Annotated in this window: 53 protein-coding genes and 1 tRNA gene (1 of these 54 only partly in view); 15 read left to right on the forward strand and 39 right to left on the reverse strand. The window is 36.6% G+C overall.

Annotated features, from left to right (window positions below):
* The 3 genes from Q0940_RS11110 to Q0940_RS11120 all read right to left on the reverse strand — a co-directional run.
* Positions 1-27: the start of a hypothetical protein gene (locus Q0940_RS11110; RefSeq protein ID WP_299268439.1), read on the reverse strand. 405 nt of this gene lie to the left of the window's left edge; 27 of the gene's 432 nt are visible here — the first part of the coding sequence; the start codon lies at positions 25-27; the stop codon falls past the left edge of the window.
* A 21-nt stretch (positions 28-48) separates the two neighbouring features.
* Positions 49-276, reverse strand: a complete 228-nt coding sequence (locus Q0940_RS11115) for a hypothetical protein (RefSeq protein WP_299268442.1) — start codon at positions 274-276, stop codon at positions 49-51.
* Positions 277-337: 61 nt separating this feature from the next.
* A complete protein-coding gene (locus tag Q0940_RS11120) occupies positions 338-1,351 on the reverse strand; it encodes a nucleoid-associated protein (RefSeq protein ID WP_299268445.1) in 1,014 nt (337 codons plus the stop codon).
* Between the two features lie 69 nt (positions 1,352-1,420).
* Here Q0940_RS11120 and Q0940_RS11125 point away from each other — a divergent pair, with 69 nt between their 5' ends.
* Both Q0940_RS11125 and Q0940_RS11130 read left to right on the forward strand, forming a co-directional pair.
* Positions 1,421-1,636 carry a DUF1414 domain-containing protein gene (locus Q0940_RS11125; RefSeq protein ID WP_299268448.1) on the forward strand — a complete coding sequence of 72 codons (216 nt, stop codon included), beginning with the start codon at positions 1,421-1,423 and terminating at the stop codon, positions 1,634-1,636.
* A 61-nt stretch (positions 1,637-1,697) separates the two neighbouring features.
* Positions 1,698-3,233: a DUF3413 domain-containing protein gene (locus Q0940_RS11130; RefSeq protein ID WP_299268450.1), complete on the forward strand. Its 1,536-nt coding sequence runs from the start codon at positions 1,698-1,700 to the stop codon at positions 3,231-3,233.
* Between the two features lie 113 nt (positions 3,234-3,346).
* Here Q0940_RS11130 and Q0940_RS11135 read toward each other — a convergent pair whose 3' ends face one another.
* The 12 genes from Q0940_RS11135 to yceD form a co-directional block, all read right to left on the reverse strand.
* Positions 3,347-4,252, reverse strand: coding sequence for a hypothetical protein (locus tag Q0940_RS11135; protein ID WP_299268453.1), 906 nt, complete (start codon positions 4,250-4,252; stop codon positions 3,347-3,349).
* Entirely contained in the window at positions 4,252-4,875 is a 624-nt protein-coding gene (gene tmk / locus Q0940_RS11140; protein ID WP_299268456.1) for a dTMP kinase, read from the reverse strand. Before tmk ends, Q0940_RS11135 begins: the two co-directional genes overlap by 1 nt.
* Positions 4,875-5,927: an endolytic transglycosylase MltG gene (gene mltG / locus Q0940_RS11145; RefSeq protein ID WP_299268459.1), complete on the reverse strand. Its 1,053-nt coding sequence runs from the start codon at positions 5,925-5,927 to the stop codon at positions 4,875-4,877. The genes tmk and mltG overlap by 1 nt, the downstream gene beginning before the upstream one ends.
* A gap of 12 nt (positions 5,928-5,939) precedes the next feature.
* The gene (gene pabC, locus Q0940_RS11150) at positions 5,940-6,752 is read right to left on the reverse strand and encodes an aminodeoxychorismate lyase (RefSeq protein WP_299268462.1); all 813 of its coding nucleotides are present in this window, start codon (positions 6,750-6,752) and stop codon (positions 5,940-5,942) included.
* Between the two features lie 74 nt (positions 6,753-6,826).
* Positions 6,827-8,065: a beta-ketoacyl-ACP synthase II gene (gene fabF, locus Q0940_RS11155; protein WP_299268465.1), complete on the reverse strand. Its 1,239-nt coding sequence runs from the start codon at positions 8,063-8,065 to the stop codon at positions 6,827-6,829.
* A gap of 160 nt (positions 8,066-8,225) precedes the next feature.
* Positions 8,226-8,459, reverse strand: a complete 234-nt coding sequence (gene acpP / locus Q0940_RS11160; protein WP_105052546.1) for an acyl carrier protein — start codon at positions 8,457-8,459, stop codon at positions 8,226-8,228.
* A gap of 162 nt (positions 8,460-8,621) precedes the next feature.
* Positions 8,622-9,365 carry a 3-oxoacyl-ACP reductase FabG gene (gene fabG / locus Q0940_RS11165; RefSeq protein WP_299268469.1) on the reverse strand — a complete coding sequence of 248 codons (744 nt, stop codon included), beginning with the start codon at positions 9,363-9,365 and terminating at the stop codon, positions 8,622-8,624.
* A gap of 31 nt (positions 9,366-9,396) precedes the next feature.
* Positions 9,397-10,323 carry an ACP S-malonyltransferase gene (fabD, locus tag Q0940_RS11170; protein WP_299268474.1) on the reverse strand — a complete coding sequence of 309 codons (927 nt, stop codon included), beginning with the start codon at positions 10,321-10,323 and terminating at the stop codon, positions 9,397-9,399.
* Between the two features lie 52 nt (positions 10,324-10,375).
* Positions 10,376-11,338 (reverse strand): beta-ketoacyl-ACP synthase III, encoded by a 963-nt coding sequence (locus tag Q0940_RS11175; protein WP_299268477.1) that lies wholly within the window; start codon positions 11,336-11,338, stop codon positions 10,376-10,378.
* A gap of 27 nt (positions 11,339-11,365) precedes the next feature.
* Positions 11,366-12,397 carry a phosphate acyltransferase PlsX gene (plsX, locus tag Q0940_RS11180; RefSeq protein WP_299268586.1) on the reverse strand — a complete coding sequence of 344 codons (1,032 nt, stop codon included), beginning with the start codon at positions 12,395-12,397 and terminating at the stop codon, positions 11,366-11,368.
* A gap of 21 nt (positions 12,398-12,418) precedes the next feature.
* Positions 12,419-12,583 carry a 50S ribosomal protein L32 gene (rpmF, locus tag Q0940_RS11185; protein ID WP_105052541.1) on the reverse strand — a complete coding sequence of 55 codons (165 nt, stop codon included), beginning with the start codon at positions 12,581-12,583 and terminating at the stop codon, positions 12,419-12,421.
* Between the two features lie 33 nt (positions 12,584-12,616).
* Entirely contained in the window at positions 12,617-13,156 is a 540-nt protein-coding gene (gene yceD / locus Q0940_RS11190) for a 23S rRNA accumulation protein YceD (RefSeq protein ID WP_299268485.1), read from the reverse strand.
* Positions 13,157-13,281: 125 nt separating this feature from the next.
* Here yceD and Q0940_RS11195 point away from each other — a divergent pair, with 125 nt between their 5' ends.
* A complete protein-coding gene (locus Q0940_RS11195; RefSeq protein WP_299268487.1) occupies positions 13,282-13,887 on the forward strand; it encodes a Maf family protein in 606 nt (201 codons plus the stop codon).
* Between the two features lie 69 nt (positions 13,888-13,956).
* On the opposite strand, the gene Q0940_RS11200 is transcribed toward Q0940_RS11195, so the two are convergent.
* Together Q0940_RS11200 and rluC are read right to left on the reverse strand one after the other, a co-directional pair.
* Positions 13,957-15,747 (reverse strand): bifunctional diguanylate cyclase/phosphodiesterase, encoded by a 1,791-nt coding sequence (locus Q0940_RS11200; protein WP_299268489.1) that lies wholly within the window; start codon positions 15,745-15,747, stop codon positions 13,957-13,959.
* Positions 15,748-15,953: 206 nt separating this feature from the next.
* Positions 15,954-16,940: a 23S rRNA pseudouridine(955/2504/2580) synthase RluC gene (rluC, locus tag Q0940_RS11205; RefSeq protein WP_299268491.1), complete on the reverse strand. Its 987-nt coding sequence runs from the start codon at positions 16,938-16,940 to the stop codon at positions 15,954-15,956.
* A 531-nt stretch (positions 16,941-17,471) separates the two neighbouring features.
* Here rluC and rne point away from each other — a divergent pair.
* From rne to Q0940_RS11225, 4 genes are all read left to right on the forward strand, one after another.
* On the forward strand, positions 17,472-20,243 hold the full coding sequence (gene rne / locus Q0940_RS11210) for a ribonuclease E (RefSeq protein ID WP_299268495.1): 2,772 nt from the start codon (positions 17,472-17,474) through the stop codon (positions 20,241-20,243).
* A gap of 285 nt (positions 20,244-20,528) precedes the next feature.
* Entirely contained in the window at positions 20,529-21,659 is a 1,131-nt protein-coding gene (locus Q0940_RS11215; RefSeq protein ID WP_299268497.1) for an SEL1-like repeat protein, read from the forward strand.
* 78 nt (positions 21,660-21,737) lie between these two features.
* The gene (locus Q0940_RS11220; RefSeq protein ID WP_299268499.1) at positions 21,738-22,106 is read left to right on the forward strand and encodes a hypothetical protein; all 369 of its coding nucleotides are present in this window, start codon (positions 21,738-21,740) and stop codon (positions 22,104-22,106) included.
* Complete coding sequence (locus Q0940_RS11225; protein WP_299268502.1) at positions 22,103-22,486, forward strand: hypothetical protein; 384 nt, start codon at positions 22,103-22,105, stop codon at positions 22,484-22,486. Before Q0940_RS11220 ends, Q0940_RS11225 begins: the two co-directional genes overlap by 4 nt.
* A 162-nt stretch (positions 22,487-22,648) precedes the next feature.
* On the opposite strand, the gene Q0940_RS11230 is transcribed toward Q0940_RS11225, so the two are convergent.
* The 9 genes from Q0940_RS11230 to Q0940_RS11270 form a co-directional block, all read right to left on the reverse strand.
* A complete protein-coding gene (locus tag Q0940_RS11230; protein WP_299268505.1) occupies positions 22,649-23,062 on the reverse strand; it encodes a DUF6491 family protein in 414 nt (137 codons plus the stop codon).
* A gap of 616 nt (positions 23,063-23,678) precedes the next feature.
* Positions 23,679-23,957, reverse strand: coding sequence for a hypothetical protein (locus tag Q0940_RS11235; RefSeq protein WP_299268508.1), 279 nt, complete (start codon positions 23,955-23,957; stop codon positions 23,679-23,681).
* A 143-nt stretch (positions 23,958-24,100) separates the two neighbouring features.
* On the reverse strand, positions 24,101-24,826 hold the full coding sequence (locus Q0940_RS11240) for a L,D-transpeptidase family protein (RefSeq protein WP_299268510.1): 726 nt from the start codon (positions 24,824-24,826) through the stop codon (positions 24,101-24,103).
* A gap of 270 nt (positions 24,827-25,096) precedes the next feature.
* The gene (locus Q0940_RS11245; RefSeq protein WP_299268512.1) at positions 25,097-25,519 is read right to left on the reverse strand and encodes a hypothetical protein; all 423 of its coding nucleotides are present in this window, start codon (positions 25,517-25,519) and stop codon (positions 25,097-25,099) included.
* Positions 25,520-25,669: 150 nt separating this feature from the next.
* The gene (locus tag Q0940_RS11250) at positions 25,670-27,523 is read right to left on the reverse strand and encodes a hypothetical protein (protein WP_299268514.1); all 1,854 of its coding nucleotides are present in this window, start codon (positions 27,521-27,523) and stop codon (positions 25,670-25,672) included.
* A 233-nt stretch (positions 27,524-27,756) separates the two neighbouring features.
* Positions 27,757-27,957: a transposase gene (locus tag Q0940_RS11255; protein ID WP_363323580.1), complete on the reverse strand. Its 201-nt coding sequence runs from the start codon at positions 27,955-27,957 to the stop codon at positions 27,757-27,759.
* Positions 27,958-28,008: 51 nt separating this feature from the next.
* Positions 28,009-29,295 carry a transposase gene (locus Q0940_RS11260; RefSeq protein WP_299268516.1) on the reverse strand — a complete coding sequence of 429 codons (1,287 nt, stop codon included), beginning with the start codon at positions 29,293-29,295 and terminating at the stop codon, positions 28,009-28,011.
* A gap of 244 nt (positions 29,296-29,539) precedes the next feature.
* Positions 29,540-29,797, reverse strand: coding sequence for a hypothetical protein (locus tag Q0940_RS11265; RefSeq protein ID WP_299268519.1), 258 nt, complete (start codon positions 29,795-29,797; stop codon positions 29,540-29,542).
* A gap of 766 nt (positions 29,798-30,563) precedes the next feature.
* The gene (locus tag Q0940_RS11270) at positions 30,564-31,622 is read right to left on the reverse strand and encodes a type IV pilus twitching motility protein PilT (RefSeq protein WP_299268522.1); all 1,059 of its coding nucleotides are present in this window, start codon (positions 31,620-31,622) and stop codon (positions 30,564-30,566) included.
* Positions 31,623-31,664: 42 nt separating this feature from the next.
* On the opposite strand from Q0940_RS11270, the gene Q0940_RS11275 reads away from it, so the two are divergent.
* The 4 genes from Q0940_RS11275 to Q0940_RS11290 all read left to right on the forward strand — a co-directional run bounded on the left by Q0940_RS11275 (position 31,665) and on the right by Q0940_RS11290 (position 34,405).
* On the forward strand, positions 31,665-32,384 hold the full coding sequence (locus Q0940_RS11275) for a YggS family pyridoxal phosphate-dependent enzyme (RefSeq protein WP_299268525.1): 720 nt from the start codon (positions 31,665-31,667) through the stop codon (positions 32,382-32,384).
* 13 nt (positions 32,385-32,397) lie between these two features.
* Complete coding sequence (gene proC / locus Q0940_RS11280; protein WP_299268588.1) at positions 32,398-33,240, forward strand: pyrroline-5-carboxylate reductase; 843 nt, start codon at positions 32,398-32,400, stop codon at positions 33,238-33,240.
* 103 nt (positions 33,241-33,343) lie between these two features.
* Positions 33,344-33,886, forward strand: coding sequence for a YggT family protein (locus tag Q0940_RS11285; protein ID WP_299268527.1), 543 nt, complete (start codon positions 33,344-33,346; stop codon positions 33,884-33,886).
* 90 nt (positions 33,887-33,976) lie between these two features.
* Complete coding sequence (locus Q0940_RS11290) at positions 33,977-34,405, forward strand: DUF4426 domain-containing protein (protein ID WP_299268529.1); 429 nt, start codon at positions 33,977-33,979, stop codon at positions 34,403-34,405.
* 218 nt (positions 34,406-34,623) lie between these two features.
* Here the strand turns inward: Q0940_RS11290 and Q0940_RS11295 are convergent, their stop codons facing one another.
* A complete protein-coding gene (locus tag Q0940_RS11295; protein WP_299268532.1) occupies positions 34,624-36,372 on the reverse strand; it encodes a bifunctional diguanylate cyclase/phosphodiesterase in 1,749 nt (582 codons plus the stop codon).
* A 490-nt stretch (positions 36,373-36,862) separates the two neighbouring features.
* Here Q0940_RS11295 and Q0940_RS11300 point away from each other — a divergent pair, with 490 nt between their 5' ends.
* Positions 36,863-38,035, forward strand: coding sequence for a Ca2+-dependent phosphoinositide-specific phospholipase C (locus Q0940_RS11300; RefSeq protein WP_299268534.1), 1,173 nt, complete (start codon positions 36,863-36,865; stop codon positions 38,033-38,035).
* Positions 38,036-38,061: 26 nt separating this feature from the next.
* Positions 38,062-40,815 (forward strand): TonB-dependent receptor, encoded by a 2,754-nt coding sequence (locus Q0940_RS11305; RefSeq protein ID WP_299268537.1) that lies wholly within the window; start codon positions 38,062-38,064, stop codon positions 40,813-40,815.
* Positions 40,816-41,063: 248 nt separating this feature from the next.
* Here the strand turns inward: Q0940_RS11305 and Q0940_RS11310 are convergent, their stop codons facing one another.
* The 6 genes from Q0940_RS11310 to Q0940_RS11335 all read right to left on the reverse strand — a co-directional run bounded on the left by Q0940_RS11310 (position 41,064) and on the right by Q0940_RS11335 (position 49,409).
* Entirely contained in the window at positions 41,064-44,069 is a 3,006-nt protein-coding gene (locus Q0940_RS11310; RefSeq protein WP_299268540.1) for a TonB-dependent receptor, read from the reverse strand.
* Positions 44,070-44,117: 48 nt separating this feature from the next.
* Complete coding sequence (locus Q0940_RS11315) at positions 44,118-45,089, reverse strand: FecR domain-containing protein (protein WP_299268543.1); 972 nt, start codon at positions 45,087-45,089, stop codon at positions 44,118-44,120.
* A 79-nt stretch (positions 45,090-45,168) separates the two neighbouring features.
* Complete coding sequence (locus tag Q0940_RS11320; RefSeq protein WP_299268546.1) at positions 45,169-45,669, reverse strand: RNA polymerase sigma factor; 501 nt, start codon at positions 45,667-45,669, stop codon at positions 45,169-45,171.
* 138 nt (positions 45,670-45,807) lie between these two features.
* A complete protein-coding gene (locus tag Q0940_RS11325) occupies positions 45,808-47,982 on the reverse strand; it encodes a metallophosphoesterase (RefSeq protein WP_299268548.1) in 2,175 nt (724 codons plus the stop codon).
* 43 nt (positions 47,983-48,025) lie between these two features.
* A complete protein-coding gene (locus tag Q0940_RS11330; RefSeq protein ID WP_299268551.1) occupies positions 48,026-48,385 on the reverse strand; it encodes a glutaredoxin domain-containing protein in 360 nt (119 codons plus the stop codon).
* A gap of 115 nt (positions 48,386-48,500) precedes the next feature.
* Positions 48,501-49,409, reverse strand: coding sequence for a LysR family transcriptional regulator (locus tag Q0940_RS11335; RefSeq protein WP_299268554.1), 909 nt, complete (start codon positions 49,407-49,409; stop codon positions 48,501-48,503).
* A 106-nt stretch (positions 49,410-49,515) separates the two neighbouring features.
* On the opposite strand from Q0940_RS11335, the gene Q0940_RS11340 reads away from it, so the two are divergent.
* A complete protein-coding gene (locus tag Q0940_RS11340) occupies positions 49,516-50,217 on the forward strand; it encodes a CPBP family intramembrane glutamic endopeptidase (protein WP_299268556.1) in 702 nt (233 codons plus the stop codon).
* 3 nt (positions 50,218-50,220) lie between these two features.
* On the opposite strand, the gene Q0940_RS11345 is transcribed toward Q0940_RS11340, so the two are convergent.
* The 3 genes from Q0940_RS11345 to Q0940_RS11355 all read right to left on the reverse strand — a co-directional run bounded on the left by Q0940_RS11345 (position 50,221) and on the right by Q0940_RS11355 (position 54,473).
* Entirely contained in the window at positions 50,221-50,958 is a 738-nt protein-coding gene (locus Q0940_RS11345) for an alpha/beta hydrolase (protein WP_299268558.1), read from the reverse strand.
* A gap of 64 nt (positions 50,959-51,022) precedes the next feature.
* A complete protein-coding gene (locus Q0940_RS11350; RefSeq protein ID WP_299268560.1) occupies positions 51,023-53,665 on the reverse strand; it encodes an FtsX-like permease family protein in 2,643 nt (880 codons plus the stop codon).
* A complete protein-coding gene (locus Q0940_RS11355) occupies positions 53,655-54,473 on the reverse strand; it encodes an ABC transporter ATP-binding protein (protein ID WP_299268564.1) in 819 nt (272 codons plus the stop codon). The genes Q0940_RS11350 and Q0940_RS11355 overlap by 11 nt, the downstream gene beginning before the upstream one ends.
* A 19-nt stretch (positions 54,474-54,492) precedes the next feature.
* Between Q0940_RS11355 and Q0940_RS11360 the strand changes: the two genes are divergently transcribed.
* Complete coding sequence (locus Q0940_RS11360; protein ID WP_299268567.1) at positions 54,493-55,209, forward strand: arylesterase; 717 nt, start codon at positions 54,493-54,495, stop codon at positions 55,207-55,209.
* A 73-nt stretch (positions 55,210-55,282) separates the two neighbouring features.
* On the opposite strand, the gene Q0940_RS11365 is transcribed toward Q0940_RS11360, so the two are convergent.
* The 3 genes from Q0940_RS11365 to Q0940_RS11375 all read right to left on the reverse strand — a co-directional run bounded on the left by Q0940_RS11365 (position 55,283) and on the right by Q0940_RS11375 (position 57,430).
* Complete coding sequence (locus tag Q0940_RS11365; protein ID WP_299268569.1) at positions 55,283-56,131, reverse strand: sulfurtransferase; 849 nt, start codon at positions 56,129-56,131, stop codon at positions 55,283-55,285.
* Positions 56,132-56,821: a transporter substrate-binding domain-containing protein gene (locus Q0940_RS11370; RefSeq protein ID WP_299268571.1), complete on the reverse strand. Its 690-nt coding sequence runs from the start codon at positions 56,819-56,821 to the stop codon at positions 56,132-56,134.
* 533 nt (positions 56,822-57,354) lie between these two features.
* Positions 57,355-57,430: transfer RNA gene (locus Q0940_RS11375), tRNA-Glu, on the reverse strand.
* Between the last annotated feature and the right edge of the window lie 241 nt (positions 57,431-57,671).

The following is a 57,671-nucleotide window of genomic DNA, read 5'->3' on the forward strand; positions in this document are numbered from 1 at the left end:
TGTCCATTTTAATAGCTGATTAAACATAAGCTTCTGTTACCTCCATCATCAACTCCACAAAGACAAACCCAATAAAGAAGCTAATACCAATAAACCTTTACCTTTGGCATTACTGATGATCAGTTCTTCTTCTTCTTTGACGATGATCTCTAATTGTTCTTCGTCAAAATCTTCAGGGACTTTGCCAGCCAAAACAATACGAGTTTTGGCTTTGCTAATGGCTTTATCTCTGATCTTTTGATTAAGCTTAGCTCTAAGGTTTATGATCTTTTTCATAATTTAGTTTTCACTACTCATATTTAATTTTACGTTATTGAATTCAAGTAATAAGCGCGGCTTATTCCAAACCAAATTCATTTAACAAATGTGCCTTTAACGAAGCCGGTACACCTTTAATGGTTAATGTATCTGTACCCGGCGAATAATTCACTCTATCACCTAGTAATGTGCGGTCAAATGAAACCGACACGCCGCCACCAGAACCAGATAACTTAACTAACTTACGCACAGTACTTTTATCAAGCGTTACCTTGTCATCGAAACTGTACTCTTGCTGAGATATAAAGTCTTTAAATTCATTGTCTGATACCACAGATAAGGCTTCATTAAGTCCAGAAATATCGGCATCTTCGCCACTAGAGATTTTTTCACTGCAGTATTCAAATACTTTTTCGCGTGTTTCTGACTTTTCATTTTGCGCCATAGACTCTGTAGACATGAAGTCATCAATCGCCGTTAACAACTCTTTGCTTTGAACTTTAGCGTTAATCGTTTCCGTACAGCCTAATAAGTCCATAAAGAAGTCGTTAACTTGTCGTCCAGCTCGTCCTTTAATAAAGGAGATCGCTTTTAAGTCATCTTTAGCATGCAATAAATTACTAACATCTATTCTTGCTGCTAATTGAATTTTAGTTAAATCTAAATGGCGAGCACGTTGAATACCAAATTCTGTATCAATAGAGAAATGCTCAGTTAAGTTAACTACACCAACCATAAAATAACGGGTAGAAACGTATTCATAATCGATTAGTAATAAATAGCCGGTTTCTTGGAATTCGTATTTTTCTAATTCTGCCTGAAATATCTGTAAGGTTTCTTTAGACACATGATCAAAGGCAACTTCTTGATTTAAATAACTATGTAGACCTTGAGAGAATGCAGTGTTTTTCTCTTCACTAAATGCCGCATAGCTCTTACTTGGCTTTGCGTTGTAGACATTATGTAGTTGCTCAACAAACTGATTAGATTTCTCTAAACTTGTATCTGTCATTACCGCCCATTTGGTAGAAAAGTCGGTATCTTCTTTTTTTTCATAAAAAGCGATTGAAAACTGGTTAACCGTTAGTGACATGGTTTTTCCTAATCATTATATTGTGTTAGCATCTGCGTTAATTTAAATACAACGCAGTTCAAAAATATTATGCCAATCATATCAAAATACACTAACGATGAGATTAATAATTTAGTCGAAGAGATAATTTCTGTTATTCAAGCTAAAAAAGCACCTGTAGATCTTGCATTAATTGCCTTAGGAAATACAGTTAGTAACGTTATTGACGATAATGTATCACCAAAGCAAAAAGCGGCTATTGCTAAAAGCTTTTCCGATGCCCTCCTAGCTTCGATGAAAGGCTAGCGTCAATGAGTAACTAATTTTAAGTAATTAGTTCCATAGTGTTAAATGAGAGATTGAATAATTGATTACAATTCCTAACATGAAAGAATTAGAACGCCCTTTTAACTTATTGTCTTGGGGACACTGGTTTACTTTTACCAATATTTTGTTGGCTTTGTTATTTTCTTTTTTCTATCTCTCACCTTCCCAACTACCTGAGACTTTTTTAGGTTGGGTTTATTTAGGCGTTAACTGGATTGGCCATTTTTCATTTTTAGCCATCAGCTGCTTTATCCTTACCATATTCCCTATTATTGCGTTATTCCCACACAGACATCATATTCGTGGGTTCTCGTCTGTAATGGCAACCTGCTTTCAACTTTTACTATTTTTAGATGTATTATCATTTAGAGGTTTAGGTTATCACTTGTCAGCAACATCATTGGTGCAACTACGTGAAGTTGAAGACTTTTATGTCGCACACATAGGTAATGCTTATTGGGTGTTATTACTGGTTGTTTTAGTTGCTATATTGGCTTATCAATTTGCCATGAGTAACTTAACTTGGAAGCGCATTCATCAATTACAAAACTTCAAATATAAAAATGGGATCTCAACTACTTTAGTTACTATCTTTTTTATCAGCCACATGATGCATATGTGGTCTGACGCTACGCTCAATGCCGATATAGCCAAACAAAACAATATTTTCCCAGTGTCGTACCCATTAACAGCAAGAACTCTGTTAGCTAAATACGAGTTGATGGACTTAAACAAGTACAAAACATATAAATCTCAACAAGCTGACGTGTCAAAATCGGGCTTTACTATAATGCCTTTTACTAAGGTAAGTTGTGACATTACCGACAAAAACAATCTGTCGGTTCACCTTGTAGATATATCTAATTTTTCTGCAATTAGACAGTGGTTAAATGGGTTCGATATAGATTATCAAAGCTCATACCAAGTTAGTATTCCGGCTGATTTTGATACAGCAATGTTTAACTTCACCACAGGTTTACCTGGCTTATATAATCATATGGAACATCAAACCAGTTTAGATATTAATCAACAACTTGGTGCAAATAAGATTGCGATAGAAGTGCATGCAGGGACTTATGACGTTGAGCAACAATCTGCAATATCTGAAACGAGTCGAGTTTATGTATTTTATGACAAAACAAACGACTTACCTTTTTATAGAACCAAAGCAATATTAGTTGGTTTCAAACCATTTAATAATATTCCAATTGCACCGCAAAATATTATTGCTTCATATGTTAAAGAACAGTTAGATTGCCCTATGTATGTTGAAGAAAACTTAATAGACAGTGCGATTAATGACATAACGTATGATTATATTTTCACTAATTTCCATCAGGGTTTATTTAGTATTCTGTACAAAGATAAGAGTATGTTGTTTGAACATGGTCAGCTTGTTTCCAATGTGTCATTTTCTAATGCTGAGCCAGTTAGAGAGCCGTTAGACTTACAAACCATACAAGCGGCTATCACCAAGTTGACAAGTAAAAGAATAAAACTGAAAAAAGAAAAAGAAGTTCTGCCAAGTGATTCAGAAAAGAAAGAAATTAAGCTGAAAGTTCAACTGGAACATTAGACGTAAAAATAAATACCGAGTAAGGAAAAACTATAAATACGGCTTTATATCTTTTACTAAGTTAGTTATTTATTTATTTAGCTTATGTAGCTGTTACTTAGTTTATTTAGCAGCTACCTAACTAATGACTCTATTGACGTTAAAAACTCTGACATTGCCAACGATTTATTCTGCCCTTTTATCAATGTTGCCGTGTGATTAAAGTCGGTCAACAATCTTGATGCCGCCATAGCATTTGCAGCATTACCTGTTGTTGCAGATTTGAGCATTAACTGCCTTATTCGTTTCTCTATTAAATAAAGTAAGAATGAAGACATTAGTGGTTTAGTTACCACTTTATTAAGTAACACAAAGCTTGGAACTTGATTTTTAAGCCACTGAATAAATAATTGATAAACCTCAGTAAACTCTTCTAATTTTTGCTCTTCCACCCAACTTTCCAATTCACTTTCTGAATTGTTTGAAAAGCCAATAATATAATCCGCTAAATCTGGATAAATAGCTTTTAGTTGTTCTTTGGATTTATTTTTAATTTGAATAAACTGACAGCGACTTAAAATAGTCGGTAATAGCACAGCTTTAGATTTACACAGTAAAAATATAAAACTTTTATTGGTGGGCTCTTCTAACGTTTTTAACAGCGCGTTACTGGCATTTTCTGTCATGTTTTCAGCGTGTTCTAATACAATAACTTGATTGCCTGATAAATGTGACATGTTTGATAAAAACTCAGAGGTTTTACGAACATCATCAATACCTATTGTGCCCCTTTCTTCATTCACTAGCATAAAGTCTGGGTGTGTATCTGCATCAAATAAATTACAGCTATGGCACTGACCACAGTAATTACCAACCTCAGACTTAGCATGAGTACTTTGCATTTGGCATAATAAACTTTTTGCAAGACCTAATATATTGGTCAAACGTTTATTAATATCTATACCTTCAACAATGTAAGCATGTGCTAACAGTTCTTGCTGTTTTGGTAATGACAATATGTCTGAGCTGGTATTTATCATTATTTATTTGCACTTAACCAGTTAGTTAGTTCTTTGGTTATTTGTGATTGTACGTCTTCTAATGCTTTTGATGCGTCAATAACAATCACTTTAGGATTATTATGAGCTAACGATAAATAGACCGCACGAGTTCGTTCAAAAAATTCTATTTGTTCACGTTCAATTCTATCTAGCACTCCACGAGCTGCGGCTCTGGCTAAACCAATTTTAGGATCTAAGTCCATTAATATGGTTAAGTCTGGTTCAAAGCCTTTTAATACCGCATTACGTATCGGCATAATTAAATCTTGGCTTATTTGACGACCACCACCTTGATACGCAAGTGAAGACATATCGTGTCTATCACCCAACACCCATTTACCATCATTTAACGCAGGTTTAATTACATTTTCAATCAATTGAATACGACTTGCGTACATTAATAACAATTCAGCTTCTGGTGTTAGTAGTTCTTCAGTTTCAGATTTAACAATATCACGCATTTTTTCAGCAAGCGGAGTTCCACCGGGTTCCCGAGTGGTAGTAAAGTTTATACCTTGATCTGATAGTAAACGTTTGATCAGTTCTAATGCCGTTGTTTTACCTGCACCTTCCAATCCTTCTACAACGATAAACTTACTCATTACTGCCCTTTTTCTGATGTGTCGTTTTTCAACAGCTTCATTTGCTTTAAGTAATCTTGCACTGATTTATTGTGTTCTGCCAATGTTGTATTAAATACGTGGCCACCTGTACCTGATGCGACAAAATAATAATAATCAGTAACCGCCGGATTCAACACAGCTTCAATTGATGCCTGACTTGGGTTAGCAATTGGTGTTGGCGGTAAGCCGTTAATACGATAGGTATTATAAGCTGTTTTTTGTTTTAAATGTTTACGAGTAATATCGCCTTTATACTCGTCCCATACACCATAAATAACGGTAGGGTCGGTTTGTAAGCGCATTCTTTTTACTAATCTATTGTGGAACACAGACGCAATAAGTTTACGTTCAGAAGCCAAAGACGACTCTTTCTCTACAATAGATGCCAGAATAAGTGCTTCATAAGGCGTTTTAACTAATAAGTCAGATTGTTTTTGTTGCCAAAGCTGAGTTAATACTTCTTTTTGCTTAACCACAGCACGGGATAATAATGCAGACGCACTAGTATATGCAGAATAATAATAAGTGTCTGGGTATAACCATCCTTCGGGGGTATCTGTCACTAAAGATAGTTTTTTAGATATCTCTGCTAATGAGTCGGACTCTAAGTCGTTATCCAAAAATACAGTTGAATCTAACTTAGTCAGCACCTGATAAATATTTTCGCCTTCAAGTATAGTAAAAGGAAATTGCTGCTCTTTTCCTTCGTTTAAATTTGCAACAAATTCATTTAAAGGTGTATTAGGGCTGAGCGCATAAACGCCTTTTTTGATTTGGCCAATACGACTGTCTATTTTAGAAAGGACTTTCACGCCAATACAGTCATTAATAAAGCCATCTTCTGTTAACCGATGGCATATTGAATTAAGCGAGTCGCCCTCTTTTATATGGATCAGTTTAGCGTCAGATAAAACAATCGGTTGAGTGTAACTAACTCTTAATGCGCCAAGCGCTATAATAAACAAGCATACAAAGAATAATAACGCGACGTTGAACAGAAATTTTTTATTGAATTTTAAATTTTTAGGCACTTGTTACTTCTTTTATAAAATTATTTTTCGCATAAGTTGCGAACTCAATTCAGTATTGAATAGTCTATCATCAATGCTTGAAACTGCCTGTATACCAATTAAGCTATTACAAATGAATACGGCTTCAGCTTGTTGAATGACATCATTAATATTTTTCTCTATTGTAATAATATTATTGTACTCTAGTAGCTGATTTAATATAACGCCACTGACACCGGCATTACTTAATAATGGTGTATACCAACTTCCTTCTTGATACCAGATAACATTAGCCTTGGTTGTCTCTATTAAATTACCGTTAATGTCAGCAACTAGCCCGTCCGTAAATATCGTTTTCTCTAACTCCACTGACGCCAATACTTGCTCTAAGCGATTACAGTGCTTTATACCTGCAAGTAGAGGTTGTAAGCCTAATTGAGTTGTTAATTGGGTTAATGCAATTGGTTTTGGTTGTTGGGTTTCTTTTATAAAAGGCGCTGACAATTCATCACTAGAAACAAAAATATTAGTATTAATATTGGCACATTGACCATACCCGCGCACTGAATGACCTCGACTAAAATGTACCTTTATAAAGCCAAGTTCCATTTGTACTGCAAGCTTTCGTAATTCCAGCTCTAATAATTTCCAGTTAATATCATTAAAATCTAACCGTTCATTTGCTTGTTGCAAACGAGCTAAATGAGCAGAAAAAAACTGAATTAAACCATCTACAACTTTCATCGTAGTAAAGTGACCATCACCGTATAAAAAACTTCTTTGGTGCTGAAATTCACTCTCTATGGAGGTTTTATTAATATTGTGATCAAAGCAAAAAAATGACATAAAAAAAGCCTAACTATTTGGATAGGCTTTTGTATCAAATTAATGAAGATCTTTCATCTTAATAATGTATTAAGTTACATCTTTTTAAATAGCAAAGTACCGTTTGTTCCGCCAAATCCAAATGAATTACACAGAGCATATTCCAATTTAGCATCACGAGCCGTGTGAGGTACGTAATCTAAGTCACAACCTTCATCTGGGTTATCAAGGTTAATTGTTGGCGTTACTTTTTGTTCAACTAAACTCATTGCCGTAATAATAGACTCTACAGAGCCTGCCGCACCTAGAAGATGACCTATCATCGACTTAGATGAAGACACCATTACTTTACCAGCATGATGACCAAATACGCGTTTTACCGCTGCAGTTTCAGCTTTATCACCCGTTGGTGTTGATGTACCGTGGGCATTAATATAACCAATTTGCTCAGGATTTATTTGTGCGTCATTAATCGCGTTCATCATAGAGCGTGCTGCACCGTCACCATCAGCTGGCGGCGATGTCATGTGATAAGCATCTCCACTCATACCAAAGCCAACGATTTCAGCGTAAATAGTCGCACCACGAGCTTTAGCGTGTTCGTATTCTTCAACAACCATAACACCTGCACCATCACCTAAAACAAAGCCGTCACGGTCTTTATCCCAAGGACGACTTGCTTCTGTAGGGCTTTCATTACGAGAAGATAAAGCACGAGCTGCACCAAACCCACCAATACCTAACTGAGTTGAGCCTTTTTCAGCACCACCGGCTACCATAACGTCAGCGTCGCCGTAAGAGATCATTCTAGCCGCTTGACCAATATTATGAACGCCTGTTGTACAAGCCGTTGTAATAGAGATATTAGGACCTTTTAAACCATACATAATAGAAAGTTGACCAGAGATCATATTGATAATGGTAGAAGGAACAAAAAATGGTGATAACTTTCGAGGACCTGAATTCATCAGCTTAGTGTGATTTTCTTCAATTAAGCCAAGACCACCGATACCAGAGCCGATAGCAACACCTATTCTATATGCATTTTCTTCAGTTACTTCAATACCAGAATCTTTAAGTGCTTGAATAGCTGCGATAAGACCGTATTGAATAAACAAGTCCATTTTTTTTGCATCTTTACGTGCAATGTAATCTTCGGTATTTAAACCTTTAACCATTGCAGCAAACTTAGTTCCGAAGTTTGTAGTATCAAAGTGAGTAATTAAATCAACGCCACTTTTACCTTCCAACAAATTTGCCCATGATGATTGTACGTCGTTCCCTACTGGTGACAACATGCCCATACCGGTCACAACAACTCTACGCTTTGACACAAACACTCTCCTAAACTTTCTTATCAATTGTATTAATAAATTGGTATTACTTATAAATTCATTAATACAATGGTTATGAATGCTACATTTTAAATTAATAAAACAAATGTAAGATGAAAAAAAAGGCAGCCAAAGCTGCCTTTTAAAAACAATTATACAATTATTCAGCGTGTGCTTTGATATAATCTACAGCTGATTGAACAGTTGTGATTTTTTCTGCTTCGTCATCTGGAATTTCAGTGTCGAACTCTTCTTCAAGAGCCATTACTAATTCAACAGTGTCTAGAGAGTCAGCGCCTAGATCATCAACAAAAGATGCTTCTGATTTTACTTCTTCTTCTTTAACACCAAGTTGTTCTATAACGATCTTTGTTACGCGATCTTCAATACTCATCTTATTTTCCTTATCAATAAAAAGATAAATTTTAAATTTTGATGCGGCTAGTTTAATTACTGCTAACCGCGTATTCAAGTTATTATTTACTTTATGTCGGTGGTCGAACCTCACAGGAGCGATTCGGCTACTTTTCCATCAAAATCAATACGATTTCGACGGTTATACCATATACATGCCACCATTTACGTGAATGGTTTCACCTGTAACATACGCAGCTTCATTACTCGCTAAGAATGCAACAGTAGATGCAACCTCATCTGGCTCACCTAAACGGTTTGCTGGAACTTGATCTGATATTGCTGCGCGTTGACCTTCATCTAACGCTTTAGTCATATCCGTATCAATAAATCCAGGTGCTACTACATTAACTGTAATTCCACGAGATGCAACTTCTCTTGCTAGAGATTTTGAAAAACCTATAACACCGGCTTTTGCTGCCGCATAGTTTGCTTGGCCGCCATTGCCCATTGTACCTACTACAGAGCCAATATTAATGATGCGACCATGACGTTTTTTCATCATAGGTCTTAATACAGCTTTACTTAAGCGGAAGATGGACGTTAAGTTTGTGTCGATAATATCATTCCACTCATCGTCTTTCATACGCATAAGTAGGTTATCTTTAGTGATCCCTGCATTATTAACCAAAATATCAACATCACCTAAGTCGGCTTTAATTGCGGCTAATACGTTAGTAATAGATTCAGATTCCGTCACATTTAACGTATAACCTTTACCATTGTCACCTAAGTACTCTGAAATTTTTCCAGCGCCATTATCAGACGTTGCTGTTCCAGCTACTTTCGCGCCCATGGCAACTAATTTTTCAGCTACCGCTTTACCAATTCCTCTGGAGGCACCTGTCACTAAAACAACTTTGCCCTCTAAGCTAAATAAAGACATGTTAATTCCTATAATTTTTTAATATATGTTCTTAAATATTATTTATTGCATCTAAGCTAGCGCTGTCATTCACTGAAGAACAACTCACTGATTTATCGACACGTTTCACTAAACCTGACAATACTTTGCCTGATCCAAATTCCAACATTTGTGTAATGCCTTCAGCTGCAAAAAACTGAATGGTTTCAGTCCAACGTACCGGACTATACAATTGTTTTATTAACGCTTGTTTTATAGTTTCGCCAGACGTTTCTACTACAACATCAACATTATTAACAACCGAAATAGTCGGTTCGTTAAATGTTAATAATTCTAAATCTTTAGCTAATTGCTCAGCGGCAGGTTTCATTAATGCACAATGAGACGGCACAGAAACAGGTAAAGGTAATGCACGTTTAGCACCGGCTTCTTTACATAATTCCATTGCACGTTCCACAGCCTCTTTATTACCAGCAATTACAATTTGACCTGGTGAATTAAAGTTAACCGGTGAAACTACTTGCCCCTGTGCTGCATCTTCACATGCTTTGGCAATTGCATCGTCAGCTAAACCAATAATAGCAGCCATCGCCCCAGTTCCAGCAGGAACCGCTTGTTGCATATATTGACCACGTTTTTCAACTAACTTAACTCCGTCAGCTAAAGAAAATACATTGGCGCAAACTAAAGCAGAATACTCGCCTAAGCTATGACCGGCCAAAAACGCTGGTTTTTCACCGCCGTTTTCTAAGTAAGCACGCCAAACAGCAACTGAACTCGTCAGTAACGCAGGTTGAGTAAACTCAGTTTGGTTTAATTTGCCCTCGGCATCTTCACTTACCAATGCCCACAGATCATAACCAAGTGCATCACTAGCTTCGGTAAAGGTATCTTTAACAACTTGATGATTTTCATAAAGATCAGACAACATGCCAACAGCCTGAGAGCCTTGACCTGGGAAAATAATTGCTTTACTCATTTATACACTTCTCTAATTTAGGTTTATGAATTTCTAATTCTAGTTTTTACTATTAGTACTTAATTAATGCAGACGACCAAGTGAAACCACCGCCAAATGCATTAAATAATAAGGTTTGTCCGCGCTGAATTCGTCCATCACGAATGGCTTCATCCAGTGCTGTTGGAACCGTTGCTGCTGAAGTATTACCAAATCGGTCAAGGTTGATAACAACCTGATCCATGGACATATCCAGTTTTTTAGCAACCGCTGAAATAATTCGTAAATTGGCTTGGTGTGGTATCAACCAATCTATATCTGATTTTTGAATATTGTTTGCTAATAGTGTTTCATCAGCCACTTGAGATAATTTAGTCACCGCAACTTTGAATACCTTGTTGCCTTCCATTGTCCCCCAAGAAGTATGAACTGAAGCTTCATCTCCTCGAACCGGCATAGCGACTTGTAATAATTCAGTGTAATTTCCATCCGAGTGGATGTGAGTAGATAATACGCCAGGTTCTTCTGATGCCTCTAAAATAACGGCTCCGGCGGCGTCACCAAATAAGATCACCATAGAGCGGTCTTCTGGGCTCATCATTTGGCTTAAACAATCTGCGCCAATAACTAATGCTTTTTTAGCTTTACCCGCTTTAATGTAAGTATCTGCAACACTTAATGCGTAACAGAAACCTGAACATGCCGCAGCAACGTCCATTGCTGGGATACCTGAGGTTAAACCTAAATCGCGTTGAACTTCACAAGCTGCACTTGGTAATGCTCTAGCATGACTTGTGGTGCCAACAATAACAAAATCTATTTCACTTGGGTCAATACCAGCGGCTTCAATAGCTTTTTTAGACGCTTCAACAGCCATGGTTGCAACGGTTTCGTTTTCACCAATAATACGACGCTCTTTCATGCCAGTACGTTCTTGGATCCATTCGTCGTTGGTATCAACCATTTCTTCTAAATCTTTATTGGTACGTACTTGTTTAGGAAAGTAACTACCAGTACCTGCTATTCTTGAAAACATGCACCCTCTCTACGTCTTAGATTATTCTTATTTTTTCTCGTCGTTGAGAACTTGTTCCACCTTATCTTTAATCTTATGGGGAACTTGACGTTGAGCCTCTTTAACCGCCTCTTTTATCGCACTAAAAAATGCTTGTGAAGATGCGTTTCCATGACTCTTGACAACGATTCCGCGCAATCCTACCAGACTCGCGCCGTTGTACTGGTCGGGGTTCATTTTAGAAAATAGCTTTTTAATACCTGGAAGTAGCATTCCTGCTAGGATTTTGCTCAAAAATGACTTTTCGCTAAGTGCTTTTATTTTAGACAATATAAGTTTAGAAACCCCTTCAATTGTCTTTAATGCCACATTTCCAACAAATCCATCACATACTATTACGTCTGCTTTACCAGAAAATATGTCATTTCCTTCAGCAAAACCAACATAATTGATTTCTTTGCAGTTATTGAGTTTGATTGCCGCATCTTTTAAATGTTTACTGCCTTTTGTGTCTTCAGAACCAACATTTAATAAAGCGACTCTTGGGGATTCTATTTGCTCGACTTCTGTTGCCATAACAGAGCCCATAACCGCAAATTGAAATAAAGTATCAGCACATTGATGGATGTTAGCGCCTAAATCTAATAAAAATACTTTTTCATTTTCATAGGTAGGCAAAGCACTAATTAATGCAGGACGTTTAATTCCGGGCAAGGTTTTTAACACATAACGAGCCATTGCTAATAAAGCACCGGTATTTCCAGAGGAAACACAAGCATCAGCCTGTTCTTGTTCAACAAGTTCTAAAACTTTACGCATTGAAGATTTGGGTTTTCGACGTAATGCGAGATCTGGACGTTCATCTTGATTGACCACTTGCTCAGTATGAACAATAGTTAACCTTGGATGTGCCAATGCATTATGTTTATTCAGAAAGGTGTGAATACTCTGTGAGTGACCACAAAGAAAAAGATGTAAATTGGGATATGAATCAACAGCTTTAATAGCTGCGGGGATAGTAGATCGGGGGCCATAATCGCCCCCCATCATATCTAGCGCAATTCGAATATCACGCATAATATAAAGCAGCCTAAACTTACTTTATATTACTTTACGGCCTTTGTAGTAGCCGTCTGCTGTCATATGATGACGACGGTGAGTTTCACCAGTCGTTTGATCTACAGATAAATGCTCAGTAGTTAATGCATCATGTGAGCGACGCATGCCACGTCTAGCACGGGATTTCTTACTTTTTTGAACTGCCATTAGCCGTCTCCTAGTTCTTATTTAACTATTAAATTAGTTCTTTAATTGTTTCAATATATCAAATGGATTAGATTTTTCTTGGTCCATTGCTTCTGGCGCTAACTCCCCAAATATCATGTCGTCTTCTGTAATCGAACATTCGTTTGGTTCATGCATTGCTACAATAGGCAACGCCAGCATTAATTCGTCTTCGACCAATTGAATAAGGTTAACTTCGCCTAATTCATTTAACTCGATTTCTTCGTATGCATCAGGTATCTGTTCTTCGCTCTCTTCAGCAGCCCGACCACGACGTACAGGTGTATATAAAAACTCAGCCGAAACATTTGTTTTTATACCATTGCCACAACGTTGACAGCGCAATTCAAGATTGGCAGCTACATTGCCTCGAACGAAAACTAATTCCTGTGGATCAATACCACATTCTATAGCTACGTCCAAGTATTCATCTAACACATCAGCCACTTCAGCTAAACGAGACAATTCACCTTTAACGATAATACCGTTAATGGTCATTCGTTTTAACGCAGCTTTTGCTGGTTCGATTGAGATTGGAATTTTCATCTTTTGCATAGGGCGCGCATATTATAGTTACTGAGCAACATAGTCAAAAGAAAATAGTATGAAAGTGTAAAAAAAGCTAAACTTCTTCAAAATATTTTACTTATTAGCCACTTTGCTATTTTTTTGAGCGATTTATGAAAAAAAAACCAACTATCATTCTAGGTTCTACATCTGAATTTAGAAAACAAATCTTAGACAAGCTTAACTTACCTTTCCTAACGGATAAACCAGAAGTAGATGAAACTGCTCTACCTAATGAAACAGCCTATCAATTAGTTGAACGTTTAGCGGTAGCAAAAGCACATGCTGTTGCCGACCGACACGATAATGCGCTAGTCATCGGATCAGATCAAGTCGCTTTATTTAATGACACTATATTAGGTAAACCGCACACTCACGAAAATGCCATTAAACAGCTATCTTCTTTCTCTGGTAATAAAGTCACCTTTTTAACCGGTCTAGCGGTGACCAATAGCACAACAGGAGAAACTCACTCTTTAGTTGAACCATTTGAAGTTTACTTTAAACCACTAACCTTAGATGAGATTGAAGCGTACTTATTAGCTGAGAAGCCATACAAGTGCGCAGGAAGCTTTAAAAGTGAAGCTCTAGGGATTTGTTTATTTGAAAAATTGGTGGGCGAAGATCCAAATACACTGATTGGCTTACCATTAATAAAACTAGTTAGCTTATTAGATAAGTTCGGTTATTCCGTTTTACAGCAACAAACTCAATCTTAGGTGACAAATATAGATAAAGGATTAATTATTAATTTAACTAAACCTTTATCTTCTTTTAAGGGCAGTCTATTAATTCATTATCCCGTTCACTCTCAACTTTCTGTTTAAATCCATATTTGATTGCGGCTGAATATAAACCTCACCTACTAACATTTTTTTTGCCATTTTTTTTGCTTCTGACGCTAAATTGGCAACATCTAGATGTGACTGAACAATACTGACATTAGGATGAATAATTCCGCAGGATAAAGATATTAATGAAAACCATTCTTTATTGCCTTTTCTACACGTTGAATAATATCCGCCCTCAGCTAAATGATCCGGCTTAAAAATGCTAATAATTCGCTGGTCAAAGACCTCTAATACTTTTCTACATGCAAATTCTGGCTCTTGATGCTGAAACAACACTACAAAGTCATCTCCTCCCACGTGGCCTACAAATGCATCGGAACACACTTTAGATAAAACATCCGCCACCAAACGAATAACTACATCCCCATCTGCATAACCGTAGAGATCATTAAATGGTTTAAAGTGGTTCAAATCAAAATATGCCATTGAAAATGACTTTTTACTGGATAACAGCTGGATAATTTTTTGTTCGATTATAATATTACCTGGCAACATAGTTAACGGATTAGCATGCTGTGCATGTTGGATTTTTTGTTCAGTCATGATTTTTAATAAGGAACGAATGCTTGCGACTCCAACGTATTTACCTTTGTCTACCACAATGAACTCTGGTCGTAAGTCAAAATGCGTATTATCCGTAACTAAGCTGCTGACATCATCTATAGATGCTGAAATATCTGCGGTAAATGGTAAATTATCCATCAAATTAGTAATTGGCTTTTTATCGTATAATGCATGTCCGTAATCAGACGAAAATATTTCTGCCAATGTATCTCTGTAAATAACCCCAATTGGTTTTTCATTTTCATCAATAACCGCAATAGATTGTATTTTTACAGAGGTTTTAAATATTTGATAAACCTTTGAACATACTTCATCAATTGCAACTGGTTTAACATGAACAATTAATTTTTCTAACTCAAATGTTTTGTTATCACTTAACAACTTACTTGGCCCAAGCTGGCGCAAACTTAAGCTATCTGGCAACTTAACATCGGGGAACTCTTCTGGTTTGGATAATAAAAATCCTTGTGCGAACTGCATGCCCATTTTTTCTAGCAACAAAAATTCTTCATTAAGCTCAATCCCTTCAGCAATAATAGACACTCCGGTCGCGGTCCCCAATTCAAAAATAGTTCTGAGTAATTCACGTTTCACTATATTTTGATGACAACCGCTAATAAAATAGCGGTCTATTTTTACAATATCAGGCCTAAGCTCTGACCATTGCTTCAATCCAGAATGCCCTGTTCCTAAATCATCAATAGCAATTTTAAAACCTAGCTCTCGGTAATGCTCTAGACTTTGTTTTAGAATGTGATTGTCATTGGCTTCAAACTGCTCAGTGATCTCTATCACAACATTATCAGGGGAAATTCCAGCGCATTTTAATAAATTTAATGTTTCTCCTTTTGGGTGATCAGGTTGAGACAAAGTACACGGACTGACATTTAAAAATAATAATCCCGTCAATTTTAATTGAGCAAAACGATTAATTGCTTGCTGACGACAGTGAAGCTCTAACTCAGATAACATGCCCACTTGATCAGCGGCTGTAAATAAATGATCAGGATTTCTGATAATAGAATCAGCAGGCAAACGAGTTAGGGCTTCGTAACCTAAAATAGATTCTTGTTCTATATCAAATATGGGTTGGAATACTATGGTTAAACTGCGGTCTAAAATTAGTCGGGTAATTTCTTCAAGTAAGGAGGTTGGGTACGACACATTAACCTACACAAGTAATATATAAAGAACATATATCTGTAATGTAACATTTGATTATGTCGGTTTTGTTACCAGTAGCTTGTTGCTAAGGGCTGTTTATCTTTAATAAAGTCACTTTCAGTCTTTTATATTGATGAAAGTGACTTTATGATGAAGTATATGATGAAGTATATGATGAAGTATATGATGAATTGTATAGTTAATTGCTATTCGGCTTCACGGTTAACAGATGTTAACGCTTTTAGTTTTACCAAGCCTTTTTCTAACACAGGATCTAAAGGCGCTTCAAAATGCACTGTAGTTTCTGACACAGGATGAAAGAACGAAATTTCTTTAGCGTGTAAAAACAGTCTATTAATACCTACTTTTTTAACTAACTTGTCGAATTCTCTGTCACCGTATTTATCATCACAAGCGATTGGATGATCTTTACATGCTGTATGCACACGGATTTGGTGAGTACGGCCAGTTTGCGGTCTTGCTTCAACTAACGTAGCACCATCAAACTCTTCAATAACTTCAAACAAAGTGCATGATTTTTTACCGTCTTCACGGTTAACCACTACAATTCGTTCACCTGACTTAGTATTAATTTTTAATAAAGGTTCTTGAACCGAACGTTGACTTGCACTCCACTGCCCTTTCACTAATGCCCAATAAACTTTGTTCATGGTTTTGATACGTAACTGCTCGTGCAAAGCAACTAACACTGAACGACGTTTAGCAATAAGTAAAATACCAGAGGTATCTCGGTCTAAACGATGAACTAACTCCATCATTTTTTCTCTAGGACGTAAGGCTCTTAGTGCTTCAATAACGCCAAACTTTAAACCGCTACCACCATGAACAGCAATACCAGAAGGTTTGTTTAATACAATCAGCGTTTTATCTTCATAAATGATGGCTTTTTCTAAATCTTGTACAGCTTGAAGTTTGTCCGATATTGCAGGTTGCGACTCTTGGCTAACTCGCACAGGAGGAACGCGAACAATGTCATTTAACTGCAATTTGTAGGTTTGTTTGATTCGGCCTTTGTTAACACGAACTTCGCCTTTGCGAATGATACGATAAATCACACTTTTAGGTACACCTTTTAATCGAGTGATTAAAAAATTATCAATCCGCTGTCCTGCATAAGTTTCGTCGATTTCTACTTGCTGAACTTTTGGATAATTTATTTCATTTTCAGGCATTTTTTGGCTTTCACTAGTGATTAATTTAACATTTATATAAATAAACTATTAATTCAGTTGCTATATATGCATTTGCGACCGATAATAACGGCGCTTTAGAATATAAAGCAACTGATTGAACTGCCTCAGGTAATGAACATAAGAGTCATGTAACGGAGCAGGGTTTGAAGACACGATCATATCAGAGTTAATCGATAAAGCCATGTACATATTACTGGCAGACCAAAAAGCTTCAGACCTCCACGCCATCTAAGTAAGGTAATGCGAGTATCATATTACCCTCTACTTTAACCGTTCAGACCAGTCGATATTTAGAGGCGTTAACTTAACCAGTGCCACGAATTCCAATAGCGTTTATATGCTAAAGGCACCGAAGAATTCTTAAAAATAGAATCCATTATCCTTGATTACAATCGTGATGATTGAAATACAGTAAGCAATAGTTGTGAAACTATACAGCGCCGAGGTGTTTAGAAAGTGCAGATATAAACGTGCGAAACGTGGCCTTTGATAAAAAAGAAGACTCACATAATGAAACGCATGCTAATTAATGCCACGCAACAAGAAGAGATGCGTGTTGCATTGGTTGATGGTCAAAAGTTATATGATTTGGATATTGAAAGTCCAGGTCATGAACAAAAAAAGGCCAACATCTATAAAGGAACAATAACAAGAGTAGAGCCGAGTTTAGAAGCCGCTTTTGTTAGTTACGGTGCAGACCGTCACGGATTCCTACCTCTTAAAGAAATAGCTCGTAACTATTTCCCATCAGATTACAAATTTTCTGGCCGTCCAAATATCAAAGAAGTGATAAAGGAAGGACAAGAAGTAATCGTTCAAATCGACAAAGAAGAACGTGGTCAAAAAGGCGCAGCCTTAACTACGTTTATCAGCGTTGCAGGAAGCTACTTGGTATTAATGCCAAATAATCCTCGTGCCGGTGGTATTTCTCGTCGTATTGAAGGTGATGAAAGAACACAGCTAAAATCAGCATTAAACAAATTAGAATTACCAAAAGGCATGGGCTTAATTGTTCGTACCGCAGGTGTTGGTAAATCTTATGAAGAATTAGAATACGACTTAGGCGCCCTACTATTACATTGGGAAGCTATTCAGCAAGCATCTGAAAGCATGCCGGCTCCTTTCTTAATACATCAAGAAAGTAACGTTGTATTCCGTGCTATCCGTGATTACTTAAAACGTGATGTTGGTGAAATATTAATTGATAACCAAAACGTTTATAACGAAGCTCGCGGTCACATCGAATTATTCAGACCTGACTTCATTGAACGCGTAAAGCTGTATCAAGGTGAAGTTCCGCTGTTTACTCATTATCAAATTGAAAGCCAAATTGAATCTGCCTTCCAACGTGAAGTTAGATTACCGTCTGGTGGCTCAATTGTTATTGACCCAACAGAAGCACTAGTTTCTATTGATATCAACTCCTCAAAAGCCACCAAAGGTAGCGACATTGAAGAGACTGCTCTAAATACCAACTTAGAAGCAGCAGAAGAAATTGCGCGTCAATTACGCTTACGTGACTTAGGCGGTTTGTTAGTTATCGACTTTATCGATATGACTCCACCAAAACATCAACGTGATGTTGAGAACCGTTTAAAAGACAGTATTAAACAAGACAGAGCCCGTGTTCAAATCGGCAAGATCAGTCGTTTTGGTCTACTTGAAATGTCTCGTCAACGTCTTCGTCCTTCACTAGGTGATGCAAGTCAACATACTTGTCCTCGTTGTGATGGCCAAGGTACTGTAAGAAGTAATGAGTCGTTAGCGTTATCAATTCTTCGTCTAATTGAAGAAGAAGCGATAAAAGACAACACAGCTCAAATTCAAGCACAAGTGCCTGTTCCAGTATCGTCTTATTTGTTGAATGAAAAACGTGACTCAATTCGTCACATTGAAAACAACAATAAAGTTAACATCATGGTTATCCCTAACATCCATATGGATACACCACATTACGATGTTGTACGTGTACGTATTGATGAAGATATTGCTGACTCAAGCTTTAAATTAGTAACTCGCCCAGAAGAACCTGAGTTAACTAAAGAAATCATTCCTTTATCTAAGAAAGAAATTGAAGAGCCAGTATTAAAAGGTTTTGCTTCTCCTAAAGCTGCTGCGCCAAAAGCGACAGCACCAGCAAAAAATGACAAACCTAAACAACCAGGCTTAATATCAAAAGCGGTTAAATGGATAAGTTCGTTATTTGCTAAGAAAGAACAGCCTAAGCCTCAACATAAAAACCGTAATAGTAATTACAAAGGTAAAAACGAGAACCGTCGTGGTGGTAATCAAAAGAACCGTCCTCGTAATGCTCGCAATGGTGAAAGAAAACCAAACGAACGTAACGACAAACGTGATAATACACGTACGGATCAAAAAGATACTCGACGTACGAATCAAAAAGATACTCGTCGTAATCAAGACGCTCCACGCGAAGCTCGTAATGAAAATCGTACTGACACTCGTAAAAAGCCTGTCGCTACTCAAAATTCTGAGCGTACAACACCAGAACGTAAAGAAGTGCACAACGCTGAACGTAGACAACGTCGTAGTAACCGTAAAAATGTACGTATTAAGAGAACAGAAAATGCTAGTACTGACGCACCAGTTGCAGACGTAAATACAGCTGTTGAAGTTAATACTGCAGTAGTTGCTGAAGTCGCTACTAAAAAAGTAATGAAGTCAAAACGTGGTATTCGTAATAATACTCAAGTGACTAAGCAAAAACGTAAAGTGATTGCTAACATTGCTCAAGGTGTTAAAGCGCCTGCTAAAGTTGTGAAAAAAGCACCAGCTAAAAAGAAAGCAGCTCCTAAAGCTAAAGCAAAGCCTGTAGTTGATACTGAAGTAAGCAACACAACTCCAGTTGAAAGCCCTATAACGGAAGCAACAGAAACTACTGAAACAGCTAAGGTTGATACAGTAGCAGAAAAATCACCGGCTAAGCCTAGAGCTAAAAGAGCTGTAAAAGCAAAAGTTGAAAAGCCAGCGACTCCTGCAGAAACTGAAACAGAAGTTGCAGATGAAAAGCCTAAAGCAGCTAAGCCTAAAGCGAAAGCAGTGGCTAAGCCAAAAGCAAAAGCGGCAGTTAAAACTAAAGCTACAACTGGTGGTTCTTCAAGCGCTCCTATGACAAAACCAGCTCCGGTTGAGTCAGTTTCTGTTGGTGTTCCAACAGCAATGGATGACGCAAATAGAACAGCAGTGGTTAAGTCTACAAGAACTGGTGGTTCTGCATCAGCAACAAGTAGCTCAACGTCTACAACGACAAAAACACTATAATAGGCATAAAGAATAACGACTAATACTCGTTATTCTTCTTAGTCTTAAAAGAAAACCGCTCATTGAGCGGTTTTTTTATTTCTGTTACTTCAACCCTGTCTTTTAAAGGTGTTTTGTTTTCAACTTGATTGACGATTATTGTCATCCAGTTTTTTATCCGACAGTCCCACGACTTAAGCAATACAAATATTGAGACCGCTACGAAGGATAAAATAACTTACCATTTGATATCCTTAAGGTTAAAATACATCTTAAGTAAAAGAACATAAAATATAAGCCAACTCCATGAATAAAATTTACGTATCAATCATCTTAATTCCGCTTTTACTCTTAACGAGTTGTTTTAACGGGGATTCTCAAGAAACTTTAATTGAAAAAGCAAATCAAGGCGATATTAAATCAATGATAGAGCTGAGTAATGTGTACGAGTTTGGGGCTACAAAAGAAGGTTTAAAGCAATATAAAATATGGGCTGACGATATAGATGAAAATGCAAATTCAGAAGATATTCTAGCCTTAACTAAGATGTTTTATGAGCAAAAGTTAGCGTTTCCCAATGGACGAGAAATATATGAAAACTTGCTTAAACTGGCAAACCGCCCTCTAAATAAGCAAGCGACGTTAACTCTTCTCAACTTTTATTCTAAATATTTCTTAGAGTTTAAAACAGAAGAACTTGAATCTGTCTATATTAAAACAGCGACTAAACAAGATTTAGTAGATCTCTATAACCTATACCAGAAAACAAATGACTATTATGGATATATAAACAGAGATCGAGTAAAAGCCATTATGGTTGAAAAAGGCTATATGGAAGAGAAGCTCACAGAGCTTGAGTATCTTAAAAGGATATTATTGAGAAGAAGAGAATACAGAGAAGAATATATACCAGATATCTTATTACTCCTTTCAAATATTTTAAAATCAAATGACTTAGATCAAATCTATGAAATTGGACTTATTCTAGGAAATAGAGGTTCACAAACCGGTGTGATGAAGACTTTAGTCCATGAGAATACAGAAGCGTTCATGAAAAAAGCATTAACCTTAAACCCCACTAATGAAATTGAAACCACCGCTACTTTCTACCTATCTAACTTATACACTAAGTATTATAAAGATGATCTAACTAAGCAAAAGAGTGTTTTAATTAATGCAGATAAAATGGGTAAAGCACAACGTAACAAAACGTTAATCGCTCTGTATGACATAGATGAAATACAATATGCTAAAAACATTAAGAACTTTGACAAGATGCTAAATACTTCACGCACTAAAGCTTATATTAATATTGCTCAAATTTATCATTACGGAAAAGGCAAAGAGCCTGTAGATATTGAACAAGCAAAAATTTGGTACAAAAAAGCGGATACAGAACAAGCTAAGGAAGAACTTGCCAAGTTAAATAAAATTTAGCCAATAAACAAATTCACCGTTTTTGATTACAGGTATAAAAGTATGTTTCTTGAATTTAGGTTTTGAAATACTAGGCTTATGATTAAATTTTTGCTGCTAAAATTCATCACTTTCTTTTTTGGCTTTGTTGCCTGTTTTGCAATGCACACTACATTTGCATTGCCTTTAGTGATATCCGCAGCATTAGTTGGACTTGTTGGTTCTTTTATTCCTTTTCCTGAACAATATAAAAACCATCCTTACGCCGCTATTTATGCAGGCAGTTTTGCTGGAATGTGCTCCACACAACTAATCACCAGTTACTGGGAAATTGCAATTATCTCGCTGATTGGTGCAAGCTTATATGTACTGACCATGAATATGTTTAACGGTTTTGGCGGTAAACTCGGCGGCGTTGCTTTTGCCAGTGTCGCTATTTTTGTTTTAGCCAAAGGGATAATACTTTGAGTATTAAATACCCAATATTGGCGCTATTAGGTGCTTTTTTAACATTTTACCTAGCTAGACATAATCGCTTTGACGGAATCAGAGCTTCCGCAGCCCTTTCTATCATCGCTTATTTGATTATTGACGCGTTGGGTTTTAATGCAGATTTATACGCTGTAGTCTTCTTTGGCGGCACGTTTATTGGCATGAGCGCCCCACACCGCTTTGGTATTTATACCATAACCAGCGCATCCATTATTTTCTCACTGCTATTTGAATACCTAGTCCCCATATTTGACGGCTACGGCGGCGCTCTCGGCGTAAGCGCGTTTCTATCCGTCTGCATTTGCCACGTGTTTATTTTACTCGGCGCACTAAGAAGCAAAAAGCCGCATAACTAGTTAAGTTTGCGGCTTATATGCTAATGATTTCGAATAATGGTGTGTTTCGGTTATTTCTTATTATTCTAGTCTTAAGAAAACGCTTATTACAAAATAAGCGTTTTAAAAATTGATTCTTTTAGACAAGAGTGACTTTCATAAAAAGCCTCCCCTCACTAAATATTAACCGATACTTGTGAGATCATCAGTTTGAACTGTTGTTATTGGATAAATTGATTTAATAAAACACTCACCAGTCATTTGGTTTGAAGTTGAGATCGAATCAATAGATTTATAAATAGCCAAGTTAGATGAACGATTTAATTTAATGTCAGCTGATTTATTTAAATCAATACATCTTCCATTAGTTTCTACTAAGTAGTCTTTATTATGTTTTGCGGTGATTATTAAATAGTTATCAGAAAGCGATGTCCAACCACTAAATTTAAAACCGTCAACCTTATCTTCGCTAGATAAACTTTCATCCATTACGAATTTCGAATAAGCATTATTTTTTTCATTTAACGACATAGTTGTTGTTGACGAACAACCTGAAAGAACAACTAAACCTAAAGTAATAGCTAATATATGTTTCATTTTATTTCCTTATTAATTGTAAGTACTGATTAAAATATAGACACAACATTTAACGATTGCAACAGTTATTTTAATAATTCCTATACTTTACAGTATTTTAAATAATATAGTGTTGAAGTGAACAGCAAATGCCATTCTCTTAATTTTTTAGCTTCTTGGTATATGATTAAATTAGATTTTTAATATAACAGCACATTATTACTTGAATACATCTAAAAACGATTACCTTCATACCAACCTCCATGTTTATTTATTGTTTATAACTCGCATTTATAAAAGCCATGAATCTAAATCCGATATTGAAAAACATCAAACTTGAGTGGGCGGCTCTTTTATTCGCTTTAGGGCTTTAGGGCTTTAGGGCTTTAGGGCTTTAGGGCTTTAGGGCTTTAGGGCTTTAGGGCTTTAGGGAATGATTGGATCAGATCAAATTTCAGTCAAACATTATATTCATTTTAGATAATCAAATATTGCTGTCCGTTTATCAGAATTTTTTATGATCAATTTACGTATGTGAAATAAACAAAAGCAGATCAAAACAACAAAGCCAATTAACTTACGCTAACTGGCTTTGTTATTTGAATACATCTAACAATAAAAGTGATGTTTGTGTTTACTAATTTTTAGGAAATTTTTTCTTTAAAAATTCATCAACCGTTTTTTTGGGAATGCCAGTGATACGAATAACCTTGGGTTCTTCTTCATATTCCCCAAACTTCACGCTCTTACTGCTATTTATACGCCTTTCACAATCACTTTTATCTGCTGGAATGGCACTAGCACAACCTTTCAGTGTTGGATCCTGCAAAACACCATACAAAGCACTATCTTGTGGGTTAGCCACACATCCACTTAAAATAAGAATACTAAAAAATCCAAAAACCATTACCTTCATACCAACCTCCATGTGTGTTTATTGTTTGTCGTATTTATAAATATTTATAAAAGTCATAACTTTAACTCAAGTATTTAAAACCACCAAATCTGAGTGGGTGGCTCTTTTTATTCTTCTTTTAATTCTTAATGGAGCTGTTTTAACTACTTAAGTGCGGTTCTATTTTTAGTAACCGTATTGTATTGCGTTACAATTTCCTCATACAATTTTCCAACCCATTCAGGTGAGTTACTTGGAGCATGCAGCTCATTTAATGATGGGTCAGTAGGAGAGATAATTACTCTAGTATTGGAGATCCCAGTTTTATGCACTAAATAAAATAATTTTTCGATAACAGGATCTCCCATAGCTAAACAGCCTACAGAAGCAGAACGGCCATGAATAAAAATATTTGTACCAGGAGAAGATCTCCCCTCTTTATTTGCATGTTGTAAATCAAACGCATTAGGGTAATTCAATTTCATAGATAAATGATATGAGCTATTTGGATTAAACCCTTCAATTTTATAAAGCCCTTCAGGCACTTGTTTATCACCTTCAATCAACTTGGGGCCTAAAACACCACTTGCTGCTTTAATATCGTAACGGGTGATCAATTTAAATATTTCATCTTCGTTTGACGCCCAAACTTGTAACTCTTTACTGTCTTTAAAAGCAATTAATGACAAATTTTTAGGAGGAAAGTGGATACCTTTTGACAGAAATAAAGGAGATAATTCCTGAGAAACCTGCCCTTCCAGTTTTGTTATAACCTCTGCTACGGTTGCTTTTCCGGTAAATTTAATCACTATTGGATACCATAAGCTTCTACCGTACTGGTAAATAAGAAATAAAAATACAACTGCAACTAATACTAAAACCTTTTTCATTTCGCCATTCCTGAGTAAAACATAGCAACTAACTAAGCCAACCACTTTAAATGAAACTAACTGACTTTGAATCTAGTACTTCAAAAAACTGTCAAATTGAAGTGGGTGTCTCTAATACCGTTTTCTTTATTTCCTATCTGTAACTGTTTTCAAAATAACTACCCTTGTCATCTAACGCCGTTTAGCGGCAAAAATATGCAGGCTAAAATGTGTAGCGGAGCGGAACCAGCCAACTGTAATTTGTCCCGCTTGAACAGCTTGTTAGCAATATTAAACACTGCACCCTTGGCTTATTTTGGTTTTATCGCCTTCAAGCTCAACCCAATAATAAACAGTAAAACCGTCACGTTTTTTACGGATAATATAAGTTTTACCAACTTCAGCATTAAAACGAACACAACCTTCTGAAGTTATCTGACCATTTTGGTAATCCACTTTGACTTTATTTTCACCTTCAGAGATACGAGCTTCTTCAGGATACCCTTTGAAAAAGTCACCTGCTGCTTCACCATTTATTGTATTGATATAAAGGCGCTCATCAAGCGCCACAAATATACCGTGAGCATGCTCGGAATCTGCTTTTAGTAAAGCTGAATTATTTGAAGTTAAGCCTTCTTGTTTATATGTAGTTGATTGGCAACCTACCAATAAACTGGACAGCACTAATAATGCAATTGAAAATCCTTTACTCATTTTTAACACCTAATCCTGAAATATTGCTAACGCTCACTTCAGCCGCAGCTGGTATGAAGCGGTTTTTGTGTTATTGTTTGAGCGATAGCGAGTAACGCAAAAATCGCGTAGTACCAGCTGTCGGTCTGGAAGTGCTTGTTAGGTGAGTGCCTATGTAAAATTACGCTTTAGGCGCGCCACACGGTTAACTCTGGATAATAGAGAAATATACCTAGCTTGCTCACTTCTTTCTAAAGCTTTATCTTCAACGAACTCAGAAATACTCTGGATGACAGGGAACTTTTTCATTGCTGCTTGTGTTCCTTTTGATATTAGTTTTTTACCCGTGGCCAGAAAAGGCACGACCATACCTATAGCATCTTCACCTAAGTCTAGCGCATGCTTAGATACATTCTTGCTTCTTAAAGCCTTATTAACTTCAGTATTATACTCAGAAATACGTTCATTTCTTTTAGAGTCATCCAGCATGCACAACTCAGAGAAAAGTGAGTTCATCCCTTTTCGTACAACACTACTTGATATCTCCTCTTCGAAAGAGTCTATCGGTATGTAGTCGTTAATATCAAAAGTAGATATTAGCGATAGGCTGGGATTATTTATTCTCTTCATTTCCTTGACATCAAATGTCTGGCTTAGAGCCTCATAGCTTGCGCTTTTATAAAAGTTTAAGAGCCCTCCCATCATTAATGCGTATGGGTGGTCTGTATACTTATCGCCATCAATATAAAAAGGGAAATAAGTTGCATCTAATGCATGTGCCAAATGAATTTGATCGCTATTCACTACAAATTCAAACTCATATTTTTCTTTATCCTTGGTTTTAGGCCATGAATCAATAATCGGTTTATTAACACCATAACGCGCTATCCCCATTGGCCCAGATTGATTCAGAGTATCTAGGCTGGTACGTAAAGCATGCTTTGGCCATAGAAGATAATTGCTTATCGTTTCAACGCTTGTTTGTGTAAGCTCTGAAATTTCCTTGAGCAATGGATAAATGTATTTATTCAATTCTGGATCGCTAAAAATATATGACTCGTTTAATTCGACCAAGTCGATAGCAGCCAATGCGGCCAACGCTCTTCTGCTAACTACCGACGATGGATTTTCCGAATAAGCTTCGTTTATAAAGCCGTAATCTAAGCGGACTTCTGGCTGCATGTTGATTATTTTTAGTCTTCCTCTCTTAACAAGGTCTAGAATTTCATTCCTTGTAATTTTTTGGGTTTTTAAAAATTCTGTCATATCAGAAGAAAAAGGAAGCACGCAGTACACAACATCATATAGAAGCAAATGATTTCTTATGTTTGAATTCTGAAACTTTGAAAAGTTAACCAAGCACGATGTTTTAGTCTGATCAAGGAAATAAAGGTCAGACTTTTTGAATGAGCCGTCATAGATGCCATCTACGTTATCGTACCAAAGTCTTTCATCACGCACTAAAAACTCACATGACAACATTTCTCTACTTTTCGATGGAGCTATATTAAATACCTCATCGGGAATTTTAATTTGTGAGTTTAACGAGTTCCCGGTCACGATATCAAATGAGTATGGGCACTTAAGCGCTTCTGCAGTTTTTTGTATATCTCTAATGGTATTGGAGTCGGTTAATTCACAGACCTCAATAATTATTTTTTTATTTTCATGGTCTTCAGACATTCCGTTAAAGATCACATCAGAATGCACAGACGAAATATGTATAAGTGTTTGATTTAGTGTAAATGGTATTCCTTCAAAACCTGAAGGTATATCTTTATCTGTTATTCCATCTATCTCCTGATCATAGCCATCAGGCATTCTGTTGACTAGTTTTATAGGGGCCGTAACGTATTTTATCTCATGATGAAAAGTGCGCTCCAGACTATCAAAGTCATCAACTTCGCTTTCAACATATAGCTGATACTCATAGGTACTTATCTTAAATATTCTCGTGGTCAAGTAGGGAAACTTGGCTCGGAAAATCAAATCGATTCTTCGACACCACCCATCATAATTCAACATTGCTTTTGGTTACTCCCTGTTCTTTCGATGTTTTTTTAACCTAACGAGGCTGTAGAATTTCTCATTCTCAGCCAATTTCTTTAAATAAAAACCACAATATTTCACATTCCTCTAAGATTCAATAACTTATTCTATTTTCAATAATAGTTTTGGTTATATTCCGTTTAAAGTGGATTTATAGAGTTAATTAATGAAGTGAGGCTTGATGTGGGTATAAAGGCTTAACTATTGGTCTAATGTAAACTATTTCTTAACTTTTCTATGTTGTGAACAAGGCAATACATTTGCCATTGGGTATTTACTTTATCTTGCCCACGCAGCGTGAATTTGTTCATGCCTTTATTAACGGTAATATTTCCAAACACGGGTTCAATGGCACCTAGTCGTTTACTGTATTGTCGTCGTCCTATTGGACTATCTATCTTAACTTTCATTTTGTCGCCATAACTTAGCTTTTTCCGTGACTCATCACGTTTAAATTGTACTTATCTTCCTCTGTCCTTCGGTGGTTTACGCATACATTGCTGTTGTAGAGGGCATATCTTACAGTCTTTTAAGTAACCGCAGAATCGAGTGTATTGTTGATTGTGGTTATTTACATTTATCCCACTGCACCACATTTCATTGCCCGCTGGGCAGTGGCATGTTTGTGTTGCTTCGTCATAATGAAAATCATCTGAGGTGAATAATCTTGGCTTACCTTTGCTGCGTTTCAATCTACGTTTTTCTTGCTCTGTTTCATACGTTTCGCTTTCTTTAAATAGCGGATTACGCTTTCTGAATTGATTATCTGCAATGTAGGTATCGAAGCCACTTTGGGCCATGAATTCCAAATTCACTTCACTGTTAAAGCCACTGTCTGCTGTGAATTTAATCGTATGCTCGTTTGGTTGTTTTGCTGCTGTGAGCTTATCAAGTTGTTGCTTTAGTTGAGTAACCGCTGGTGCTAAGGTTTGTTGCTCACCAACTGAGCCCCATGTTTGGGCTTGTAAAATAATTTGATGTTTATCATCGTTAATCGCAATGCCATTGTAACCTTGGATTGTACCTTTACTTGTTGTCATTTTTGCACTGTCTGGGTCGGTTATATTACTTTTAACGGGCTTACCTTTACTCCCTGTTTTTTCTTGATGTGTTGCTAGGTATTCCTTAATTTTTTCTGCGCTTTTATCCAATTTCTCTTTCTGTTTCAAGTCATGAACGACTTCGTCTTCACCTAAACTATCTTGTGCTTGATGACGTTCAAGTATCCGTTGACTGGCTCGGCGTAGTTTGGCTTGTTTACGCTCAAGCTCTTCGAATGTACCGCTCCATTCTTTACTCGCGTTTGACCTTATTTTACAGCCGTCGATAGCAAACATGTTACGCCCAATAAGCCCTTCACGGTCACATATCATCAGCACTTGTGTAAACAAGGGTTCAATTTTGTCTTTCATGTTTGCAACAAAATGCGCAATAGATGTGTAATGAGGTTGAACATCCCCCGATAGGCTCATGAAGGTAATATTGGTTTCACACGCCCTTGCAATTCGGCGGCTACTGACTAATCCACGCGAATAACCAAACAAAACAATCTTCAACATTACAGATGGAGGGTACGCCGCAGCGCCACCATTATCGTTGTTGTACCATTCATCAAAAGGCGTTAAATCAAGGTGGTTATCAACAATATGAGAAAGTGCGTATTCAAATGTGCCAGGGATAATTTGCTGGGTAAAATCAACAGGAATGAATTTACTTTGGCAGGATAAGTCAGGTTTATAGTTAGCCATGTGAAATTAACTCTGAGCGAATAATAACTATTAGATCACAGACGCCCACCACGAACAAGTACATTTTATATACAAATAAGCCTAATTGAAAAAAGAGCGTTAAACGCTATTTTTAGAGAAATTCTACAGCCTCAACGCCTGTGTAACCAGCCCAAGAAGTGGCGGGCGTTTGTGATAAAATGAGCGTAGCGAATACACAAACGAGCGACGCTTTTTGGGTCTGGTTTACACACTTGTTAAGTGTTTACCAGAGTGCATTCTGTATACGCTCTTTCACTACTGGTGCGATTAAATTACTTTGACCAACCACAAGCAGTATTTTGTTTTTATAAAGCTCATTATCTCGTACTTCTGATAGCTGCTCGCATTCTGCTTTGGATAGATGCCGAAGAGATTCTTCTAGACCATTGATATTATCTACTTCGTCGCGGAAATATCCTCTACCCTTAATTTCTTCTTGGCTATCTATGAACCTGAGTATCTTTTTAATATTTTTAGTCATAGTTTGATACTTACACTTAACAGCGTATTAGCGCGAATTCCTGTTAAAGGAAGTTATCCACAGGCGATTTTATTCCGCTAATAAACTTTTTTATTTAATAATACTAATAACTTACCAGTAGATTTATGGATAAACAAACACTTTTTGAGTTGGGGAAAACGAGCCATTTACATAACACGCCATCAATGGCACGTTATGTAAAAAACATTTATCCAAAATTTATATTTAAATCAGTCATTTATTAAAAACGTCTACTTAATCGAGCCATTTTGATAAATTACATAACGTGCCATAACAGTACAAATTCACTTATTTTTACTTATACCTGTATAACCATACAGTTTCGCTGTTCATTTTTATTTTAAATAAATGTTTAGCACGGCCGTAGTGCTTTTGCTTTTGCTTTTGCTTTTAACTCTCCATCACAAAATCACTTTGTTAAATATTATTTTTTATAAAATTCGAAGCATGGATGCTGAGAAAGGATTGATTATCAGGGACGATTTTCCAATCCTTTTTTATAAACAAAAATAACTATTTAATGAAGAATTTGATTTTGTTTGGAAGCGGCCTTTTTCGCCTACCTTTTTTGGCTGTTGAAAAAAGGTATGGTCGCCGTCAAGGTGAAACCTTAGAGTTCGTATAAATTCAATGTCGCAGTAATAACATAAAACCAAAAGCCTGTGCCTTTTTTGGCTGTTGAAAAAGGTATGGACGCCGAAGGTGAAACGGCTGTAGTCACGAGCTTTGAGTAAAAAACAAAAAGCTAGCTCATGCCCCCAAACACACTTTTATCAACCGCTTTACTTGCCGCTTCTTCCATTGAGATCAGCCCTTCATTCTTTAACTTAACCAAACTCTGATCTAAGGTTTGCATACCAAAACTGGCCCCGGTCTGAATAGACGAGTACATTTGTGCGACCTTGTCTTCGCGGATCAAATTACGAATGGCTGGCGTACCTATCATTATCTCATGTGTGGCAACCCTGCCCCCGCCTTGTTTCTTACATAATGTTTGCGAGATCACAGCTTGTAACGACTCAGACAACATAGAGCGGATCATAGATTTTTCATCACCTGGAAATACATCAATAATACGGTCAATGGTTTTAGGTGCGGATGTGGTGTGCAATGTACCAAATACTAAATGGCCTGTTTCTGCAGCCGTCATGGCCAATCTTATGGTTTCTAAGTCTCGTAACTCGCCTACTAAAATAACGTCTGGGTCTTCACGTAATGCAGAGCGCAGTGCGTTGGAAAAACTCAATGTGTCGCGGTGTACTTCTCGTTGGCTAATTAAGCTTTGTTTGTTTTTGTGGACAAACTCAATGGGATCTTCAATGGTTAAAATATGTTCTTGTCGCTGGGTATTTATATAATCAATCATGGCAGCTAAGGTTGTTGACTTGCCTGAACCTGTGGGACCAGTCACTAATACTAACCCTCTTGGTTTATTAGCTATTTGCTTAAAAATATCTGGCGCAGCCAATTGCTCAAGGGATAAAACATTTGCTGGGATAGTTCTAAAAACAGCAGCTGCGCCGCGCTGAGTATTAAAGGCGTTAACACGAAAACGGGCTAAATTAGGTACTTCAAAGGAAAAGTCGGTTTCTAGCTTTTCTTCGTATTCTTTGCGCTGCTTATCGTTCATAATGTCGTAAATTAATGACTGAACTTGTTTCGCACTTAAGTCCGCTGTATTCGCAGTTACGTCTAGAGGTTTAACATCGCCATCGACTCTGATCATTGGTGGTGTCGCCGCTGACAAATGTAAATCAGATGCGTTATGCTGCACACTAAGTGTGAGTAATTCGGTTATATTCATAAATAAAACCTAGAAAAGTTAGACTGTACCTACTGGAAGAACATGTCAAAAAATAGTGATATTAATAACATAGCAACTCAATTGTTAAACGCCCAAAATAATATCAAAAATATTGCTCAAAAATACAACCGCTCTGCAAGTGCGGTTACCTTAATGGCGGTAAGTAAAACCAAGCCTGTTGAAGATGTTATTGCGGCTTACAATGCTGGCCAACGAATTTTTGGTGAGAATTACGCTCAAGAGCTATTTGATAAACATCAAGAGCTAAGCCATTTAGCAGATATTCAGTGGCATTACATTGGTCCAATTCAAAGTAATAAAACTAAAATAATCTGCCAAAGCGCCAGTTGGATTGATAGTGTCGATCGCCTTAAGATAGCTAACCGTATTGATACTCACGCTAAAGAACTAAATAAAAACATAAACCTGTTACTGCAAGTTAATATTTCTAATTCGCCACAAAAGTCAGGCATTAGTTTAGAGCAAGTAAATGAGCTGGCAGAGTCCATTAATTTACTAGAACATGTTACTTTAAGAGGCTTGATGGCAATCCCTGATAATTACACTGCTGACGAGAACGGTAACCGACCACAATTAAATCACGAATTTAATCAAATGTTGGCTTGTTATTCGGACTTACAGCAACAATATCCAAGTGTAGATACGTTGTCTTTAGGTATGAGCGGTGACTTAGATGTCGCGATTGAATGTGGCTCAACTATGGTCAGGTTAGGTACTGCTATATTTGGTAAAAGAAATTAAGAGGAATTTAATGATAAATAATAAGCAACACACATATGCATTTATAGGCGCGGGCAACATGTCTGGCGCAATTCTCGGCGGCATGGTTAATAGTGGTATTAACCCAGACAATATTATTGCCACCAACCGAACGAAAGAAAAGCAGCAAGCGCTGCATCAAAAGTTTGGGATTAAAACTGACTTAGACAATAAGTCGGCTATTGAACAAGCAGATGTGATTATTTTGGGCGTTAAACCACAAATGATGTTGGCAATGTTAACTGACTTAGTTGAGCAAGGTATCGACTTTAGCCAAAAGCTAATTATTACCGTTGCGGCAGGCTTAACAATAAATAGATATACCGACATTATTGGTAATGTAAGAATTATCCGTTGTATGCCAAATACGCCGTCGTTAGTTGGTTTAGGAGTATCAGGTTTATTTTGTGGTACTGACCAAAATAAATACTCAGCTGACGTTATTGAGCAAGATAAAGAAATTACCTCTGTTATGTTTAACGCTGTTGGTAAAACGGTTTGGTTAAAACAAGAGTCTCAAATTGATGATATCGCTGCGGTATCGGGTTCAGGACCAGCATACTTCTTTTTGTTTATGCAGCGTATGGCGGAAAAAGCGGTTCAGTTAGGCTTTGATCAAGACACAGCTAACCAAATTGTTCTGCAAACTGCTTTAGGCTCGGCTCAAATGGCCGCGCAAAGTGATGACAGCTTTGAACAATTACGCGTTAACGTAACCTCGCCTGGCGGGTCTACAGCAGAAGCGGTTAAAGTATTTAATGAAAAAGAATTAGCCTCTATAGTGTCGTCTGCGTTAGACGCTGCCGTATTAAGAGCAAAAGAAATGAGTAAACTATAATCCAAAAGAATATCCTAAAAGAGTAACCTTAACTTAAGGCTTATACTTTTTATAATATTCACGTTATCTTTAATATAAATTAAACACTGGAAATAAGAACGTTATGCAAGCAACTCAATTTTTAATATCAACGTTATTTGACCTATACATGATGGCTGTCATTTTACGTATTTGGTTACAACTCACTCGTGCCGACTTTTATAATCCGGTAAGTCAGTTTGTGGTTAAAATCACGAATCCAGTTTTAATACCTCTAAGACGTATTATTCCAGGTTTTGCTGGTATTGATTGGGCTGGCATTGTTTTATTATTATTGGTTGGCTTTGCTAAAATTGCTTTGTTACAAGTGTTGTATGGCGTAGGGTTTCCAGCGGTACAGATCCTAATTGCTAGCAGTATATCAATTGTTAAAGAAGTGCTTAATCTAATATTCTGGGTGATGTTAATTCGCGTTATCTTGAGCTGGGTTAGCCAAGGTTACAATCCGATTGAAGCCCTATTAAATCAATTAACTGAACCTATGTTGAATCCAATTCGTCGTGTTTTACCTGATATGGGTGGATTTGACTTAAGTATTATGGTGTTTTTAATTGGTTTGAAGTTTGTTGAATTAGGCTTTCAAGATTTACTAAGCTCTTTACTGTAGAGCAATTTGCTGTAAAGAATTTGTTGTAAAGCAATTTATTGTAGAGAATTGATTTAGAAGCTCTTGAACAAAAAAAACACTGGATTTAACATGAAATTATTAAGCAGTTTTATACTTTTACTATCAGCATTATTATCATTTAATAGTCATGCTGAACAAAAGATCACAAAAGGTAATTGGGACATCCATTACATTGCCTTTCCTAGTTCGTTTATTCAGCCTGAAATTGCCAAACAGTATCAACTACAACGTAGTAAATACTTAGCGGTTATAAATATTTCAGTATTGGATAATAAAGATAACAACAAAGCGCAGAATGCTTATGTATCAGGTATGGCAAAAAACTTACTGGGTCAGCGTACTAAGTTGGATTTTGTTAAAGTGACAGAAGGTGAAGCGACGTATTATTTAGCTCAGCTTAAATACGACAATGAAGAAATATATAACTTTGAAATAGACGTACAACAAGGTAATAAAACGGAAACCATTAAGTTTAGCCAAAAGTTTTATGTCGATTAAACTCAATTGGTACCGCGCTAGCAACGAGAGTAGAGTATCGAGCTACGAGTAAAAGCTTAAGTCTCGAATCTTTTCGATACTCGCCACTCGTATCTCGAACCTGTTTCCATTATATTATCCGTTAAAACAAGATCGCGCCTTATTAGCGCTCACCTCTTATCAGTACGCCTTATAAGTATAAACACGCCTTCAAAATCCCCCACTTACAATTCCAACTATTAATGAGTGTAAGCATTAAATGAAGTAACAAATGACTCAAACTCTTCTACGTTTATTGGTTTGGACCAATAATAACCTTGACCAATTTCGCAGTTTAAGTCTTTTAAAATCTTAACGACTTTCTCGTCCTCAACCCCTTCTGCTACATTTTCCAGCTCAAGACCTTTTGCCATTTGAACTATCGCTTTTACTAAGGTTGTATTTTTCTGATTGGTGGCTAAGTCGCTAATAAAAGAGCGATCAATTTTTAAATATTCGATATCAAATTCTTTTAAATAACCTAAGTTAGAATAGCCCGTACCAAAGTCATCAATTGAAAAGTGCACACCTAGTTGATGTAAGTTCCTAAGAGTTAATTTTAATTCATCTGAGTTATCAATTAACAAAGACTCTGTCATTTCTAACTCTAGATATTTACCATCTAATTTATGACGTGATAATGTTGATTTCACTTTTGCATAAAAGTCTTTTTTGGCTAACTGCTTAGACGATACATTAACCGCGATGGTTAACTCACCTAGACCTTGATTTAGCCCTTCACTTATCCATTGTTTCGTTTGTTTGCATGCTTGATCTAAAGCCCACTCACCTATCTCTACAATTAATCCAGACTTTTCAGCTTGCGGGATAAAATCGTTCGGGAATATTAATCCTTTTTGTGGATGTTCCCAGCGGATCAATGCTTCAGCACCGATAACTTTGTCGTGTTTCAAGTCTATTTTAGGTTGGTACATTAAAACAAACTGCTGTTCAGCAATGGCTTTGCGTAAGTCGGATACAACACTTAAATATTTATGACCATGGATATTCATTGCTTTATTATAAAAATGAAAACTATTTCCACCTAGAGATTTAGAATAATGCATTGCCGCGTCGGCATGTTTTATTAAGGTTTCAAACTCATTGCCGTCTGTTGATGTTGTACTAATGCCTATTGAGCTTCCGCATATAAATTCATTATCTAAATAATAAAAAGGCTTTTGAATTTGCTCTATAAAGTGATGCGCTAAGCTCGCGACATATTCTTCCGATTCAATTGACTCCATAATAACGATAAACTCATCGCCCGTGTAACGACATACTGAGTCATGTGTTGGTACTAATTGAAACATACGTTGTGATAGCTCAACCAATAATGCATCGCCAGCTTGGTGACCTAGCGCGTCATTTATCACCTTAAAGTTATCTAAATTAATAAACATTAAATAGATTTTTTGATTGGTTCTATTCGCCTTTGAACTGGCTTTTTGAAATAACTCTTTTGCCATAATACGATTTGGCAAACCGGTTAATACATCGTGATGCAACAGGTTTTCTACTTCTTTTTTTGATTCTAGTGCATTGCTATTTTCAATATTTAGTTTGTCGACTAAATGCTTAAAGTCATAAATTAAAATCCAAATAAAATAACTGGTTAAATAGAGGATCAATAAAATAATGAAGGCGTTGTCTAAGCTGATAATTGGGGTTTCATTGGTGTACCAAGCTTCATGATTTACCCAGGCATTTAAACCAATAGAAAGTGAAATAATAACTAAAAGACGAATAAATACCGTCTTACTGCCGACCATGGCCGCCATGATCAAAATACATGGATACACCAAAACAGATTCGTCGTATAGGCCGCCATAACGCCACATAAACTGAATCATTAATAAAGTAAGTACATAAAGCAAAACAGATGCGCCTTGCTCAACTTTATTATCTTTCGCTAGTTTATAAACACTTAATAATATAACGGCGGTCATACCAACTAATAAACATTGCAGGTAATTGCCTAGAAAAAAACGATGAATGAAAACGACTAATAAAACTAACTCTGTAGCTCCAAATATTTGGATAAGACGTTTCTTTTTGAAATACTTATAAGTATCAACATTGTAAGAAATGTTAATGACATACTCCTATTACAACAACTGAATCAACTCATGTGTTGATGCGCTAACTTATGATTGAAACTAAGTGTAGATAGGAAATTCTAAAGTTCCACTAAATCTAATATTTTTAATATTAGATTAACAAAAACTCACCACTGTTAATAAAAAACCAATTGTGACAAAACAGCACAAAACTGTAACAAACGATTAATATTCAATCAGTTATATGACGCTTTTATGAATCACTAGCTTTCTACGTGACACATTTATGAAGATCACTGTTTAGGCTAAATTAACCTGTCCCCTTTTATCTGTTTTTACACTCATTAAGGTCAGTTGATTTAAATGAGTGAAAAGTACAATGTCAAAAGCAGTAAACAGTGAAATAAAAAGTACAGTTAAAAGCATCACTAAACTTAGTGTCCTTTTTATAGTCTTGTTGATCACTCTGGTTTTATTTGCCTTCACTAATTTACTTAATTGTACTTTTTTACAAACTTCAACGTTAAATGACTTTCAAGTTATTGGCTCTCACAACAGTTATAAACGTTTAATGCCAAAACAAATGATGAACTACATAGCTGGCTATGACTCTCGTACCGCAGAAAACATTAATTATTATCACGATACTTTAACGGCTCAACTTGATTTAGGACTGAGACATTTAGAAATTGATGTTTTGCTTGACCCTGACGGTGGCAAGTTTAGCCAACCAAGTGCTGAAAGCATTATTAACAAACCTCTTTTAAATGAGAAACAAAGGCAGCAGCTAAAGCAAAAAGGATTGAAAGTTTTACATATCCCAGATATCGACTTTTTATCTCACTGTACTTTGTTTACACAATGTTTAGAGCAACTTTTACATTGGTCCGAGAATAATCCTAAACACTTTCCCGTCACTATTTTGCTTAATGTCAAAGAAAGTAAAGCTAAGTTTGTCGATGGAGTATCACCACTAACATTTACACAAAATGATTACACCGCATTAGATAACGAAATTAAAAAAGTGTTAACCACAGAAAAGTTAATTACTCCTGATGTTATTCGCGGTGAGCTACCTAGTTTAGAGCAAGCTATTTTGACCAATGGCTGGCCAAGTATAGAAAGTCTAAAGGGTCAGTTTTTATTTGTGTTTGATGGTAATAGCCGACAACGAGATCTTTATCGTAAAGATCATCCGTCTTTATCTGAGCGAGTCATGTTTGCCTCTTTTGAGCCCGGCCAACCAGAAGCTGCTTATTTAATAATGAATGACCCTATCAAGCAGTTTAACCAAATAAAACAACGAGTAGAGCAAGGTTACATGGTACGAACCCGTGCAGACGCTAACTTATCAAATAATAACTCACAACGTACAAAGCGCAGACAAGCTGCATTTAACAGTGGAGCCCAAGTTATTTCTACCGACTTTTATAGCCAATCACCTCAGTCATTTACATCTGGCTATCAAGTTATTTTTAAGCATAAAAAATATATTCGTAATAACCAAATAACAACAGCCCAAACAAATGGGCACAATTTTTTTAACTTTTAATTTAAATTATAAACGTGGAGATTCACATGCAAAAATACTTCGCCAAAAACACAGTAGCATTAGCTATTGTTGGTGCACTAAGTTCTGTATCGGTAACAGCCTTAGAACAAGATAACCTAAATGCCGATGGTAAAGCTCAAGATATTGAAAAAATTCAAGTTAGTGGCTTTCGTGGTAGCTTACTTAAAGCAAAAGATTTAAAACGTGACGCGTTAGGTTCACAAGATTCTATTGTCGCTGAAGACATCGCTGACTTTCCAGATCTTAATCTTGCCGATGCATTGCAACGTATTCCAGGAGTCTCTATTACTCGTGAAGGTGGTGAAGGTCGCCAAATTTCGTTACGTGGTTTAGGTCCAGATTTTACCCAAGTTCAACTTAACGGTATGGAAGCATTAGGTACATCATCTTCTGCTATGGATAGCCGCGGTTCAGTTAGCCGTTCTAGAGCTTTTGATTTTAATATTTTTGCTTCAGAGTTATTTAATCGTGTAGACGTGAATAAATCATTCTCAGCCAACATGGATGAAGGTGGTATTGGTGGAACGGTAAACTTGGTTACAGCAAAGCCTTTTGATTATGACGGTTTTAAAGGTGCGCTTAGTGGTCAGGTTGGACAAAATACTTTAGCCGACGGTACGAGTCCTCGTGTAGCTGCATTAATTTCTAATATCTGGGACGATTTTGGTGCTTTAGCGTCTATTGCATATAGTAAACGTAACACTAGCGAGCAAGGTTTTGATACTTACCGCTGGCGCGAAAAAAATTCGGAAGGCTCTGATATTTCAGCTCTGTCTCAAGCAGATCAAGATGCTGTAAATAGTGGAGAGCTTCGCTTTTCAAGAGGCAGTCGTTACTCTACATTTGAAAATGAACAAACACGAATTGGTGCTACAGTCGCATTACAATATCGACCTACTAATACGTTCAAATTAGGTTTTGACGGTGTGTACGGTGTTTTAGATAATGCCCGTGACGAATTTCATTTACAAAGTCGAGGTTCAAGTTCAACAGCTTTAGGTTGTACAGGTCCGAGTTATAGCAATATCCAAACGGTAGAAAACGAAGGGATCTGCTCAAGCTTGGTTGATATAAAATATAACTCTGCAAACGAAGTTATGTATTCAAGCTTTGAAAATGCAGCACTTCATTCTGAAAGTCGTCAACAATTTGCCGATACAACGCTGACACAAATGAGCTTAAACAGTGAATGGAATGTGACAGATGAATTTAGCTTAACGGCATTAATTGGTAGTTCAAGTAGTGAATTTGAAACTGGCAGCACAAAAGTTTACTTAGAATCTTTTGGTGACCAAATTATTGATTACACTCAAGACCGATTTTATGGCGAAAATACTTATGGCTACGACGTTACTGATGTTAACGAATACCGTTATCACGAAATTGATTTAGAAGAAGATCAAATCACAAATACTTTTAATATTGCCAAAGTAGACGCGACTTATATTATGGAAAGTGCCGGTGTTATAACCGCTGGTATATCTTTAAAGAGCTTTGAGAATGAAGCTTGGGAAAATAACGACGCTAATATACTGCGATCTGAATGGGAAACTGGAGATGTAAGCGACATTATTGACCCTAACCTAACTTATACTTACACTGGCCATAACAAGCAAGAATGGTTAGCCGTTAACGTTAACGGTGTATTAAATGCTTTTGATATTGATAAAGACTTACCTCAAGCGGAATACTCAGACAAAGTAACTGAAGATACTCTTGGTGCTTATTTACAATACGAATTTGAAGCTGATATTGCAGGTGGCTTTTTACGAGGAAATATTGGCACTCGATATTACAGCACTGACATTAGCTCTACAGGTATAGTAAATGATGAATTAACTGAAGTGACTCAAGATTATTCAGGTGTATTACCAAGTTTAAATATTGCTTGGGATGCAACCGATAATTTGGTAGTTAGAGGCAGTATTGGCAAGAATGTAACACGTCCTTCATTGGGTGCGTTAAATGCGACAGGGACAGTACAAAACGACCCAACATCGACAAATGGATTAAGTATTTCCGCGGGTAATCCAGGATTAAAACCATTTGAATCAACTAACTTTGAAATGGCTTTAGAGTATTACTTTGATGAAGTAGGTTATATATCGGCAGCGTATTTTAACAAATCGATTGATAACTTTATTGTGACTGATACTACGTCTGTAGCTTATGGCGATACTGGTTATCCTTTGTCATTCTTAGGTGCCGTTGATGCCGCTGGAAATCCACAAACGGCAGATACAACATTCACAGTTAGCCAGCCAATAAATACAGATAATAGTGACATTAGCGGATACGAATTAGCATTCCAACGTGACTTAGACTTTTTACCGGCGCCATTTAATAATTTAGGTTTGATTGCTAATTATACCTATGCCGACGGTGAAGCTTTATATCGCAATGTAGGAAATACTGGAGTTGATGAGTACAAATCATTCCCTGGTTTGTCTGAACACGCTGGTAACTTCACTCTTTACTTTGAAAAAGAAAGTTGGGGAGCTCGTATATCATCAGCTTACCGTAGTGACTACATTTCAGATGTATCGTCAAACAGCGATGAAGATGAACGTGGTTTTCATGCAACAACTTACGTTGATTTCTCTGCTTTTTACAACGTAACTAAACAGTTAAAAGTGACGATTGAAGGCACTAACTTAACGGACGTACGTGAAGAGCAGTACAGTGACTCGGCTGATAGATTGTATAACACAACTGAAAATGGTCGTACTTTCTATTTAGGCGCTACCTACTCGTTCTAATCTACAAACGGATAGACAAGGTTATAACTAAGCCAGCTTTTAAGCTGGCTTTTTTTATGTTTGTTGTCCTGTCCTGAAATGTTTTTATATAGGTTGAACTACCTTCGCCTAAAAATTAATAATAATCTGCGTGATTAGTCCATCACTTAGTAGTAATTACATTTGTCTAAACAAGCCTAGGTTTGCAAATATATTTAAGCTAGCTAAACCGTAAGCGACGGATAACACTGACATAAAATATATAACAACTAATACTGATAGGTCAGTCCCAAGTAATAAGAACGGCCGCTAGTAACTGAATTGTAAGCTCTATTAGCTGAATCACTATACTGCTCTTCACGTTCATTAGTTAAATTTTGAGCTTGTAATTTAAACTGCCAGTGCTGATTTAATTGGTAAGCCAGATTAGCATCAACATATATTGTAGAATGAAATCCTGTTTCATCTTCATCTTCCAAGGTTTGGCTACTGATTTTGTGAATATATTTATCACGATAAGACGCGGATAACCGAGCACTTACAATATCAGTTTCATAATAAAAAGTGACCGATGCCGTTTGTTTTGATAAATAAGGAAAAGGTTTGTCAAATAACTTTTCGCCCGTTAACTCATTGTAATACGTCATATTGCCATCGGTAAAAGTGTAATGCCCTATTGTCCCCATATTCTGCCAAGGCGATGGTAAATGAGACCATTCATAACGTAGCATAGTTTCAACTCCATTAAGTGAAGCTGACTCATGGTTGTCCTTAGTTACAAGATTAACGATAGTGTCTGAGTTTAAATCACTTTCTGGCCATAAATTAGGTAAGCCTGTTTTACCAAACGAGGTGACCTCCACTTTTGTAGCAACAAAGTCAGATATGGATTTATAAAATGCAGATAACGAAAATAATACATTATGACTAATATACCCCTCTAGTGCCAAATCAATATTGCTCGAGCGGTAGGGAGCTAAGGAGTCATTAAAGCCTAAAACAGTGTTGGTTTCTTCCTCAAACTTTAATGTGTTTGATAAGTCGGTGAGTGCTGGTCTTGCGGTATTTCTCGATACACTAGCTCGTAACAACCAGTTTTTATCAAACTCCCATGACACATTAATACTTGGCAGCCAATTATGATGCTTCTGCTCTGACATAACATCTTGGGTTAATAATTTATGTGTGACTTGCACATTCTCTTGTTGAAACTTCAACCCTACTTTTACATTTAACGGTGCTTTCACCCATGACATTAAATAATATGCTGAATGTTTAATTTCAGTTGTTTGGTGTTGAGATTGAGTTATTTCTTTATCATTTTTTGTGAGGTCAAAAGGATTGACACCAAAATATTGCATCGCTGAATTTGTCTGTAATGTTAACCAATCCACGTTAGGGTGTTGATAAAGAGGCTGAGTAAAACTAGCAGGTAAGTTATTCATTGTACTTACAATGCCACTTTCATCACTCTCCCCTTGCGGTATACCATTTGCGTAAGCAGCCCATTCATCCATTAATAAATCATCTTGAAACAGGCTAGCACTGGCATTATTAAAATGAGTAAATTGAAAACCTGCTTGGATCGATAAATGCGCTAAATGTTGATAATCAAATGACAGTCCTGCGTGTTTATAATTGGTGCTTGCAGTGTATTCCTCTAAATCAATTTCTTGCATTTGCCACGTACTAAGGGCTAACAAATCACTACTATATTGAATATCTGCAAAAAAAGGATCATCGCGATAATCGATACTTACGTCACTTTGCCCTTTGGTATAAATTTTATTACTTAAAGGAATATCAAAGTTTGAATCTTCAATCCCTGCGATAAACGACATATTTAAACGTTCATTCAACGAAGTGTTACTGTTAAATACCACCTGGTTATAGTCTGTTTTCGTTAGCTGGGCTCGGCTTTCTGTCGCGACTCGTGCATCTTTGTAAGCGCTATATATTAATTCATTAGCTGCATTTATTTCCCCGCCAACAATCTGTGTTACATCATCAATTATTGGGGTTGATTGTTGACCTCTTGGATAAAGATGATATTCGTTTCGTTGCGAGTCTAATACAGCATGGAGAATATCTAAGGTGATTGAAGTATTTTCAGCGTCATATTCTAGTGCTACGCCTAAACCTAAACGACTTTGTTCACTGCGCCATATAGAATAACGATTTCCTCTTGGTACATATATCTCGCCATTTAACCATTGATTTTGTAGCTCACTTGATAAAGGCTCTAGTGATATATTCTGTGGAATTATTTTACGCCACCTAAATGTATTAGCTCCTCTTTCTTCGGCATAACGCTTACCATAAGATGCCGATAACAAAGCGCCCCAATCTCCCCATGTATTTGAAACTAAACCAGTAAAACGTTTTGCTAGTTGATCACTGTATTCATTACCACCTATTTGTGGTGAAAGGATTAAGTTAAAGCCCGGTTGATCAAAAGGTTTAGCCGTTTGTAGTGCAACCGTACCAGCTAAACCTCCAGATAAATGTTCTGCTGAATAGGCCTTAAATACTTGAACTTGGTTAAATAGCTCTGACGAAAACACATTAAAATCAAACGAACGGTCACGTTGCTTTTGTTCTCGACTATCCATTGGTGAGTCATTATTAGCAAGTACAGGTATACCATTTAAGGTAACTTGGGTGAAATCTGGAAGAGTCCCGCGTAATGATAATTGCCTTCCCTCGCCTGCCTCACGAGTTATTGTGACTCCAGGAATACGTTGTAAAGATTCAGCTAAATTTATATCTGGATAATTGCCCATATCTTCAGCTGCAATCACATCTGAAATTTCTACAGTTGCTCGTTTTATATCGCGGGAACGTTGTAAAGCGCCTCTGATCCCAGTCACAACAATTTCATCTATTGCTGTATTTTTAGTGCCTTCTTTTCTGGGTAATATCATCACGCCAAAGTTTAATATTTTATAACTTATTTGGCTTTGTTTAAAAATGTAATCAAGAGCCTTATTAAGGGAATACTCTCCTTGAATATTCACTAAAAACTCAGTTTCTCCCAGCTCTGAATTAATAACAAAGGGAGTATTAAATACAATTGAAAATTGTTTTATTGCTTCTGCTAACGGCTGCTGTTTTATATTTAGATGGCGTATATCATTATTATTAGCCGCAAAATTAACCGCACTGAAAAAAATCAATACGACACCAATAAGGTAATGAATGCCTTTAGCTTTTATAAATTCACCTTGTATAAACCTAGTAATAGATGAAAAAAACGACTTTTGTTTTAATTTCAAATAGCTGCACCTACGAATTCACTAAGTTAAACAACCACATTGCCCTTATTATTTCTTTGGGCGAAGTACAATACGCTGTGCTTCATAATGTAACTCTAATTGGTTAGCATTGGATATCAGCATTAATGACTCTTCAGGGCGGTCCAAGGCAAACCTGCCGTTAATGCGTAAATCTGTTAATTGCGCATCAAAGACCACCTCTTTATCTAAGTAACTTTGTAACTGAGAGACAACATCTACGATTGAGCCATCATCGACCTCTAACCATCCACTGCGCCATAATGGCAACATGTCCTGTAACTGATTTTTAAAATCAACTATACGCCCTGAACTAATTTTTATACTTTGCCCTTTAGTTAAGGTAATTTCTTCTTCTGCTTTCACTTTTACCACACCTTCATAAACACTAATACTAGTGTAATTGGCTGTGCGGTCAACATCGAACGATGTACCCAACACAGTGATTGTAGAGTCACCAGCATTTATTATAAATGGTCGATTTCTATCTGGAGCAACATCAAAGAACACTTGGCCTTTATCGAGTGAGGCTAAACGTTGTTCTTTTGTCTGTGAAACACTTAGCATTGAGTTGGCATTTAGATGTACTTTGCTACCATCCTTCAACATAGATGAAGAACGTTCAGCAATTTCTGTATTTAGTTCTGTTTGGTAAATATTCTGCGCAGCAACTTCAACTTGCGGTTGAGTATTAGTTAATGGATATAACATATAGACGAAGGTAAAAATGCAGGCGATAGAAGCTGCTAGTGCTAAAGGAGTCTGAAAATAGTTAACTTTAACTACCGGTTTAATCTTGGTTACTTGGTTAACTTTTTCTTGCTGAGAAAGTGTTATTGCCTCCACTAGCCCACTAGAGTTCATTACACGTTGCATTTTTTTGTAAGCAGCCTCGTGCTCGGGGTTTTGTAACCAAATGCCAAGTTCTGCTTTTTGCTTGGCAGTTAATTCCGTTTCTTGATCAATCCAATCGGCTGCTTGTTCCAGTATCTCTGGTTTCATTGCTAATTCTCTAAAGTGAATAACGGCTACTTGTTTATCTTTCTTATTATATGTGACTGAATTTAGCCAATAAAGGGGACTATTTTTTATCAAATATCAAATCATGCTCTTCAGCGCATAGGGTTATTTCAACCATTGCACGAGTAATATGTTTTTTTACTGCTTCTACTGATATATCTAATTCTTGACTAATGTCTTCACGGCTCATGCCATCTAAACGACGCATCTTAAAAACTTTTTGTCTGAGCATTGGCATATTTTTTAATACATCAGATAAAATCTTAATTTTTTCCTCTGCGAGGTACTGATCTTCAACATACATAGTTTCATCAACTAGAGTTTCCAACTGTTCGTCTGTTTCTGTTTTTTGTTGGGACTTCCAATGATCAAATAGTACAGTTTTTGACACCGTATATAGGTAAGCCAAAGGGTTATTAATATGACTAGAGTCTGCTCTTTGGAATGTTCGAAGAAGTGTTTCTTGCACTATATCATCAGTTAAATCTATGTTCCGAGTCTTGTTTAAAACGAACAAACGGAGTTTAGGTATATATGTAGTAAAGGGATCTGTTTGTTTCATGAAGTATTAATTTTTAACAAAAACGATTCGTTAAACAATCACCTAGCTATTAATCCTGACACCACTATATTTTAGAAATGTGTCAGAATTATGTTTAACATCAAATTAAAGACTTATGCAGAGTTATGAATAGTTATTTTATTTCGCTTTCAGTTTTAATTTAGACATTGAATTAAGCTCTGAGATAGTTCCGTTGGATAGGTTCAACATAAAATGATCACTTGGTTCACCATTTTTAAATCCGTCAAACAAACTAAACAAATTACCAAAGCGGCGTTTAAATACAGACGTTAGTGTTTCGTCCGTTATCGTTGAATTTAATTTTGTTTTGTTCGTGTTTACTAAAGCTTTCGTCAACACTGCATATTGAGCCAGACGTTGTTGACTTATATCTCGTAACGCTAATTGGTCGGCATTGCGTAACCGATAAAAATCGACCGCTAAGTCGAAACCATTCCATTGACTGAATTGTTCGGTTTGCAAACCTGCACTTAGCGCTAGGTCTTGCGCTTTGGTCAGTGCTGCTTTCCATTGTACTGTATTATGCAAGTCATCAATAGTCACAAGGCCTTCTTGCCACTGCTTAATTGTCACATCCGTGTTTAATTGCGATAACACCAAGATATCTAATCCATTAAATGAGAATAATAAATCTCGTAAATCTGCTGGCCAATCCTTTGGTAAAAATCGCTGACGAGTAAGCTCTCTAATATGCCACTGAGTAAACTCTCGATAGCTTTTAGACGCTAGAATATCAATATTCCATAAACGTTCTGGATCTGTTTTTTGCAATGTTTTATATTCTTGTTTGTAATGCTCAAAAAGCTCGGCGTAACGCGGGATATCGTCAACCACCACAGTTTCTATTTCAATCTGTTGGTTGGCTTTTAATGTCATTAATTTATATGCTGGAATGTATGCTGCAATAGATGGCGCTTGAATATTAAACAAAAAACTTCCGTCATCATTACGAGTAACGCCGGTATCGTTAATGTGCATATGCCCGCCGATATGAACTTGTAGTCCTGTGGCGGCTAATGCTTGGCTAACTGATTTTTGTGGTAAACGTGGCAATTGAAATTTATTTTTTGCAAATAGCCTTTTTACTTTGTCTTCTTGACCATCGTAGTATTCTGTCATAGGAAAGTGACTAAAGGCGACGAGTTGCTTGCCCTCTTTTTCAGCCCGTTTTACAACATTACTTATCCACTCTATAACCTGAGTTTTGTGGGTGAACATTTTATTGTACCCAGCACTACTTGAACCTTTAAAGGTTTTTGGAGCAGTTAGATCTGTAGAATCAAGATTAGGTATATAAACATTGGCGTCTATTGCTAACAACCAAAGTCCTTTTACAGGTTCAACTAAATAACTGCTGTCGATGATATTAAAACAATTTGTGTAAACCATGCTTTTCGTAGCTGTGTTTTTACTCGCGGTGTTACTAGTGCTGCCATTAGCATTGAGTTGCTTGTATTTCCCGCCAGTACCTTGATGGCAAATTTCATATTGGCGCTGTTCATTGGTACTTTCGGTTAATGCAGTTTCAAAGTCATAATTATATGAGTTGTAAGTACTATAAGGTGTTTCCCAATATTGATAGTTTGGTTTTGGATAAAAACCATGAGACTTAAGCTGTTGCATTATTCCTTGATAACCTAAGCCTGATACTTCTTCGGTGCAAATAGTGTCTAAAGCTGTGTCATTCTTTATAACCGCAGCCTTTATAACAGCCTTGGCACCGTCATAATCTTTACATTCATTTTTACCACGGCTGAATATGCGCTGTTCATGTCCACCAGCACCTAGAAAGTTAGATTTTCCCGATGGTATTTTAAACGGTCTAACTGGATCGTGATTCCCTGGTGCAGAGAAAAATTCAATATCATGTTCTTTAGCGTAATCATCTAGGATTTTAGCTAATCCGCGCATATGAACAGGTTGCCCGTCATCGCTAAAGTCGCCTGGCAAAGCAATCAGTTTTACACCACGAGATACCGCGTCGTCCAACGCGGCGAACATAGCAAAATAATTTTCATTAAATAAACGCGTGGAATGTAACTCGGCAGACAAACTACGAATAGTGGCGTTTTTACCACTAATGCTGTTAGGTAATCCTTTAAATGAATCATCTTTAAAGTCTGCGTAAATATCATGAAAATGAATATCTGGCATAAAGGCAATTTGCGTTTCATTTAAGCTCGGTTTTTCTACGACAATTTTTTGGGGACTAGCTTGAGCGGTTGACATGATTGAATGTAAAGCTAAACATAGAGCCAAAGGAATGACTGAAGAATAAAATAAGCGTTTCAAATTGATTTCCCCGTTGAAGTTGAAATAGCAGTAGAAACAGGGATTAACTGTACTGTTGTAAATAATCAACAATGTCAGATGACTCGTACATCCATTTAACGCCACCCGCTTCATCTTCAATACGCAGACATGGCACTTTTACTCGGCCACCGCCTTCTAACAACTCTTGGCGACGTTGTTCGTTACGTTTTACATCATAACTAGCTATGTTTAATGATTTACGTTTCATTTCACGACGAACCTTGACGCAAAATGGACAAGCTTTAAAGTGATACAAAGCTAACTTTGCCGTTTTATCATCCACTTCTTTTTGTAATTCTGGAGTACGTTTTATGCCTCTTGGCGTTGTGATCCAATCTAAAAATAAAATGATTGCACCTAGTATGATTCTTATTAATTTCATTTAACTCTCATATTTTATGGAATACAGTTATGGATACCGTTGTTATAGGATTGTGGTTTGAACTGTTAACATTATACCTGCGTTTCAATAGTTTAAAACACTTTACTCCTGAAGCTCACCAGAACTTACGCTTTGATAAGAAAAAGTCGATAAAGGTTCTTATTTTCAACTGTTCTATTTTAGCATGTTGGTAATAGATATATATTTCCGCCGAGGGTAACCAATGCTCTTCTAAAACAGGTATTAATTGTTTCTTTTCAAGGTAAGTTTTAATGTCATTGTTATCCACCAAAGCATTAATTAAGCCTAAACCTTGTACTGCAAAATTAGATTGGTTACTCACTGTTAAAATCGGAGCGTCTAACTCAACGGAATCCATTTCATTTGGATTAGATTGAGATTTAACAACTAAAATATTATTAGGTTTAGAATGTGGATGGCCTATCATTTTATGATCTTTTAGATCATTAATATTTTTAGGAACACCATATTGTTTTAAATACTCAGGAGACGCAAAAATACCTAATTGAGCCTGCCATAAAGATCGCTTTCTAAGCGAAGGTGACTGTATGCCTAAATATTCCCCAATTCCCCAATAAACATCATGACAATCTTTTTTCAAATCTAATAGTGATTCGTTTACCTCAAAAACTAGTTTTATATCGGGAAATAACCTTTGAAACTCACCTACCCAAGGGTAAATAGTTTCTTCGTATGTCTGTACATCTTGTGCAACTACTTTAATAGTGCCTACTAGATTATCTTTTCTAGAATTTAACCAGAGCTCTAACGAGTCATGTTGTGTAAGGATATCCTTTGCTCGGCGTAAAAAGTCCTCTCCGAATTCAGTCAATTTAATTATTCGAGTGGTTCTAATGAATAAAGGTTCTTCTAAGCGTGTCTCAAGCTGTGAGATCTGCTTACTTATCGCCATAGTACTAAGCTCTAAGTCTTTTGCAGCAAGTGTAAAACTTTTATGTTTTGCTACCAATATAAATGCGATTAACGATTCTGTTTTAAACATGACACCACTGTAAACTTAAAGTTTAATATTATTAAAACTATATACCATATTTTTATATTTTTTTAAAACTATGATGTCCATACTAAAAATAACGAAGTTGAAAATAATGAAATATTTAGAATATATATTAATGTCTTATTTTATTTTATACCCCTTGTATATACTGTTTACTCATAAATCTGAACAATTAAGGGTCATAAATCAACAAGAATCAAAAATAAGTGTGTATCAACAAACCATGTTATATCTATGGGCTCCACTGATCTTATTGATGGTTATTGTGTTTTTAGGGGACTTAAGTCTAAAAGAACTCGGTCTTGTCTGGCAGTGGAATATGAGGACTGGTTTGGCGTTATTATTTCTCTTTTTATTAGCAACTTATTTTCTAATATCACTAAAGTCATTAATTAAAAATTGTGATCAACACCCTAAACTAAGAGAACAATACGAGTTCGTTCGTTGGTTATTACCAGCCACATCAAAAGAAGCAAATTACTTTATATTCGGTTTAGCTATAACGGCTGGAATTTGTGAAGAGTTATTATTTCGGGGTTATTTAATCCAGTTAGTAAGTAACGATTTTCCAACTTATATAGCCGTTATAATCTCCAGTATTCTCTTTGGTTTAGGACATATTTATCAAGGAGCTGTACATGTAATTAGAACCGCTATTCTAGGTTTTATTATGGCATTAATTTATCTAGTAACTGAGTCCATTATCATCCCTATTATTTTACACATTATGCTTGATATGTACGGTGGAGCCGTTGCATACATTATTTTTTCTGATAAAAAATCTGAGGCCTAATAACTAACCCATATTATAAAGTGTCTTTTTGAGGAGTTGTTGTAACTCTTGTGGCTTCTCTAATGGCAGCATGTGTCCGTTGCCACTTGTGGAGACTAAATGGCAATTAGGGTTATTGCTTTTTAATTCGAGTAACCAAGGGACATTAACTAAAGGGTCTTGTTCACTGTAATAAAACGTCATTGGTATATTAAGTACTGACATTGCCTGCAGAAGATCGTCTCGCTCACTTGTGTATGTCATTTGACTTATAAGTTCATCAACACCTAAATCTGCATCCATTTGTTTAATGGTATTTACATCTTTTTGATCGTCATTATTAGAGTCTAACAATTGTAACGCACGTTTATGACTTAAGCCGTTGTACTTATTATCAGTGACAAAGTTAAGTAGCGCTTGTCGCTGTGAAACTTCTTGAGGCGTTAAAGTACAAGGACTATTTCCTACAATAAAAAGCCCTTTTATTCTGTCGGGGTAATTCACGGCAAAATATGAGGCGAGATAACCACCCAAAGAAAAACCGAGCAAATAGACTTTCTCTTCCTGGAAATACTCATTTAACCAATTAGCTAACTGTTCAAAATTTTTATTGGCTGGAATAGGGATATGAACAAACTCAAATTGCGCTTGTTCTTCGGAACTGTGCTTGGAGGCAAATTCAGCTTTGGCACAAGTAAATAACTTGTGCCATAACCTTTGGTTACACATAGTGCCGGGTAATAAATACACTTTATGTTTCATAATTGTTGTTATTCCCCGACAGATCCCAATTTAACTTTGTTGTCGAATTAGCTCAGCTGACAATTTAACTCAGCTGTCGTATCAATTCACTCGGTGTCATTTTTAATAATGAACGTGTACTAATCGTGCCAACTAAAGCAACAAAAACGGCACCAGATACTGGGCCTATTAACCAAAGATCTGGATGTGGTACCCAGTCCATGTTAAACATTTGCGATTGTAATAAGTACAAACTCACTTCCGCCACTAGCGCTGCAATTAAACCTGCTATCGCGCCTAAACTTAAAAACTCAAAGGTAATGGCATTCTGGATCATTGAACCTTTAGCTCCTAAAGTCCGGTAAATGACCGTTTCTTTTCTGCGTTCATCCAACGAACTTTGTACTTGCGCAAGCAGAACTAAAGTTGCAGCCAATACAACAACAAGAAGAACAAAAGTGATTGAAACCGATACTTGTTCTATTACTTTTTGAATTTCTTGAACCATAGCTTCAACATCAATCACACTTAATGTTGGGAACTGTTTAACTAACTTATTCACCCATAGTTTTTGATCTTTTGGAATATAGAAAGATGTGATGTACGTAGCAGGAAAGTCAGCTACAACGTCGTTACTAAAGATCATAAAGAAGTTAGGTTGGAAGCTATTCCAATTTACATCGCGAATACTTGTTACTACGACTTCAACTTCTCTGGCTCCAATCAAAAAGCTCAGTTTGTCTTGCAGTTTTATATCTAAACGCTCTGCCACTCTTTGCTCTACCGATACTTGATGAGGAATACCTTCAACCATCCACTCACCTTCTATTAAGGCATTATTCTCTGGGAACAATTCGGTGTAAGTTAAATTAAGTTCTCGGCCAATTCCAACTCGACCTTCTGGCTTTTCTTCTTCCGTTTCTGCTTCGGCTTCACGGTTTTGTTCGCCCTCGCCTTCGGTAAACTTGCCAGCAGATTCATTGTTGTCATCTTGGAGCAATACTTCTTCATTTATTTTGGTTAAACGCCCTCGAATTATTGGATAAAACTGCTCTAAGCTAATTTCTTGTTGCTCGAACTCTTGTTTTACTTGGTCTAATTCGTGTTGGGCAATATTAATAATAAAATGATTTGGCGTGCCTTCTGGTAATTGTTGTTGCCACTCTTTGATTATGGAGTTTTCCAACGAGTACAAAATTAGGATCAACATAATGGCAAGCGTAAAACCAATTAACTGAGAAGTATTTTCACTGGCACGTCGTTTTAATGAAGCCAACGCAATTTTAATTGCACTGCCACCAACACTAGTCCCTATTTTGCGGCTTAGTCTTATCATCACGTTTGAGACCAATAAGATCACAACCACAAGTACAACACCCGCGGCCATTACAATGCCGGTTAGTTTTAGGTTTTGGCTGTATAACAACACCAATAATACTGTGGTCAGCGCCATGATGATTTTTGCCATAATAGAAGTAGCAAAGTTATCACCTAAATTACGACGAAGTACGCGTAACGGTGGAACGGAAAACAACTTTAACAAAGACGGAATAGAAAACATTAAGGCACAAACAAAACCTGTGGCAATAGCAATTAACAGTGGTTTGAGTCCTACAGGTGGTAAATCACTTGGCAATTGGCCAGCCATCGCTTCAATTGCGACGCTTTGTATTAGTGATCCTATGATAATCCCCACCGACACGCTAAAGATGGTAATAAGCACAAGTTGAAACAAATACACGACGCGAACTTGTTCGGTACTTGCCCCTAAGGTTTTAAAAATAGCAATTGAGTCAAAATGTCTTTGACTGTAAAGACGTGTAGCAACTGCTACGGCAGTAGCCGCTAATAATAAACCTAACACGCCAGCAAGCATTAAAAAGCTCTCTGCTCGGGTTAACGCGCTAGACATTGCAGTTGAACCATCTTTAACATCTCGAATTTCTTGATTCGGTTTTAACTGAGGCTCTAACCATTTTACTAACTCGTCAAGCGATGAGTCAGAACCAGCAAAAAGATCTCGGTAAAATATGCGACTGCCAGGTTGAATCACATTAGTAGCTGGCACATCATCAATATTCATAATGATCCGAGTACCAGAGTCAAATACTTGAAATGGCGCATCAGGTTCAGATTCAATAATACCGGTTACATTTAATGCTAACTCGCCTACTTCAATAACAGGTGGCGTGTCTGAAGATAATAAAGTGTCATCCAGAGACAATGCATAAAACAATCGTTTACTTAACCAAACTTCACCTTGTGACGGTCCATTTTTTACCGTGCTTTTATTGGAAATAAGATCTTGTGAAATTAATAATTCACCTCTTAAAGGGTAACTTTTTGTCACGGCTTTCACAGTCGTGATATTCATTTCATCACCGGCAAATGCCATTGATGAAAAGTAGATATGTTTGTCGGTGTTAAGCCCTAAGTCGATTGCTTTTTCGATCACGAGTTGATCAATAGGATGCGCACTTTGTAAGTCTCGGTCTGCGGCAATAAATGCAGCACTTTTACTCATGATCCCTTGTTCAACTCTGTCGGTTACACTGCTTAATGCCATGACAGAAGATACAGCTAAAATGATCGACAAGGCTATAATGGTTAACTCACCTCGTCCTAGCTCCCTGATGAATAGTCGCCATGCTATTTTAAGCCAAGTAAAGAAAGCCCCTGAGGACTTTGTCTTAGAGATTTGATTTGCTAACTGTGAATTAGAATGCATTGGTAATAGCCTCTGAAACTTGCATATCTAATGGTTTTTCAGCGTTAGACTTGGATCCTTGATCCGTAGGATCTTGATTTGTGACCACAGGTTTTTCCACTAAATGACCATTGGTTAGTAAAACTTTACGTTGGCACCTTTCGGCTAGTTCTAAATCGTGAGTAACCAGTACTAAAGTGGTGTTGGCCTTTTGATTTAATTCAAATAAAAGATCCTCGACTAGTTTGCCGTTTTCAGTATCTAAGTTTGCCGAAGGTTCATCTGCAAATAATAATTTAGGACTGGTAATAAATGCTCTAGCAATGGCAACTCGTTGTTGTTCGCCACCGGATAATTGATTTGGGAAATGATCAAGGCGGTGAGATAAACCTACTTTGTCTAACCACTGTTGAGCTTTTTGTTTTGCGCTATTTCTGAGCTCAGCATCGTCAGATAATTCAGCAGGCAACATTACATTTTCAAGAGCAGTTAAGCTTGGCACTAATAAAAATTGTTGGAAAATAAAACCAACTTCCGTACGTCTAATTTGTGCTCTTTGTTCTTCATTTAATGTTTGAATTGCTTTGTCATAAAAATGAACTTCACCTGTTGTTGGTAAATCCAGTCCTGCCAGGATTCCTAACAAGGTAGATTTACCAGAGCCTGACGCACCGACAATTGCAATTGACTCTCCGTCTTGAATATTGAGTTGTATATCGTTTAGTATGTGTAAAGATTTTTCATCACTAGACGCTGATGGCGCCGATGGCAAGGAAACTTGTTTTGATACATTGGTTGCAACTAAGGCTGATATTCGACTTTGATTCATAACTAGGCTCTCTAAATATATGTATACAGTTCTAAACAATAATTGGTTTGACTCAATAAAAGTAAAAAATTCATTAAGTTATTCTTCTACTGATAAAAATACTCGATTTAAAACTTTTATAAAGGGTTTAATTGTTACATTTTTATTTTTCACTTGTTTTAGTACGTTTGCGGCGCCAACAAAGATCATCATTTATGGTGACAGCATTAGCGCTGGTTATGGTATGACTCTTCCTGAAAGTTGGCCAAATTTATTAAATGAGGCTTTTATCGATGAAGAAAAAGACATACAAATCATTAATGAAAGCATTAGTGGTGAAACCACAGGTGGCGGCTTTGCACGCTTAAGCAATGTATTAAAACGTTATACTTTATCTGACAACGATTGGATTATCATAGAATTGGGAGGAAACGACGGTTTAAGAGGTTTTCCTGTTAAAACAATTAAAAACAACTTAACTGGAATGATCAAAATAGCTCAACAAAAAAACATAAATGTCGCGTTAATGCAGATAACGGTTCCACCGAATTATGGGGCAAGATATAAAAAGCTATTCGATGACAATTATAAACAGTTAACTGAAGAGTTTAAGTTGCCATTAGTACCGTTTTTCATGGAACAAATAGCGACACAACCTGAGTATATGCAACGAGATAACTTACATCCTAATGTGGAAGCTCAACCGGTTATTCGCGATATAATGCGACCTCTGATTGAAAGCTTGCTAGCACCTTAGCTATTAAGCTGGGATATTCAATTTAAGCTAGTTAATTTTAACTTAGCAAATTTAATACAAAACCAGTGACCAATTAATTAAGGTCACTGGTCGCTACAGGAAACTTCTTATTAGCTCCCCATTCACTCCAAGAGCCATCAAACACACTTAAATTGCTATAACCTAAGCAGTGGAAAACAAACAGTACAATACACGCAGTAACGCCTGAGCCACAGCTAAAAATAAACTGGTTAGATTTACTTAACTTTAAAGCTGCAACTATCTGCTGTAATTCTGCTTTTGAACGAAATCTCTGATCATCTAATAAACTAGCGTATGGGATATTAATCGAATTGGGAATATGCCCAGAAGACATTCCCTCTCTTGGTTCATCCTCTTCACCAGAAAAGCGACCTTCTGCTCTTGCATCTACGATAGTTAGCGCTGAGTTTTGTAAATTGGCCAGTAGAAAGTCGGAATTATAAAAAGCGTTTTCCTGTAATGTCCCTTGAAAGTTACCCGTTGTTAGCGATGATTGATAATTTGTCACTGTTTCATATCTAGCGTCTAACCATGCAGGTAAGCCACCATCTAATATAAATACATTGTGATGACCCATAGCATGAAACATATACCAGGCGCGTGCTGACGAGAATACCCCTTTTTGATCGTAAACCACGATTACTGAATCTTTGTTTAGCCCTAGCTTTTTTGCTTCTAAATTAAAAACCGCATCACTGGGCATCATGTTTGATAATGAACTGTCTTTATCAACGAACACAGTTTCAAAATCAAATAATCTAGCTGTGGGTATTTTCACTAATTTTGTTGAATTACTACCATGGACAGATTTATTCATACTTGCATCAAGCAAGATGAGGTCATCATCAAATAAGTGTTCCTTTAACCAATGGACGGAAACGAGATTAGGTAAATTGGACATTTATTTTAACTTGGCTTTGATTTTAGGTGAAATGGATTTACTAGCGGCTAAATAGGTTTTTGTATTTAATTCTGCTAGGAATAAATATTTTTCATAATTTTTATTGTTAATTTTTTTGCCGTCAATTACAGGCTCGAATGTCGTATCTTCAATGATAAAATCTACTCTATTATTTTTAACTAACCGCCAAGAATCGACAATTGAATTTGTTAAAATAATATTTTTGTTTTCTTCAAAGCCTTTAGACAATAAATAACCGTGCGTGAAATCATGACGCTGAACCGCAATTGTAAAAGCTTTAGCTTGCTCTAAATTAATGATTTTTAAATCTGCTCTGCCACTTAAACCAACCAAATACGGTTTAAATTCATATACTGGGATCAACCAATCAAATAGCTCTTCTCGTTTTTTTGTATTAGCTATACCGTAGATCATTATATTGTTTTTGGTAGTAGCTAACTTATATGCTCGAGCCCAAGGATACATTTGAATTTCATAATCAACGCCTTTGCTATTTAAATACTGCTTTACTTTCTCTGTCGCAGAACCACCAATAACATTGTCTTTAATTGTTTGATATGGCGGGGATAACTCAGTAACGACAATGACTTTATCATTAGCAAAGCTCATTGCCGGGAACATATAAGTAATGCTCACAACAAGTAATAAAAGTATTGATATTCTATTCATAGATTGGCAAATCTTCACTAAAGTCCTTTAAGTTAAGTGTGTTTATAGCAAATAATCTGACCAGTTGACACGTAAAATATATTGTTGGAACAAGACAGTTAAACAATTTTATTAACAGAAAACCTACATAAATACTTAACCTTATATTTAATAAGGTAATTTATAATTAGCCGTTAAACTTTAGATGAAAATAAATCAGCTAATATCAATTTCGTTCTGCCATATTCAGATTAATAGCCTGAACTTAAATAATGGTACTCCCAAGGGCTAACGTAAAAAGAAGTGTTTGAAAGAGCGAACCCCTGTTACCCCGAAGTCATTACACCATAAAGTAATGAATACCTGATCATAAAACCGAGACGAAAAAAACCAGCAATTAGCTGGTTTCTTAATGTGGTACTCCCAAGGCCAATCTTTGAAAGAGCGAACCCCTGTTAACGCAGTGGAAGATGCTTCGTCTCTAAAATCTAGACATAAAAAAACCAGCATAAGCTGGTTTATTTACATTTAAATGCAATCGCATTTAAAATAATTGGTACTCCCAAGGGGATTCGAACCCCTGTTACCGCCGTGAAAGGGCAGTGTCCTAGGCCTCTAGACGATGGGAGCGTCTTGTTGTTACCTGCCCTACTTTACGTATGGCAAATTACAGAACTTGGCCGAGCTTACTTCACTCTAAATCTTTAATTCAAAACCAGATTTATAATAACGAACCTACTGTTCGATACTAACTGAACTTGAAGTGGTACTCCCAAGGCCCGATTTGTATTAGCGAAACCTAAGGTTCGAAAGCATCTGAACTTGAAGTGGTACTCCTAAGGCCAGATTTATAATAGCGAACCTACGGTTC

This window comes from uncultured Psychrosphaera sp. (assembly GCF_947500655.1).
Classification (GTDB): Bacteria; Pseudomonadota; Gammaproteobacteria; order Enterobacterales; family Alteromonadaceae; genus Psychrosphaera.

Excerpts from the sequence above, each read along its gene's own strand:
- Q0940_RS11295 (WP_299268532.1), bottom strand. The coding sequence starts at position 36,372 with ATGACCGCCGTTATATTATTAAGTGTTTATAAACTAGCGAAAGATAAT.
- fabG (WP_299268469.1), bottom strand. The coding sequence starts at position 9,365 with ATGTCTTTATTTAGCTTAGAGGGCAAAGTTGTTTTAGTGACAGGTGCC.
- Q0940_RS11255 (WP_363323580.1), bottom strand. The coding sequence starts at position 27,957 with ATGAAAGTTAAGATAGATAGTCCAATAGGACGACGACAATACAGTAAA.
- Q0940_RS11300 (WP_299268534.1), top strand. The coding sequence starts at position 36,863 with ATGTCAAAAGCAGTAAACAGTGAAATAAAAAGTACAGTTAAAAGCATC.
- Q0940_RS11250 (WP_299268514.1), bottom strand. The coding sequence starts at position 27,523 with ATGTTGAATTATGATGGGTGGTGTCGAAGAATCGATTTGATTTTCCGA.
- Q0940_RS11370 (WP_299268571.1), bottom strand. The coding sequence starts at position 56,821 with ATGAATAGAATATCAATACTTTTATTACTTGTTGTGAGCATTACTTAT.
- Q0940_RS11365 (WP_299268569.1), bottom strand. The coding sequence starts at position 56,131 with ATGTCCAATTTACCTAATCTCGTTTCCGTCCATTGGTTAAAGGAACAC.
- Q0940_RS11265 (WP_299268519.1), bottom strand. The coding sequence starts at position 29,797 with ATGACTAAAAATATTAAAAAGATACTCAGGTTCATAGATAGCCAAGAA.
- Q0940_RS11220 (WP_299268499.1), top strand. The coding sequence starts at position 21,738 with ATGATTAAATTTTTGCTGCTAAAATTCATCACTTTCTTTTTTGGCTTT.
- Q0940_RS11175 (WP_299268477.1), bottom strand. The coding sequence starts at position 11,338 with ATGTTTTCAAGAATAGCAGGTACTGGTAGTTACTTTCCTAAACAAGTA.
- Q0940_RS11120 (WP_299268445.1), bottom strand. The coding sequence starts at position 1,351 with ATGTCACTAACGGTTAACCAGTTTTCAATCGCTTTTTATGAAAAAAAA.
- Q0940_RS11115 (WP_299268442.1), bottom strand. The coding sequence starts at position 276 with ATGAAAAAGATCATAAACCTTAGAGCTAAGCTTAATCAAAAGATCAGA.
- tmk (WP_299268456.1), bottom strand. The coding sequence starts at position 4,875 with ATGAGTAAGTTTATCGTTGTAGAAGGATTGGAAGGTGCAGGTAAAACA.
- Q0940_RS11230 (WP_299268505.1), bottom strand. The coding sequence starts at position 23,062 with ATGAAACATATATTAGCTATTACTTTAGGTTTAGTTGTTCTTTCAGGT.
- Q0940_RS11330 (WP_299268551.1), bottom strand. The coding sequence starts at position 48,385 with ATGAAATTAATAAGAATCATACTAGGTGCAATCATTTTATTTTTAGAT.
- yceD (WP_299268485.1), bottom strand. The coding sequence starts at position 13,156 with ATGCAAAAGATGAAAATTCCAATCTCAATCGAACCAGCAAAAGCTGCG.
- Q0940_RS11260 (WP_299268516.1), bottom strand. The coding sequence starts at position 29,295 with ATGGCTAACTATAAACCTGACTTATCCTGCCAAAGTAAATTCATTCCT.
- Q0940_RS11360 (WP_299268567.1), top strand. The coding sequence starts at position 54,493 with ATGTATACAGTTCTAAACAATAATTGGTTTGACTCAATAAAAGTAAAA.
- Q0940_RS11195 (WP_299268487.1), top strand. The coding sequence starts at position 13,282 with ATGAAAAAAAAACCAACTATCATTCTAGGTTCTACATCTGAATTTAGA.
- Q0940_RS11240 (WP_299268510.1), bottom strand. The coding sequence starts at position 24,826 with ATGAAAAAGGTTTTAGTATTAGTTGCAGTTGTATTTTTATTTCTTATT.
- Q0940_RS11340 (WP_299268556.1), top strand. The coding sequence starts at position 49,516 with ATGAAATATTTAGAATATATATTAATGTCTTATTTTATTTTATACCCC.
- Q0940_RS11275 (WP_299268525.1), top strand. The coding sequence starts at position 31,665 with ATGTCAAAAAATAGTGATATTAATAACATAGCAACTCAATTGTTAAAC.
- Q0940_RS11215 (WP_299268497.1), top strand. The coding sequence starts at position 20,529 with ATGAATAAAATTTACGTATCAATCATCTTAATTCCGCTTTTACTCTTA.
- Q0940_RS11355 (WP_299268564.1), bottom strand. The coding sequence starts at position 54,473 with ATGAATCAAAGTCGAATATCAGCCTTAGTTGCAACCAATGTATCAAAA.
- Q0940_RS11335 (WP_299268554.1), bottom strand. The coding sequence starts at position 49,409 with ATGTTTAAAACAGAATCGTTAATCGCATTTATATTGGTAGCAAAACAT.
- rpmF (WP_105052541.1), bottom strand. The coding sequence starts at position 12,583 with ATGGCAGTTCAAAAAAGTAAGAAATCCCGTGCTAGACGTGGCATGCGT.
- Q0940_RS11315 (WP_299268543.1), bottom strand. The coding sequence starts at position 45,089 with ATGAAACCAGAGATACTGGAACAAGCAGCCGATTGGATTGATCAAGAA.
- Q0940_RS11135 (WP_299268453.1), bottom strand. The coding sequence starts at position 4,252 with ATGATAAATACCAGCTCAGACATATTGTCATTACCAAAACAGCAAGAA.
- Q0940_RS11270 (WP_299268522.1), bottom strand. The coding sequence starts at position 31,622 with ATGAATATAACCGAATTACTCACACTTAGTGTGCAGCATAACGCATCT.
- Q0940_RS11125 (WP_299268448.1), top strand. The coding sequence starts at position 1,421 with ATGCCAATCATATCAAAATACACTAACGATGAGATTAATAATTTAGTC.
- Q0940_RS11320 (WP_299268546.1), bottom strand. The coding sequence starts at position 45,669 with ATGAAACAAACAGATCCCTTTACTACATATATACCTAAACTCCGTTTG.
- Q0940_RS11305 (WP_299268537.1), top strand. The coding sequence starts at position 38,062 with ATGCAAAAATACTTCGCCAAAAACACAGTAGCATTAGCTATTGTTGGT.
- rluC (WP_299268491.1), bottom strand. The coding sequence starts at position 16,940 with ATGCCTGAAAATGAAATAAATTATCCAAAAGTTCAGCAAGTAGAAATC.
- Q0940_RS11285 (WP_299268527.1), top strand. The coding sequence starts at position 33,344 with ATGCAAGCAACTCAATTTTTAATATCAACGTTATTTGACCTATACATG.
- rne (WP_299268495.1), top strand. The coding sequence starts at position 17,472 with ATGAAACGCATGCTAATTAATGCCACGCAACAAGAAGAGATGCGTGTT.
- Q0940_RS11350 (WP_299268560.1), bottom strand. The coding sequence starts at position 53,665 with ATGCATTCTAATTCACAGTTAGCAAATCAAATCTCTAAGACAAAGTCC.
- Q0940_RS11290 (WP_299268529.1), top strand. The coding sequence starts at position 33,977 with ATGAAATTATTAAGCAGTTTTATACTTTTACTATCAGCATTATTATCA.
- fabD (WP_299268474.1), bottom strand. The coding sequence starts at position 10,323 with ATGAGTAAAGCAATTATTTTCCCAGGTCAAGGCTCTCAGGCTGTTGGC.
- Q0940_RS11345 (WP_299268558.1), bottom strand. The coding sequence starts at position 50,958 with ATGAAACATAAAGTGTATTTATTACCCGGCACTATGTGTAACCAAAGG.
- pabC (WP_299268462.1), bottom strand. The coding sequence starts at position 6,752 with ATGTCATTTTTTTGCTTTGATCACAATATTAATAAAACCTCCATAGAG.
- Q0940_RS11235 (WP_299268508.1), bottom strand. The coding sequence starts at position 23,957 with ATGAAGGTAATGGTTTTTGGATTTTTTAGTATTCTTATTTTAAGTGGA.
- acpP (WP_105052546.1), bottom strand. The coding sequence starts at position 8,459 with ATGAGTATTGAAGATCGCGTAACAAAGATCGTTATAGAACAACTTGGT.
- Q0940_RS11245 (WP_299268512.1), bottom strand. The coding sequence starts at position 25,519 with ATGAGTAAAGGATTTTCAATTGCATTATTAGTGCTGTCCAGTTTATTG.